Consider the following 56,134-nt stretch of genomic DNA (forward strand, 5'->3'; position numbering starts at 1 on the left):
TCCCAGGAAGTATGGCTTTGTTATTGATTCAACATTGATCTGTAGCAATAAGTTCACAGTTGTGTCGCGCACGCTACGAAAATCGCTTTCTTTTCCTTATTCCAAGTGTAATATTCGTTAATTACACGCAATGCCCTTTGGCCGCGTGTCGTTCGGAGGAAGATGGTGGTTCAAGAGCTTGCCCCTGCCGTGCAAGGCCAGGAGTCCCACGCTCCGGGGAGCGGCTTGCCTGTCGGCTTGCTCAAGCGCCCGGACGGCATCTATATCGACCTGTCGCTGTCGCCGCTGACGCTGACCGCCGCCATCAACGAAGTCTTCCATTCTCACTGCTATTTCGCCGGCCTGAATTATCCCTTGCTGGTCAAGGCGCTGTACGGCGTCGGCCCCGATGCCGGCGTGCCGGGCCCGGCGCGGCTGGCGGCCGAGTTGCGCGTGATGGAGCCGGAGCGCATCGCGCTGTACAAGAATCCGAAGATGGGGCGCGGCTACGCCGAATACTATTTCGAGACGTTGTACCTGGATGCGATGACGCTGCCCGACGGCACCGAGATCCCTGAACGGCCGACGCGGCTGGACGTCGACGAGTTCGTGACCGAGATGTGGAACAAGGGCATCCTGTTCGGCATCGAGGTGGCGGCCGTGGCGGCGGCCATCGCGTCCACCAAGGCCGACCGCATCACCGTGGCCACCGAGCTCGAGCCCGAGCCGGGCCAGGACGCGACGGTGGTCGAAGTGTCGTCCGACCTGCACCGCAGCGACGCGCCCAAGACCAAGGCCGACGGCCGCATCGACCTGGGCAGCTTCCAGAACCGCTTCCCGCAGATCAAGGCCAATGTGCGGCTGCTGAAAAAGCTGCCCGCCGTGCCGGGGCAGCCGGGCTTCGACCTGGCCGGCCGCATGACGCCGGCCGAGACGCCCAAAGACCTGACGCTGCGCTTCTTCGCCGGCGACGGCACCGATGTCGTGGTGGTGGACAACGACGAGTACCTGGTGTCGACCCGCGAAGGCTTCCTGAATGTCGATTCCAAGTCCAACCGCATTTCCATCACCGATAAAATCGTCAGCAAGGACGGCGTCAGCGGCCGCACCACCGGCAACCTGGAGCTGGCCGGCGCCTACGAGGAATTCGGCGACGTGCAGGAGCAGCGCGACGTCACCGGCGGCGACATCACGGTGCACGGCAACGTCTACGGCAATATCCATTCGCGCGGCGGCACCGTGGTGCTGGACCAGAACCTGGTCAGCGGCAGCGTCGCCAACGTGGCCGGCAACATCACTATCACCGGGGTCGCTTCCGGCTCGGTGATCTCCACCCGCAGCGGCGCGATCCACATCGGCCGGGCCGAGAACTGCGTCATCTCTGGCACCATCGTGACCTTGGGCGAGGCCTCCAACTGCGAGATCATCGCCGAGGAAATCCGCATCGAAGTGGCCGAGGGCTGCGCGGTGGCCGGCCGCAACGTCGAAATCGAAAACGCCGGACCGCGCCGCCGCACCGAGATGGTCATCTATGTGCTGGTGAAGGATGTCAGCCAGTTCGACCAGGAGATCGCCGACCTGGAGCTGCGGGTGGCGGGCTTCGAGGCGGCCAACCTGGCGGCGCGCGAAGAGGCCGAGCGCATCGCCGCGGTGCCGGACGTGCGGCGCTACCTGGCGCTGGCCGAAAAACTGCGGGTGCAGGAACTGCAACTGACCGCCGACCAGGGCCAGCTCCTGCGCAAGATCGCCGGCGCGGTGGCGACCGAGTTGCAGGCCATCGCCAAGCTGCGCACCGATCTGCAGGCAGGCCAGACGCAGCAAAAGCTGTTGCAGGATAAGCTGGTCCGCGTGTTGGAACAAAAGGCGGAAGCGGCGGGCATCGCGCGCTGCGGCCTGCACCTGGTCAGCGGCGACACGATGGTGCGCACCATGCCGTTCCAGGCCGATGTCGCGGCGCTGATCCAGCTGCCCGCCAAGGATATCAAGCAGCGCCTGCGCGGCACGCCGAGCGGCGGCGAGGTGCTGTTCAGCGACAGCGCCGGTTCGCTGGACTGGCACCTCAACGCCCGGCAGCGGCCTGTGGCTGGGTAGCCCAGGTGCGCGCACAATGCCTGCGGTTCATGCTAATCTAGATTCAACATTACAAAGTGAAGAAGCGCTGCCTGGCCGGGCGGCGTTTCGACGTACATTTTCCTGGGGATTACTGTGTCAGATGACGCGACGGCGCTGGATTTAAACGCGGAGAGCGAGCTGCCCGCAGCGATCGTCAAGCGCGCGGACGGCGTCTTTTTCGCCGCCGACGCCTCGGCCGTTTCCTGCCTGGCCGCGGTCAGCCAGGTGTTCCTTGGTAGCGCCTATTTCGCCAAGCTCGATTACGCGGTCTTCATCAAGCTGCTGTACAACTGCGGCCCGGACCTGCCGGCCAATGTGACCAGCAAGCCGCCGATACGCTTTGCCGACTCCATCGAGCCGTTCCACCCGCCGCGCCGGGCCTTGTACAAGTCCGTCAAGATCATCAACGGCGAGGCCGAATACTATTTCGAGCCGGTGTTCTTCGAGGTGCCGGACATGCCGCCGCAACCGGCGCGCCTGAATTTCGACGAATTCGTTTCCGACATGTGGGTCAAGGGCATACGCTTCGGCATCGACGCGCCGGCCGTGCGCGACGTGATCTCCAGCGGGCGGCTGGCGCGCATCATCGTCGCCCGCCGGCTCAACGCCACGGCGGGACGCGACGCCAGCATCGTGGAGGTGTCGCAGGAAATCCATCGCAGCAACGCGCCGCGCGAAAGGTCGGACGGCAAGCTCGATTTGCAGGCCTTCCAGAACCGCTTCCCGCAGGTCAAGCCCAACGTCAAACTGCTGCGCAAGGTGCCGCGCACGGCGGGCGTACGGGGCTATGAACTGTCGGGCATCGTGCTGGAGCCGCCGGTCCCGCGCGACATCGAATTGAGCAGCGTGGCCGGCGAGGGCACGGTCATCGAGAACCTGCGCGACGGCGAGTTCCTGGTGTCGGCGGTGGAGGGTTTCCTCAGCGTGGACCCGGCCAGCAAGCGCCTGTCGATCGGCCCCAAGATCATCAGCCGCGAAGGCGTCAGCGCGCGCACCACCGGCAATTTACAGCTGACCGGCGAGTACGAGGAATTCGGCGACGTGCAGGAACAGCGTTCGGTCGAAGGCGGCAACATCACCATCCACGGCGACGTGTTCGGCATCATCACCTCGCGCGGCGGCGATATTGTCCTGAGCCGCAACCTGATGGGCGGCACCATCACCAACGCCGACGGCGGCATACGGGTGCAGGGCGTGGCCTCCGGCTCGGTGCTGCAGACCAAGCGCGGCGAGGTGACGCTGGCGCGCGCGGAGAGCTGCATCATCTCCGGCACGCGGGTGGTGATCGGCGAGGCGAGCAACTGCGAAATCATGGCCGAGGAAGTGGTGATCAAGGTGGCCGAGGGCTGCGCCATCGCCGCGCGCAAGATCGAGATCGCCAACGCCGGGCCGCGCAAGCAGAACGAGATGCTGCTCTACACGCTGGTGCCGGACACCTCCAAGTTCGACAAGAAGATCGCCGAGTTGCAGCCCCGGGTGCAGCACGCCGCGCACGAGGCCAATATGCGCAAGGTGGAGATCGACACCATCACCGGCCAGACCGAGGTGCGCAACTACCTGACGCTGGCCACCCGCGTGCGCAAGCGCGAGGTGATGCTGACGCCGGAGCAGGAACCGCTGTTCCACCGGATGGCGGCGGCGGTGGGGCCGTCGTTGAAGGCGGTGGCGAAGATTTCGCTGGCGATGAAGGCGGCGCAGGTGCAGCAGGAGCAGGCGCAGGAAGAGGTCAACCAGGTGCAGCGGCAGAAGAGCGCCGTGATGCGCGGCTCGCGCTGCATGGTCGAGACCTTGACCGGCGACGTGCTGCTGCGGACCATGACCTTCGTGCCGGACGGGCCGCCGGCGCATGACCGGCCGGCCAAGGAGGTCAAGGCCAAGGTGCGCACCACGGCGGCCGGCATGACCACCATCTACTCCGGCAGCGCCGGGCCGATCGCCTGGGCGCCGGAAACGGATTAAATCACAAGCTGATTTTGCCGCGCAGTTGCTTGCGTTCGCCGTCCTTGGTCTTGCCGTCCAGGCGCTTGCGCTGCGAGCTGCGGGTGGGCCTGGTCGGACGGCGCACGGTGGGCAGCACGGCCACGCTGTCGACCAGTTCCTGCAGGCGGCGCAAGGCTTCCTCCTTGTTGGCCTCCTGGCTGCGCGACTGCTGCGCCTTCAACACCACCACGCCATCCTTGGTGATGCGCTGGTCGCGCATGGACAGCAGGCGTTCCTTGATATGCTCCGGCAGCGACGAGCCGACGATGTCGAAGCGCAGGTGCACCGCGCTGGATACCTTGTTGACGTTCTGGCCGCCCGGGCCCTGGGCGCGGATGGCGTTGAACTCCACTTCGTTCACATCGATCACGGCGCAAACCTCACCGGCTGCGCCACCGACCACGACTCGCCTTCGGTGTCGTGCGGGCGGCGGCTGACGATGTCGCGGAACAGCGGATGCCGCAGCGCTTCCTCGGTGCGCAGCACCGGCGAGACGCAGCAGTCGGCGGCGGCGAAGGCTTCGGTCCACTGCGCCAGCGTGCGGGTGGCGAACAGCGCGTCCAGTTCGGCCTTGAGCGCCATCGCATCCTCGCCGCCGACCTGCTGGCCGAGCTGCCAGTGGCGCGGCTTCAGGTCCGGCCGTTGCAGCACATCGCAGCAGCCCTGCCAGAACTTGAGCTCCAGTGCGCCGACCGCCATGTAGCGGCCGTCCGCCGTGCGGTAGACGTTGTAGCAGGGGACGCCGCCGGTCAGCAGGTCGCGGCCCGGCGCGGCGGGGGCGCCGTTGTTAACCGCCACCAGCGGCATGATGTTATGCGCCATCACGGCGGCCGTCATCGAGACGTCGACGAAACGGCCGGTGCCGCCCATCTTGACCGCCACCAGCGCCGCCAGGATGCCTTGCAGCGCCGATTGCGCGCCGCCCAGCAGGTCGCCCACCTGCAGGTTGGGCAGCGCGGGCACGCCGTCGGCGCCGGCGTTCTGGTCCAGCATGCCGGCGTAGCCGATGTAGTTGATGTCGTGCCCGGCCAGCTGCGCAAAGGGGCCGTGCTGGCCGTAGCCGGAGATCGCGCACATCACCAGCTTGGGGTTGCGCTGGCGGAGTGTCTGCCAGCCCAGGTCCAGCTTGTCCATCACGCCGGGGCGGAAGCTTTCGACCAGCACGTCGGCCGTCTCCACCATCGCCAGCAGCTGCTCGCGGTGCGCGGCGTCCTTCAGGTTCAGCCGCATCATCCGTTTGCCGCGGTTGACGGCGACGAAGAACTGCGACACTTCGTTGCGCACCGGTCCCATGACGCGCGCGTAGTCGCCGGGACCGGGGTCTTCGATCTTGATCACTTCCGCGCCCATGTCCGCCAGATGCATGGTGGCGACGGGGCCGGGCAGCAATCGCGTCAGGTCCAGCACGCGGATGCCGCTGAGGGGGAGCTGTGTATTCATGAAGGCATTGTAGCAAACCAGCCACTGCGAGCCCGGCGAATGTTGACGCCGCTCAACGACCACCGGGAAGGGCAAAGGTAGGATGGCACATGCCTGTTACCGCACGTTCCGGACGAAAGGATCATCATGCCTTCATTGACAACGCAAACCACCAGCGCAGACACCACCGCCGCGCCGGGCCAATATCTGGTGTTCCGGCTGGGTGGCCTGGACTACGCGCTGGACTTCAGCAAGGTGCAGGAGCTGCGGCCCTTGAAGGCGCTGGAGCGGTTTTCATCGGAGGGCGAGATCGTGGCCGGGGTGGCGGTGTCGCGCGGCGTGATCATGCCGATCGTCGACATGCGCATCGCCTTCGGCCCACGGCCGCCGGAGCACGATCCGTTGACGGACGTGATCATCCTCAAGCTGTCGAGCTGCGTGATGGGGATGGTGGTGGATGGGGTGACGGATATCGTCCAGCTGACGCTGGGGCAGATCCAGCCGATTCCCGGCGCCAGCGCGGTGGAGTACCTGGTCGGTATCGGCGAAGCGGACGGCCGCCGGCTGATCGTGGTCGACATCGATAAGCTGATGTCGATCCAAAAAATACAGGTCGGCGCCCGCCAGGCAGCTTAGGCTTAGGCCAGCGCTTCCAGCTGTTCCTGCAGTTCCAGCCACTCAGCTTCGAGCTGGCCGAGGTCCTTGGTGAAGAAGGTCTGATCGGCCAGCAGCTGTTTCAGCTTGGCCTTGTTGGCGGCGTCGTAGATCGACGATTCGCCCAGGGCTGCATCCACATCGGCTTTCTGTGCGCTGCGCTTGGAGATCTGGTCGTCCAGGCGCTTGATCTTCTGCTCCAGCGGCTTGCGCAGCGCGGCCAGGCGCTGGCGGTCTTCGGCCTGCTGGCGCTTCTGGTCCTTGCTGACTGCAGCCGGCGCGGCGGCGGTCGGCGGCGCGACCGGCGAGGTCACAGGGAAGTCGGTCTTGTTGGCCTTGCCCGCAGCCGGCAGCACGTCGGTGCCCTTACCCAGCTTGGTCTTGAACAGCCAATCCTTGTAGTCGTCCAGGTCGCCGTCGAACGGCTGCAGCTTGCCGTCGGCGACGATGATGAATTCGTCGGTGGTGGCGCGCAGCAGGTGGCGATCGTGGGAGACCACCACCAGCGTGCCTTCGAACTGCGCCAGCGCTTCGGTCAGCGCCTCGCGGGTTTCCAGGTCCAGGTGATTGGTCGGTTCATCGAGCAGCAGCAGGTTGGGGCGTTGCCAGACGATCAGGGCCAGCGCCAGGCGGGCTTTTTCGCCGCCGGAGAACGGCGCGATCGAGCTGGTGACCATGGTGCCCGGGAAGTTGAAGCCGCCCAGGAAGTTGCGCAGCTCCTGTTCGCGCACGGTCGGCGCGATCTTGGCCAGGTGCCACAGCGGCGATTCGTCGTGGCGCAGCATCTCCACCTGGTGCTGGGCGAAGTAGCCGATGTTGAGGCCCTTGCCCATGGTGGCGTCGCCGGTCAGCGGCGACAGTTCGCCGGCGATGGTCTTGATCAGCGTCGATTTACCGGCGCCGTTCACGCCCAGCAGGCCGATACGCTGACCGATCTGCAGCGAGAACTTGATCTTGTTGACGATGGTCTTGTGGGTGATCTCGCCGGTTTCTTCGTTCTCGATCTTGTAGCCGGCGTCGACGTCTTCCATCACCAGCAGCGGATTCGGAGCGCTGAGCGGCTCGCGGAATTCGAACGAGAATTCGGCGGCGGCGCGCAGCGGCGCCAGTTCTTCCATCTTGGCCAGCGCCTTCATGCGGCTCTGCGCCTGGCGGGCCTTGGAGGCCTGCGCCTTGAAGCGGTTGACGAACGATTCCAGGTGGGCGCGCTTGCGCTGCTGCTTTTCCAGCGCGCCGGCGGCCAGGATCATCTGCGCCGCGCGCTGACGTTCGAAGGACGAGTAGTTGCCCGAGTAGCGTTTCAGCTTGCGCTCGTCGATGTGCACCACCACGTTGACCACTTCGTCGAGGAAGTCGCGATCGTGGGAGATGATCAGCAGGGTGCCGGCGTAGCGTTTGAGCCAGTCTTCCAGCCAGATGATCGCGTCCAGATCCAAGTGGTTGGTCGGTTCATCGAGCAGCAGCAGGTCGGAAGGGCACATCAGCGCCTGCGCCAGGTTCAGGCGCATGCGCCAGCCGCCGGAGAAGCTGGCCACCGGCTGCTGCATCTGGTCGATCGAGAAGCCAAGGCCCAGCAGCAGCTGTTCGCCGCGCGACTGCACGGTGTAGGCGTCGGCGTCGGCCAGCGCGCTGTAGATCTCGCCGATGGCGATGCCGTTCTCGGATGTTTCAGGCTCCGATTCCAGCCGCGCCAGTTCCGCTTCCAGCTTGCGCAGGGTGACGTCGCCGTCGATGGCGTAGTCGAGCGCCGCGCGGTCCAGCGGCGGGGTTTCCTGCGCCACGTAAGCGACGCGCCATTTGGCCGGGAAGTCGATCTCGCCCTGGTCCGGGTGCAGCTCGCCGCGCATCATCGCGAACAGGCTGGATTTGCCGGCGCCGTTGGCGCCGATCAGGCCAATCTTGTCGCCGGGGTTGAGGGTGACATCGACCTGTTCCAGCAGCGGCTTAATACCGCGCATCAGGCTTACTTGAATAAAGCGAATCATCTTGGTCTTTGATAGTTAGCCGGTCATTCCCGCGCAGGCGGGAATCCATACTCAGCATGGGTCCCCGCTTGCGCGAGGACGACGCGCGGCGGTTGTTACAGCTTCAGCTGGTCTGCGGTCAGCAGGAATACCATGTCGTCGCCGTTGCTGGTGGTGAGCCAGGTCAGGCCCAGTTCACCGAAGGCCGCTTCGGCGAATTCGCGCTCGTTGCCGATTTCGACGATCAGGATGCCGTCGTCGGTCAGGCGCTCGGCGGCGCCGGCGACGATCTTGCGCACCAGGTCCATGCCGTCCTTGCCGCCGTCCAGCGCCAGTTCAGGCTCGGCGCGGTATTCCATCGGCAGCTTGCTCATCGACGACGAGTTCACGTACGGCGGGTTGGTGATGATCAGGTCATACTTCTTGTCCGGCACATTGGCGTACAGGTCGGACTGGATCAGCGTCAAGCGGTCTTCCAGCTTGTAGGTGGCGACGTTTTTCTTCGCCACTTCCAGCGCGTCGGCCGAGATGTCGACCGCGTCCACGTGCGCATCCGGGAAGGCGTCTGCCAGCATGATCGCCAGGCAGCCGGAGCCCGTGCACAGTTCCAGCACGTTGCTGACATTTTCAGGTTCGTTGACCCACGGCGCGAAGTACTGCGGGATCAATTCCGCGATGAAGGAGCGCGGCACGATGGTGCGCTCGTCCACGTAGAAGCTGTAAGTACCCAGCCACGCCTCGTTGGTGATGTAGGCGGCCGGCACGCGTTCGTTGGTGCGGCGGTCGATGACGGCCATGACGGACGCGATTTCCTCCGGCAGCAGCTTGGCGTCCAGGAACGGGTCCAGGTGGTCCAGCGGCAGCTTGAGCGTGTGCAGGATCAGGTAGGCCGCTTCATCGAAGGCTTCGACACTGCCGTGGCCGAAGAACAGCTTGGCGGTGTTGAAGCGGGTGACGGCGTAGCGCAACAGGTCGCGCGGCGTGGTGAAAGGAGTCGTGTTCATGGCTATCTCGGTAAAACGGTAATCGGTTTGCGCACGCCGCGCCGCCTGTCTGCCGGCTATCAGGCCAGCAGGTTTTCCAGTGTACGGCGATAGATATTCTTCAGCGGATCGACAAAACGCAGCTCGATATGCTCGTCGATCTTGTGGATACTTGCGTTGGGAGGCCCGAATTCTATCACCTGAGGGCAGATCTGAGCGATAAAGCGTCCATCCGAGGTGCCGCCGGTGGTCGACAATTCGGTGGTGACGCCGGTTTCCGACTTGATCGCGGCCGACAGCGCATCGCTCAAGGTGCCGCGCGGCGTCAGGAACGGCAGGCCGCTGAGCGCCCATTTCAGGTCGTAGTGCAGGTTATGCTTGTCCAGGATGGCGTGCACGCGGCGCTTGAGCTCCTCGTGGGTGCTGGCGGTCGAGAAGCGGAAGTTGAAGTCGATGACCATCTCGCCGGGGATGACGTTGTTGGCGCCCGTGCCGCCGTTAATGTTGGACATCTGCCAGGAGGTCGGCAGGTAGTACTCGTTGCCTTCGTCCCAACGTTCCGCCACCAGCTCGGCCAGTGCGGGCGCGGCCAGGTGGATCGGGTTCTTGGCCAGCTGCGGGTAGGCGATGTGACCCTGCACGCCCTTGATCGTCAGCTTGCCGGACAGCGAGCCGCGGCGGCCGTTCTTGATCATGTCGCCCAGGGTTTCGTCGGAAGTCGGCTCGCCGACGATGCAGTAGTCCAGCGTTTCGCCGCGTTCCTTCAGCATATTGCAGACGATGACGGTGCCGTCGATGGCCGGACCTTCCTCGTCGCTGGTGATCAGGAAGGCGATCGAGCCCTTATGGTCGGCGTGGGCGGCGACGAACTCCTCGCAGGCCACCACGAAGGCGGCGATCGAGGTTTTCATGTCGGCCGCGCCGCGGCCATACAGCTTGCCGTCGCGGTGGGTCGGGTTGAAGGGCTCCGAGCGCCATTGCTCGACCGGGCCGGTCGGCACCACGTCGGTATGGCCGGCGAACACCAGCAGCGGCGCGGTGGTGCCGCGGCGCGCCCACAGATTGGTCACGCCGTTCGATTCGATCACTTCGCAGGCGAAGCCCAGCGGCGACAGCAAATCGATCAGGTGCTGCTGGCAGCCTTTATCGTCCGGGGTAACAGAGGAGAGGGCGATCAGTTTTTCGGTCAGCGCCAGGGTCTTGGATGGGGTCATTTTTATTTGTCGAAGATTTGTTTGTACTGGGCGTCGGAGAAGGAAACGGCGAAGGTGCCGTCCTTGTCCAGCACCGGGCGCTTGATCACGGACGGATTTTCCAGCATCAGGGCGATGGCGCTTTCGTCGTCGACGATGGCGGCCTTGCGCTCGTCGGGCAGCGCGCGCCAGGTCGTGCCTTTTTTATTGACCAGCACATCCCGGGACAGGTGTTTGAGCCAGCCGGCGACGATTTCGCGGCTCAGGCCCTGCTTTTTAAAGTCGTGGAAGACAAAATCCTGCTGCTGGTCGGCCAGCCAGACGCGGGCTTTTTTGACGGTATCGCAGTTCGGGATGCCGTAGAGGGTCGTTTTCATGTGCTTGGACGCGGAGACTAGTGTTTTGAACGGAGGGCGACAGAATACCATGGCTGGCCCGCAGGGTGGCAACGCCGCCACGACGCCCCAGCTTTCGCCCCACATCCTCCTGCTTTGCGCTTACAATTCCAATGAAGATCATTCTTTGTGGAAATACCAATATTGGGGCCCTGCGGCGCCGCCGCGCCCCTTGCCGCCTACGCTGCCGACTGCACCCATGACCGAGTCTGAAGCCTCTTTAGCCCCTCCCGCCGATTCGCTGGTACGGCGCCTGACCCGCATGAATTTGCAGCTGCTCAGCGTGACCATGCTGCTGACCTTCGCCCTGCTGGCGACGGCCACCTGGTACGTCGCGCGCGGCCGCCAGGTGCACGCGGCGCAGCTGAGCGCACGGCTGCTGGCCAATAGCGTCTCGCCGATGATGGTGTTTGACGACCGTCCCGCCGCGCAGGTCGAACTCGAAGCGTTTTCCCGCCGCAGCGATCTGCTGTTGGTACAGGTGCAAACGCCGGCCGGCGCGGTGTTCGCGCAGTGGCAGGCCGGCGCCGGCGCGCCGACGCCCCGCATTGTGCCGCCGCTCGCCATGGAGCAGCTGGCCGACGCGGCGTCGGTAACGATGCAGGAACTGGAAGTATGGGCGCCGATCCGCCTGAAGGATGAGGTGGTCGGCGTGCTGGTGCTGCGCGAAAGCCTAGCCGGCCTGCGGATAGCGGTGCTGACGCTCAGCGCGGCGTCGGCGGCGTTGATCGCGGTGGCGATCCTGATTGCCTGGCGCGGGTTGTTGCTGGTGCAGCGCCGCGCATTGGCGCCGCTGGTGGAGTTATCCCGCCTGGCCGAGCACATCGCCCGCGAACGCGACTACGGCAAGCGCGCGACGGTCTACCGGCGCGACGAAGTGGGTCGGCTGACCGAGCATTTCAACGACATGCTGAAGCGGATCGAGGTATGGCAGGCCGACCTGCACCTTCAACTGGAGCAGGAACAGGAGGCCGGGCAGCAGTTCCAGCAGCTGGCCCACAAGGACAGCCTGACCGGCCTGCCCAACCGCCTGTTCTTCCAGGGCGAGTTGCAGCGCTACCTGGCGCTGAGCGAGGAGCGGGGCGAGCTGATGGCGCTGATGTTCATCGACCTGGATAACTTCAAGACCGTCAACGACAAGCATGGCCACGACGCCGGCGATGAGGTGCTGTGCGAAGTGTCGCGCCGCATGGCCAGCGTGGTGCGCTCGCGCGATGTGCTGTGCCGCCTGGGCGGCGACGAATTCGCGCTGATCCTGCCGGCGCTGCCGGACCAGGCGGCGGCCGAGCAGCTGGCGCAGCGCCTGATCGACGCGGTGCGCGTGACGATGACGATACGTGGCCAGGTCATGCCGGTCGGCGCCACCGTGGGCCTGGCGTTCGCGCCGCTGGACGCCAGCGACGCCACCGCCTTGCTCAACGCCTCGGATGAAGCCATGTATGAAGCCAAGCGGGCCGGTAAGAACACCTTCAGGAGAGTGCGGCATGCGGGTGCGTAAGATCGGCATGCTGCTGGCTGCCGCTTGCTGGGCGCCGGCGACGCTGGCGCAGCAGCAGGCGCCAGCCAGCCTGGAAGAGCTGCTGCGGCAAACCCCGACCGACGTCACGCGCGACGTCGAGGAATCCACCTCGTCGCGATTTGCGCAGAGCGCTTCGCAGGCGCCGTCGGTCACCTACGTGGTCACGGACGCCGACATCGCCCGCCATGGCATGCGCAATATGACGGACATCCTGCGCAGCATGCCCGGCCTGTATGTAACCGGGGACGGCAACTTCAGCTACGTCGGCGCGCGCGGCCTGGGGCGGCCGGGCGACTTTAATGCGCGCCTGCTGTTCCTGATCGACGGCATGCGCATCAACGAGAACATCTACGACGCCGGCCTGCTGGGCTCCGAGTTCTTCGTCGACGTCGACCTGATCGACCGGGTCGAATACGCGCCGGGGCCGGGCTCCGCGCTGTACGGTAACAACGCCTTATTCGGCGTGGTCAACATCATCACCAAGGGCGCCGATAAGCTGAACGGTCTGCAGGTGCGGGCCAATGTGGATTCCGACCGCAAGCGCGAGGTGCGCGCCAGCGTCGGTCACCGTTCGGAGCAGGGCTGGGAAACGTGGCTGGCGCTGAGCGCCTTCAGGCAGGACGACATCGCCGCACCGTTCTCCGTGCTGCCGGAATACGAGGCGCCGTTCAAGGATTACAACTGGGACCGCGGCCAACGCTTGCTGGCCATGGCCCGCTACGGCGGCTGGACGCTGCGAACAGGCCTGAGCCATCGCGAGCAGGGCTCGCCGCGCATCTTGCCGCCGGAGGCGCCGGTGCCCATGGTCCAGAACCGTAACGTCTACAACAATAACTTCCTGTCGGCCGAATATCGGCGGGACCTGGGGAATGACTGGAGCCTGTATGGCGCCGTGTCTTCCAAACGCAGCGATTATCTGAGCATTTACCCCTTTGTGCGCTTGGACGCGACGACGTTCGAATTCGACAATCTCTCGCTGGGACGCTGGTACAACCTGGACCTGCGCATCAGCACCCAGCGCTGGCGCGATCATGAATTGATGGCGGGCTTCGAATACCAGTACGACCGCACGCAGTCTATCGTCGCAGGCCCGGTGGGGCAGGAGCCGGACGCCGCTTTCTACGGCGATAACCGGCGGCGCGGCCTGTTCGTGCAGGACTCGTGGCGCCTGAACGATACGCACCGCGTGACGCTCGGCCTGCGCCGCGACAGCACCATGGTGGGCGGCACCAACACCAATCCGCGCTTCGCCTGGATCTGGAGCGGTGTGCCCGATGCGTCGCTCAAGCTGATGTACGGCAGCGCCTACCGCGAGGCCAACCTGTTCGAGTTTCAGGTCAACGCGCCGTGGGGCGTGCCGCTGCCGTCGCCGGAGCGGATACGCACGCTGGAACTGGCGTGGGAGCAAGCGCTAAACCACAATTTCCAGTACCGGGCCTCGGTGTACGCGTCGCGCCTGCGCGACCTGATCAGCATCAACCATGAAACCGAGGTATTCGAAAACAGCGGCAGCATCCGCAACGTCGGCGCGGAGCTGGGACTGGAGCGGCGCTGGAGCGGCGGCCAGCAATTACAGGCGGCGCTCTCCCTGCAGCGGACCACCGATGCGGCGGGACGGCGCCTGGATAATTCTCCGCGCGCGCTGGCCAAGCTGCTGTACAGCCAACCGTTGCAAGGTGACAGGCTGCGGCTTTCGTGGCAGGTGCTGGGCCAAAGCCGCCGCGCTATCGGACCCATGGCCTTGCCGGGTTATGCACTGTTCAACACCACCTTGTTGTGGCGTCCCAGCGTGGGTACCGACATCGCAGTCTCGTTGTATAACATCGGCAATGTACGCTATGACGATGCGCCGTCCGGCGTTGGTGAGCCGTTCAGGCAGGAGGGGCGTGTGCTGCGCTTCTCGTTGACCAGGCAGTTCGGCCTATGAAACCGCTGCGCCAGGCCTGGCTGCTGCTGCCGATGCTGGCCGCGCTGGTGGCTCCCGCGCGCGCGGGACAGGATCAACTTCAGTTGAAGGCGGCGTTCATCTACCGCTTCGCCCAGCTGACCCAGTGGCCACCGCCGCCGCAGCGCGAGTTCACCTACTGCGTGGCGGGTGACGCGCCCTTGCAGGATGCGCTGCGTACATTGATGCTGGCTACGCCGAGTGGCGTGATCGTGCATACCTTGCAGCTGAACGAGCCGCAGCGCGCGCCGCAATGCCAGCTGCTGGTGCTGGGCGCGGGCGTGCGCGGCGATCTGCGGCGCTGGCAGGAGGTGCTGGCGGATGATCCGATACTGGTGGTGGGCGACAGCGCGGAATCGTTTCGTAACGGCGCCATCATCGGGCTGGTGATCGAACCGAACGGCCTGGCCTTCCGCATCAATCAAACGGAGGCCAGGCGGCGCGGCCTCGCGCTCAGCTACCAGCTGCTGAAGCTGGCGCGCGAGGTGAAGTAGGGCGCTTCAGGTGTTGAGCGTGAACTCGGTGAACGACGCCTCGTCCGGCGAAGACTTGGCTTCCGGCTCGGCCTGGGCGTTCTTGCTGTCCGGGCCATTGTTCAATAGCCACAGCAGGTTGGTGGCGGAATCGGCGTTGGCCAAGGCTTCGTCCTGGCTGATCAAGCCATCCTGCACCAGCTTGAGCAAGGCCAGTTCGAACGACTGCGAACCGGGCGACATGCTCTTTTCCATCGCTTCCTTGATCTGGCCGATTTCGCCTTTTTCGATCAGGTCCGAGATGTAGCGAGTGTTGACCATCACTTCCACCGCCGCCGTGCGCGTGCCGCCGTTGATCGAGCGGACCAGCCGCTGCGAGACGATGGCTTTGACCGTCGACGACAGATCCTGCAGCAGCGCGGCGCGGTTTTCGATCGGGTAGAAACTGATAATACGGTTTAGCGCGTTGTAGCTGTTGTTGGCGTGCAGGGTCGCCAGCACCAGGTGGCCCGACTGCGCGTAGGCCAGCGCGGCGGCCATGGTTTCCTTGTCGCGGATCTCGCCGATCAGGATGCAGTCCGGCGCCTGGCGCATGGAGTTGCGCAGCGCGGTGTAGAAGTCCTTGGCGTCGCTGCCGATCTCGCGCTGGTTGACGATGGATTTTTTATTCTTGAACAGGTACTCGATCGGGTCTTCCAGCGTCAGGATATGGCCGGAGCGCAGTTCGTTGCGGTGGTCCAGCATCGAGGCGATGGTGGTGGACTTGCCGGAGCCGGTCGAGCCGACCAGCAGCAGCAGGCCGCGCTTTTCCATGATCAGGTCCGCCAGCACCGGCGGCAGCTGAAGGTCGGCCAGCAGCGGGATGGTGGCCGGCACGAAGCGGAATACGGCGGAGATGGTGCCGCGCTGCTTGAACGCGGAGAGGCGGAAGCGGCCCATGTTCGGCACCGATACGCCCATGTTCAGTTCATTGGTCGCGGCCAGTTCTTCCATTTGCGCGGGCGTGGCGATTTCCGCCAGCAGCGAATGGATGTTGTCCGGCTCGAGCTTTTGCTGATTGATGGGGATCAGGTTGCCGTTGATCTTGATGTGCACCGGCGAATTCACCGCAAAGAACATGTCCGACGCGTTCTTTTCCTTCATCAGCTGGAACAGGCGTTCCATGGCCATGGCACTCTCCTCAGTTTTACCCCAGAACCTTGATGCCAGGGGCGGACCCCTAATGGGGTCCGACCCTGTTTGGCCGTGCGGGTTTAAATACCGCGCAGCAGTTCGTTGATGCCGGTCTTGGCGCGGGTTTTTGCATCCACGCGCTTGACGATGACCGCGCAGTACAGCGAGTACTTGCCGTCTTCCGAAGGCAGGTTGCCCGAGACGACCACCGAACCCGCAGGCACGCGGCCGTAGGTCACTTCGCCGGTGGCGCGGTCGTAGATCTTGGTCGACTGGCCGATGTACACACCCATCGAGATCACCGAGTTCTCTTCGACGATCACGCCTTCGACGATTTCCGAACGGGCGCCGATGAAGCAGTTGTCTTCGATGATGGTCGGATTGGCTTGCATCGGTTCCAGCACGCCGCCGATGCCGACGCCGCCGGACAGGTGGACGTTCTTGCCGATCTGTGCGCACGAACCGACGGTGGCCCAGGTGTCGACCATCGCGCCTTCATCGACGTAGGCGCCGATGTTGACGTAGGAAGGCATCAGCACCACGTTCTTGGCGATGAAGGAACCGCGGCGCGCCACGGCTGGCGGCACCACGCGGAAGCCGCCCTTGATGAAGTCTTCGGCGGTGTAGTTGGCGAACTTGGTCGGAACCTTGTCGTAGAACTGCATGGTGCCGTCGGACGGCATTTGCACGTTGTTCTCCAGGCGGAAGGACAACAGCACGGCTTTCTTGACCCACTGGTTCACAACCCAGTCGCCGGTGGTTTTTTCGGCCACGCGGATGGTGCCGGCGTCCAGGCCTGCGATCACGTGCGAAACCGCGTCGCGCAGTTCGGCGGTGCCGTTACCCGGGTTGATGTTGGCGCGGTCTTCCCATGCCTGGTCGATGATGTTCTGGAGTTGTTGGCTCATGTTGGACTCAATTATTTGTTAAGGGTTTTGCAGAATTGGACGATGCGCTGCGCAGCTTCCAGGCCTTCTTCCGTCTCGGCGACCAGCGCCATGCGGATGCGGCTGCGGCCCGGATTGGCGCCGTGGGCGTCGCGCGCCAGGTAGCTGCCCGGCAGTACCGTGACATTATATTCGGCATACAGGCGCTGGGCGAATTCGGTGTCCGACAAGCCGGTCTGGCTGACGTCGGCCCACAGGTAGAAGCCGGCGTCCGGCAATTCCACTTGCAGCACTTCCTGCAGCAGCGGGGTGATGGCGGCGAATTTGGCGCGGTATTTTTCGCGGTTCTGTTCGACGTGGGTTTCGTCGTTCCAGGCCGCGATCGAAGCAGCTTGCACGGAAGGGCTCATGGCTCCGCCGTGATAGGTGCGGTACAACAGGAATTTTTTCAGGACGTCGGCGTCGCCGGCCACGAAGCCCGAGCGCATGCCCGGCACGTTGGAGCGCTTCGACAGGCTGCTGAACACCACCAGGCGCGCGTAGGGCTTGTCGATCGTGGACAGGCCCAGCGTGTGGGCCGCTTCCAGCGCGCCCAGTGGCGCCTTGTCGCCGTGGTAGATCTCGGAGTAGCACTCGTCGGCGGCGATGACGAAGTTGTAGCGCTCCGACAGGGCGAACAGGTTCTCCCAATCGGTCAGCGTCAGCACGGCGCCGGTCGGATTGCCGGGGGAGCACAGGAACAGGAGCGACACGCGCTCCCATACCGAGGATGGAATGCTGTCGTAGTCGCAGCCGAAGTTGCGGGCCGGGTCGGAGTTGACGAAGTACGGCTCGGCGCCGGCCAGGTAGGCCGCGCCTTCGTAGATCTGGTAAAACGGGTTCGGGCTGACCACCAGCGACTTGGCGGCAGGGTCGATCACGGTCTGCGCCAGCGCGAACAGCGCCTCGCGCGAGCCGTTCACCGGCAGCACCTGGGTGGCTGGATTGAGCTTGGGGATGCCGTAGCGGCGTTCCAGCCAGCCGGCGATGGCGCCGCGCAGCGCGTCCGAGCCGATGGTGGTGGGGTAGCTGGCCAGGCCATCCACGTTGTCGATCAGCGCCTGCTGGATGAACTGCGGCGTAGGATGTTTGGGCTCGCCCATGCCCAGGCTGATGGCCTTGTGCTGTGGGCTGGCGGTCACCTGCGCGAACAGCTGGCGCAGTTTTTCGAACGGATAGGGTTGCAGCTTGTCGAGATGTGGATTCACTTGGCGGACCGGGTGCGGAACGTTGAAAAAAGAGCAGCGTAGACAACCATTATAGCGCCTCCGCGCAGGCCTCGTCATACGACGGTGAGTAGGCCGGTTATCAATGCCAAATAATAAACATGTGAGATACTTCGGCCCACGGTTCACAAAGAGGTAAGGCATGGAACAGGATGAAACGACGATGGAAGTGGACGTCAGCCGGCAGGTGATGGCGCTGCGGCTGGCGACCGGGCTGGCGCAGGGCGCGCTGCTGTATTGGCTGTACCAGGCCGACCGGGGCGGCTGGTGGCCGGCCGGGACGCCATATGTGATGACGCCACTGCTGATGGCCTGCGCGCTGCTGCCGGCGATGCTGATATCGGCCATGGGCCACATGGCGCCGAAAAAGGTGGCGCAATGGATGGCCGCCGCCGCCGGCGTGGTGCTGATCATGGCGTTGCATGCCGTCAGCCGCGAGGCTAGCGTGGTGCGGGGCGCCGGCGAGCTTGGGAAGGGCGCGTTCACGTCGATGTCGGGGCCCGTGATGGTTTTCGGCGCGGTCTTCATGTACATCGCGCATTCGCTGGTGATGGCGGGGGCTGCGGACCAGCGCCGCATCGCCAGCTACGACACCTATTTTGAGCTGGCCTGGAAGCTGGCGGTGCAGCTGATGTTCTCGGCCTTCTTCGTCGGCGCGCTGTGGCTGGTGCTGCTGATGGGCAGCGGCCTGTTCTCGATGGTGAAGCTGGACTTCCTCAAGCATATGATGGAGGAGTCGTGGTTTGTGGTGCCGGTGATCTGCTTCGCCTGGTCGTGCGCGATGCACATCACGGACGTGCGGCCGGCCATCGTGCGCGGCATCCGCAGCCTGCTGCTGGTGCTGTTGTCGTGGATACTGCCGGTGGCGGCGCTGATCATCAGCGGCTTCCTGTGCGCGTTGCCGTTCACCGGGCTGGATGTGCTGTGGGCGACGCGGCATGCGACGTCGCTGCTGCTGGCGGCGGACGCGGTGCTGATCATGCTGATCAACGCCGCCTTCCAGAACGGCCACGCCAAGGCGGCGCTGGCGGTGCGGGTGAGCGCGCGCGTGGCTTCGCTGTTGATACTGCCGCTGACCGCCATCGCGATTTATGCCTTGGGCTTGCGGGTGTACGACTACGGCTGGACCTCGGACCGCGTGATCGCCGCCGCCTGCCTGGTGGTCGCCAGTTGCTACGCGCTGGGTTATGCGTGGGCGGCGCATCGTTACGAGACCTGGCTGTGCCCCATCGCCAACGTCAACGTGGCGGCGGCCTTCGTGGTGCTGATCGTGCTGCTTGCCTTGTTCACGCCGATCGCCGATCCGGCGCGCCTGTCGGTGAACAACCAGATGGCGCGGCTGGAGAAGGGCCGTACCAAGGCGGCGCAATTCGATTTCCATTATCTGCGATTCGAGGGGCAGCGCTACGGGCAGGAGGCTTTGACGCGCCTGTCGCAGCAAACCACCGGCCCTGACGCGGCATTGATACGCGACCTGGCAGCCAAGGCGTTGAAGGAGACGAACCGCTGGCAACCGGGATCGCAGTTGGCGGCGGTATCGATCACCGACAACGTCAAGGTGTGGCCGTCGTCCACCAAGCTGCCGGCCAGCTTCGCGGCCCAGAAGTGGAGCCCGATCGAAGACGCGACTGTCCTGCCATGCCTGTTAAGCCGTGGCAGTAGCTGCGACGCGCTGGTGCTCGATGTCGATGGTGACGGCAAGCCGGAAGTCCTGCTGTTCAACGCCGGCCGCTACTCGGCGGCGCCGCTCTACACCGAACGCGCCGACGGCAAATGGGTGATGGCCGGCCATCTCGATGCGAGCGGCAGCGATTGCGCTCCGCTGATCGAGAAGCTGAAAGCGGGCCAGTACACGCTGGTCGCACCGCGCATGAAGGCGCTGGAAGTGGCCGGGCAGTTATTGCAGTTCCAATCCGAGTTCGGCGCTGACGACTGTAAACTTATCAAGGCGGCAAAATAGGTCGCCTCAGGTCATGGCGATTGTGGCCGTTTTGGTTCTAATCTCCCGGTATCTTATGGTCATTGAGGCACTATTCCGCTTCGCGGCGAGATGCTGCTGACATGCCGGGAGCCCCGCGTGCTATTGTAGAAACAGGTTACAGGTTTTATCTCCACACTTCGCGAAGTCCCATCATCCAGCCCACGCACCTTCGTGGGTTGCCTCGACCTCCCACCGCCTAGCTGTCGCTCATAACGCGCTGCATCCCGTGACATCCGCCGCGCATCGCGACGGGTGGCGGACGTACGTGCCAATTCAATGTGACATCCGGGAGAATATTTTGATCATAGACCGCTCGCTGTACGATGGGCAACTGCTATTGAAGGCGGGCGCACTGCAAGACGCCATTTTCAACAGCGCCAATTTTTCCAGTATCGCCACCGATGCCCAAGGCGTGATCCAGATTTTCAATGTCGGCGCCGAGCGCATGCTGGGTTATAAGGCAGTCGACGTGATGGACAAGATCACGCCGGCCGATATTTCCGATCCGCGCGAACTGATTGCCCGCGCCAACACGCTCAGCCTGGAATTGGGCACCTCGATCACGCCGGGCTTCGAGGCGCTGGTGTTCAAGGCATCGCGCGGCATCGAAGACATCTATGAGCTGACCTATATCCGCCAGGACGGCAGCCGTTTCCCGGCGATGGTATCGGTCACTGCGCTGCGCGACGACAAGGACGCCATTATCGGCTATCTGCTGATCGGCACCGACAACACCGCGCGCAAGCGCGCCGAGGAGGCGCTGCAGAAAGCCGGTGCGCTGCAAAACGCCATCTTCAACAGCGCCAACTTCTCCAGCATTGCCACGGACGCGCACGGCGTGATCCAGATTTTCAATGTCGGCGCCGAGCGCATGCTGGGCTATAAGGCGGCCGACGTGATGGACAAGATCACGCCGGCCGATATTTCCGATCCGCGCGAACTGATCGTGCGCGCCAACGCCCTCAGCCTGGAATTGGGCACGTCGATCACGCCGGGCTTCGAGGCGCTGGTGTTCAAGGCGTCGCGCGGCATCGAGGACATCTATGAGCTGACCTATATCCGCCAGGACGGCAGCCGTTTCCCGGCGATGGTATCGGTCACCGCTCTGCGCGACGATCAGGAAACCATCATCGGCTATCTGCTGATCGGCACTGACAATACCGCGCGCAAGCGCGCCGAGGAGGCATTGCAGAAAGCCGGCGCGCTGCAGAACGCCATCTTCAACAGCGCCAACTTCTCCAGCATCGCCACGGACGCCCATGGCGTGATCCAGATTTTCAATGTCGGCGCCGAGCGCATGCTGGGCTACAAGGCCTCGGACGTATTGAACAAGATCACGCCGGCCGATATTTCCGATCCGCTGGAGGTGATCGCACGCGCCCATACGCTGAGCATCGAACTGGGCACGTCGATCACGCCGGGCTTCGAGGCGCTGGTGTTCAAGGCTTCGCGCGGCATCGAGGACATCTATGAGCTGACCTATATCCGCCAGGACGGCAGCCGCTTCCCGGCGATGGTGTCGGTGACGGCGCTGCGCGACGACCTGGAGCAGATCATCGGCTACCTGCTGATCGGCACCGACAACACCGTGCGCAAACAGGTCGAGGCCGAACAGGCGGTGCTCGATCAGCGCTTGCGCGATCAGCAGTTCTACACCCGCTCGCTGATTGAGTCGAATATCGACGCGCTGATGGCGACCGACCCGCGCGGCATCATCACCGACGTCAACCAGCAGATGGAATCGCTGACCGCTTGCACCCGTGATGAACTGATCGGTGCGCCGTTCAAGAACTATTTCACCGACCCGGACAGGGCTCAAGCCGGCATCTCGCGCGTACTGCGCGAAGGCAAGCTCACCAACTATGAACTGACCGCGCTGTCGCGCGAAGGCTCCGAGACCGTGGTGTCGTTCAACGCCTCAACCTTTCACGACCGCGACCGCAAGCTGCAGGGTGTGTTCGCGGCGGCGCGCGACGTCACCGACCGCAAGCAGTTCGAGCATATGCTGCAGGAAAACAATGTCGAACTGGAAAGTGCCAAGGCGGCGGCGGAAATCGCCAACCTGGCCAAGTCTGAATTCCTGTCGAGCATGAGCCATGAGTTGCGCACACCACTCAACGCGGTAATCGGCTTCGCGCAACTGATGGCGTCGGATATACCGCCACCGTCCACCGCGCAAAAAACCTCAATCGATCAGATCCTGCAGGCGGGCTGGTATCTGCTACGCCTGATTAACGAAATACTCGATTTGGCGATGATCGAATCGGGCAAGGTCAGCCTGTCCAAGGAGACGATGTCCTTAACCGAGGTGTTGCTTGATTGCAATTCCATGATGGCGCCTCAGGCTGAGCAACGTGGCATCGCCATGAATTTCCCGAGCTTGGAACAGCCGTTCTACGTGCACGCGGACCGGACCCGGGTCAAGCAGGTCATCGTGAACCTGATGTCGAACGCCATCAAATACAATCGCCCCGGCGGCGCCGTGACCGTGAACTGCGAGCATGAACCCGACGGCCGCGTGCGCGTCAGCGTGATAGACACCGGGGAGGGCCTGCAGCCTGACAAACTGGCGCATCTGTTCCAACCGTTTAACCGGCTGGGGCAGGAAGCCAGCGCCGAGGAAGGCACCGGGATCGGATTGGTGGTGACCAAGAAATTGATCGAACTGATGGGCGGAACCATCGGTGTAGACAGCACCGTCGGCGTCGGCAGTAAATTCTGGTTCGACCTGCTGGCGTCGGATGCGCCAGGACTGGAAACTGAAATGCCGGGCCTGTCGCCGGCCCGGGGGGACGACCAGATCGCCCAGACGGGGGTGGACCAGCGCCGTACGCTGCTGTACGTCGAGGATAATCCGGCCAATCTGGCGCTGGTTGGGCAGTTGATCGCGCGCCGGGACGATCTGCAGTTGATGACCGCGGTGACGGGGCATCTCGGCGTTCTTCTGGCCAAGCAGCATCAACCCGATTTGATACTGATGGATATCAACCTGCCGGGCATGAGCGGCTACGGCGCGCTGAAAATCTTGCGCGATGATCCCGCTACCGCGCGTATTCCGGTGATCGCCTTGTCGGCCAATGCCATGCCGCGCGACATAGAAAAAGGCATTGATGCCGGATTCTTCAACTATCTGACCAAGCCTATCATGGTGCGCGAGTTCATGGATGCGCTGGATGTGGCGCTCCGGCATTTCGCTGAGGTCAACGGGGCTGTAGACGTCAAAACTGTTACTCAGGAGTAGTCTGCAGAGGCCAGGCTTGCATGTTCTCGTTCAGCCTGCAGCGCCTGCTGCTCCGCAATCGTTCGTGCCTTGCGGATAATTCTGTTTGCGCGGGCACCCTTGGCAGGCCAAATTCCACGCGGGGTTGACTGGGAACTCCCCCGGTTGAGTAAGGTGCGAGCTTCCGAGTGGACACTTGCTGACACTCGCCCAAGCAGAGGCCCACCTTCCTGCCTGGGCATGTTTCTCACCACCGATGCTGATTAATTTTCGATCTAGCGCGTCAAGCATGCGTGAGAGCGCGTATTGTTTCGGATGGTAAGCATTTCTGCGGATATTCATTTCTTTTCCTTGGGGGGCGGCGCGCATCAAGTTATGAACCAAGATGTGGCTGAATTAGCACTGTTTCTCAGCAGATAAGTCGATTGCTAACGAGCGCATTCTGGTCGTAACGGGGGTCTCAGATAAAATGCGCACTAATGCGCTTATGGCATCTCTGCATTCTATTTCGCCAGCGTATCCGGAGCTGCTGGTCGCAATCACCTCGCCCGACTTCCTGCGCAAGCGCCATCGCCAGGGGTGTGGCGCGAATTGGCAGGAATCCTGAAAGAGTTCAAACCACATGCTAGCCTCCAACGGCGGGGTAAAAATGATGAGAATATAACGATAATCATTTCAGATGCGCCGCTAAGGATTGATGAATATCAAGTTGTGAAAGGTTGTCTTGGGATAGGTTGGCACGTTCCCTTGATGGGTGCAGGACGTACTGTGGTTGGAAGATTGCGAGATGCAAGTTTGAATTGTTGTCCAGTACAGACGGTTTGCATGAGCTATGGAAACCTTTCATTGGGGGCAGGGGGAGCTCAGACCGCGGACGACGCCAAGCGTAGCCGAAAAGCTCTAGGAATCTGAGTTGGCCTGCAACGGGCAAGCCTGCATGTCCTCACCGAGTCTACGCGCCAGTTCGCCGCGCAGGGCGTGCAGGCCTTCGATGCGCCGGTCGATATCTTCCAGCTTGCGTTCCAGCGCCGCGCGCAGCTGGGGCGCGGACGATTCCGGCTCGGCCAGCAGCGGCAGGTCGGCTTCGATTTCGGCCAGCGTGAAGCCCAAGGTCTGCGCCAGACGGATGTAGCGCAGCCAGTCCATCGCTTCCGGCGGATAGTCGCGGTATCCGTTGGCGCTGCGGCGCGCGCGCAGCAGGCCGCGCTTCTCGTAAAAGCGCAAGGTGTCGCGGCTTAGCCCCGTGGCGCTGGCGATTTCTCCGATTTGCATACACAGGCTCCAAATATCGTTTGACCTTGGAGTGTACTCCAGGCTTTAGCATGGCTCCACCTTATTCCAGGAGACGTCATGCTCGCACCATCCACCTTCCGCAAAATTGTCCTCGGCAGCGCCATCTACGATCTGATCGTGACGGCGCCTTTCGCCACGCCGTGGAGCTTCGCCTTCGCCCGCGCGCAGCTGGACGGCATCAACCAGGGACTGGGCGGGGCCGCGTTGCCCGCGTTCGAGCCGTTCCACGTGCTGTTCGCCTGCCTGCTCGGCAGCGTGGTGCTGGTTTGGTCGCTGCTGCGCATCAGCGATCCGCAGCAGCGTTTCGGCCGTTTCGACGGCATGGCGCGGCTGCTGTTTTCGACCTGGATGATCTGGACGCTGGCCGCCACCGGCGCACCGCTGCTTTGGCTGTTTATCGTGCCGGAGATGGCTTTTTGCGTGGCGCAGTGGCTGCCGGTACGCTCTCCGCCAGAAAGTCGATGAAGGCGCGCACGCGGGCCGGCTGTTGCTGCCTGCTCGGATAGTAGACGTACAGGTCGGCCGAGGGCAGTGTGTAATCGGCCAGCACCACTTGCAGGCGGCCGCTGTCGAGATACTTGGCGGCGTCCCACTCGGAGCGCAGCAGGATGCCGTGGCCGTCCAGCGCCCAGCCCAGCACCACGTCGCCGTCGTTGCTGGACAGGCTGCCGTGCACCTTCACCGTCTCGGACTTGCGGCCTTTCCCCAGTTTCCAGGTGCTGTGCGTGTCGTTGTTCTGGCGGTGCAGGATGCAGCGGTGCTGCGCCAGATCCTGCGGCAGGCGCGGCGCGCCATGGCGTTTCAGGTAGGCCGGCGAGGCGCACAGGAAGCGCTGGTTGGACAGGATCTTGCGCGCGCCCAGCCGCGTATCGGGCAGCTCGCCGAAGCGGATGCCCAGGTCGTAGGCGTCCTCCACCAGATTGATGGCGCGGTCGGTCAGTTGCAGCTGCACTTCCACATCGGGGTAACGGCGCGAGAAGGCGGAGACCAGCGGCGCGATGGTGGTGCGGCCGAAGCCCAGCGTGGCGTTCACGCGCAGCAGGCCTTTGGGCGCTGCGCGGCTGCTCGACACGGATTCCTCCATGTCGCGGATATCGCCAAGGATGCGCACCGCCTGCGACAGATAGGTTTCGCCCTCGCTGGTCAGGCTGGCGCGGCGCGTGGTGCGGTTCAGCAGGCGCACGCCGAGGCGCTGCTCCATCAGCATCAGGCGCTTGGTGACGGCGGGCGGTGTGATGCCCAACTCGCGCGCGGTGGCGGACAGGCTGCCCAGCTTTGCCAGCAGCACGAAGAAGGACAGTTCGGAGACGATGTCATTATTCACTTGAAGTGTATAAAGGAGTAAATGTCGGTGAATTATACGACTGGTTTTCAAGAGTAAGCTTGCTTCCATTCTTAGCCCACTGGAGACAGCACCGTGAAAATCGTCGAAATCCGCGAAAAGACCGTCCCGATCAGCTCCCCGATCCGCAACGCCTACATCGATTTCAGCAAGATGACTTTGAGCCTGGTGGCGGTGGTCACCGACGTGATCCGCGACGGCAAGCCGGTGGTGGGCTATGGCTTCAACTCCAACGGCCGCTATGGCCAGGGCATGCTGATGCGCGAGCGCTTCATTCCGCGCATCCTGGAGGCCGATCCGATCTCACTGATGAACGACGCCGGCACCAACCTCGATCCGCACAAGGTATGGGACTGCATGTACACCAACGAGAAGCCGGGTGGCCACGGCGAGCGCTCGGTGGCCATCGGCACCATCGACATGGCGATCTGGGATGCGGTGGCCAAGATCGAAGGCAAGCCGCTGTTCCAGCTGCTGGCGGACCGCTACGGCAACGGCACGCCGGACAAGAAGATCTTCGTCTACGCGGCGGGCGGCTACTACTATCCGGGCCAGAGCCACGATGCGCTGAAGGACGAGATGCGCAGCTATATCGACCGCGGCTACACGGTGGTGAAGAAGAAGATCGGCGGCGCCTCGCTGGACGAGGACCTGCGCCGCATCGATTCCATCCTCAGCGTGCTGGGCGATGGCCAGAAGCTGGCGGTGGACGCCAACGGCCGCTTCGACCTCGATACCGCCATCGCCTACGCCAAGGCCTTGTCGCAGTACGATCTGTTCTGGTACGAGGAGGCGGGCGATCCGCTGGACTTCGAACTGCAAGCCACGCTGCGCAACTACTACGACAAGCCGATGGCCACCGGCGAGAACCTGTTCTCGATGCAGGATGCGCGCAACCTGATACGCTACGGCGGCATGCGCGCGGACCGCGACTGGCTGCAGTTCGACTGCGCGCTGAGCTACGGCCTGGTGGAGTACCTGCGCACGCTGGACATGCTGCACGAGCATGGCTGGTCGCGCAAGCGCTGCATCCCGCACGGCGGCCACCAGATGTCGCTGAACATCGCGGCGGGGCTGGGCCTGGGCGGCAACGAGTCCTATCCGGACCTGTTCCAACCCTTCGGCGGCTTCCCGGATGGTGTTCGCGTCGACAACGGCTACATCACGATGCCGGACCTGAACGGCATCGGCTTCGAGGGCAAGGCCAACCTGTATGCGGAGATGAAGGCGCTCAGCGCTTGAGAAGCATCGTTTCCAGTTCATCGGTGCCGCGCACGTGGCCGATGAAGGGGAAGATGTTCTGCATCGCGAACTGGTGCATCTCCGCCTTCAGGCTGGACATCGCGTCATGCGCGAACACCAGTGCGTAGCCCCGGTCAAAGGCTGCGCGGGCGGTGGATTCGACGCCGAAGTTGGTGGCGATGCCGCCCATGATGAGCGTGCGGATGCCGCGCCGGCGCAGTTGCTGGTCCAGCTCCGTGCCATGGAAGGCGCCCCACTGGCGTTTTGCAATCACGATGTCGCCCGCCTGGCAGCCTGCCTGCTCGACCAGTTCAGACGCTTGCGGCGGTGGTGGCGGGGCGGCCGGATCGCGCGCCAGCGACACATCTGCCGGCAGGCGCAATAGCTCGTTGACCAGCACGCGGACATAGATCACCGTTCCTCCGCTGCGGCGCATGGCGTCGGCAAGGCGGGCCCCATTGGCCACTACCTGCTGCGCCGTATGCGGCGCCAGCTCCCGTGCGACGTTGCTGTGCTGTAGATCGATCAATACCAAGGCCGTGCTGGAAGGTTCGAGATTCATTGTTGGCTCCGTTAATGTGAGGGTATCCTCAGATAATTATATGCCCAATTCGTTTATAATGTGAGGATGCCCTCAGATATCGAAAAAACCACCAGGCGCAAGCCGCGGCAACTGCGCGGCGAACAGCGCATGGCTGCCATGCTCGATGCCGCCGCCGCCGTCTTCGCGCAAGCCGGCTACGACGCCGCCACCATGACCGCCATCGCCGAGCGATCCGGTTCGTCCATTGGCGCCCTGTACCAGTATTTCCCCAACAAGCTGGCCTTGGCGAAGGCATTGCGCGAGCATTACGGCGAGGAGATGGCGCGTCGCTGGACGACGCTGATTGCCGATGCCTCGTCCCTGAGCATCGCCGCGCTGGTGGACCGGATCTTCGATCTGATGATCGGCTTTTTCGACGAACACCCGGCCTATTTCGCGCTGCTCAATGCGACGCTTGGGTATCAGCGGGATGCGGGCGCGCGCCAGCGGCTGCGCTCCAGAATAGGCGCCGCGCTGAGGGGGAAACAGCCGGAATTGGAAGAGGGCGAGGCGCTGCGGCTGGCCACTGTGTCGCTGCAAATCGTAAAGGGACTCAATCCCCTGTATGCCGAGGCGGCGGCCGCCGAGCGGAAGGAACTGGTGGCGGAATTCAAGCTGGTGCTGGTCAGCTACCTGAAAGCGCGCCTGCGCAAATAATCAGGCGGCTTTCAACAAGGCCAGCGGCTTGCTCCAGACCTGCTGCGCCACGCGCATCATGTTGCGGCCCATGACAAGCTCGGTCTCGCTGTCGGTCATGCCGACATTGCGCAACGCGGCGGCCAATTGGCGCCAGACTTCCGGCGGCGTGAAGGTCGGCGGACGGCTGGCGCTGTAGCCGGCGGAGGCGGGCCACCAGTAGCCTGGGTCGAAATCGCCGGGCGGCGTGTCGTCCAGGCCGGGCTGCTGGAAGCAGATATCGAGGCCGATGCCGACGTGCGATACGCCCACCAGGTCCGCGACATAGGCCGCGTGGCGCGCGACGTCGTCGGCGCCAGGATGCTCCTTCCCCAAAAACCACGACAGGCCTGACACGCACACCACGCCGCCGGTGACGGCGCAGGCGCGGATCTGTTCATCGGTGACGTTGCGGCCGTGCTGCACCAGCGCGTACGGATTGGCGTGGCTGAAGATCACCGGCTGCGACGACGCGGCCATGATATCGAGGCTGCACAGACGGCCCGTATGCGAGCAGTCCATCAGGATGCCGGCGTCGTTCACGGCGCCCACCATGCTGTAGCCGAGCGGCGTCAGGCCGCGTGGCAGGTCGTGGCAGCCGTCGGCGACGTTGTTGTTGCGGTTGTAGGCGAAGTGGATCTGGCGCACGCCCAGCTGGGCATACAGGGCGATCATCTCAGGCTGGTCGAGCAACGGCATCGCCCCTTCCAGGTCGAAGCTGATGGCGATGCGGCCGTCGGCGGCGGCCTGGATCACGTCGTCCACGCTGGAAACGAGGACGTAGCGGTCCGGGTCGGAGGCGATGGTGGCGCGGTAGCCGGCGATCACGGACATCACTTGCGAGATCGGGTTCATGTCGCCCCCGACGTTGAGCGAGACGTAGTTCACCCCGGCGGCGTGCAGCTTTTGGACGGGCGTGAAGTCGGCCTGCGGATGCTGCGGCAGGCAAGCGTGGGCGTCCCAGTTGATCATGGTTGTAGGCTTTGTCAAAAATGCTATGTTCCCACGAATGCGTGTCCAGGGCAAATCGGCGCGGCCGGGGTGTGGCGCGCATGCTTTATACTGGCGGCACTGACTCAATTCACACTATTAAGGCCAACATGTCTTTTTCTTCGCTGGGCCTTGCTCCCTCACTGATTAACGCCGTGACCGAAATCGGTTACCAGGAGCCGACCGCCATCCAGAGCGCCGCCATTCCCGCCATTCTGCGCGGGGAGGATGTGCTGGGCGCGGCGCAGACCGGGTCCGGCAAGACCGCCGCTTTCGCGCTGCCGCTGCTGCAATCGCTGCTGGACAATCGCAACGGCCCGCGCCAGCTGCATGGCCTGATCCTGGTGCCGACGCGCGAACTGGCGGCGCAGGTGGGCGAGTCGATCCGCAAGCTGGTGGCGCATTTGCCGATGCAGGTCAAGGTGTCGATCGTGTTCGGCGGCGTATCGATCAATCCGCAGATGATGGCGCTGCGCGGCGGCGCCGATATCGTCATCGCCACGCCGGGCCGGTTGCTGGACCTGATCGACCACAATGCGCTGAAGATCTCGCGCACGGCGATGCTGGTGCTGGACGAGGCGGACCGCCTGCTGGACCTGGGCTTCAGCGAAGAACTGAACCGTATCCTGGAGCTGCTGCCGAAGCAGCGCCAGAACCTGTTCTTCTCGGCGACCTTCCCGCCGGCGGTGCAGGCGCTGGCCGACGGCATGCTGCATCAGCCGACGCGCATCGAGGTGTTGTCCGAACCGCTGAGCAAACCCGATATCGAGCAGCGTGCGATCATGGTCGATGTGCCGCGCCGGACCATGCTGCTCAAGCATCTGATCCAGGAGCACAAGTGGAGCAGGGTGCTGGTGTTCGTCGCGACCAAGTACGCGGCCGAGCATGTGGCCGATAAGCTGAACCGCAACGGCATCCGCGCCGGCGCCTTCCATGGCGAGTTTAGCCAGGGCGCGCGCACCGAAGTGCTGGGCGACTTCAAGGCCAGCCGCTTGCAGGTGCTGGTGGCGACCGACGTGGCGGCGCGCGGTATCGACATCGCCCGTTTGCCGGCGGTGGTCAATTACGACTTGCCACGTTCGGCGGTGGATTACACGCACCGCATCGGCCGCACCGGCCGCGCGGGCGAGAGTGGCGTGGCGATCAGCTTCGTCAGCGCGGAGACGGAGCAGCATTTCCGCCTGATCGAAAAGCGTCAGGAGATTCTGCTGCCGCGCGAGCAGATCGCCGGCTTCGAGCCGGAGGAGACTTTGCCGCCAGTCGCCGCCAATTCGGTGACGGACACCGTCAACGGCGGCATCAAGGGCAAACGCAAGAGCAAGAAGGACAAGCTGCGCGAAGCCGCCGCAGCGGCCGGGGAGTAAGCTCCCGCGCCGTCAATCCAATACGGTGGAGCGGTACAACTTGCGATACTCTGACGGCGAGGTCCGCAACGCCGCCCGGAAATGCTGGCGCAGTGACAGCGCGGAACCGAATCCCGCCTGCTGTGCCACCATCTCGATCGATACTTCGCTGCTCTCCAGCAGATGCTGGGCGTGGGCCAGGCGCTGGTTGAGCAGCCATTGCTTGACCGAGGTGCCGGTGGCTTGGCGGAAGTGGCGGGTGAAATTCCGGCGGCTCATCAAGGCGCGTTCGGCCAGCGCGTCGATGCTGTGGTTCTGCGTCAAATCCTCGCCAACCCATGCCAGCACCTGAGCGAAACGGTCGTCGCTGCCGCTGACGGGCAGCGGACGCTCGATGAACTGCGCCTGTCCTCCTTGCCGGTGCGGCGCGACCACCATTTGGCGCGCCACGCGATTGGCGATCTCCGCGCCGCACAGCTGCCGCAGCAAATGCAGGCAGCAATCAAGGCCCGCCGCCACGCCGGCCGACGTGACCACTTTCCCTTCATCGACATACAGGACCTCGCGGTCGACCCGGACCTTGGGGTAGCGCTCGGCCATGATGTCGGCGTTGGCCCAGTGTGTGGTAGCCGTGTGGCCGTCCAGCAGGCCCGCTTCCGCCAGCGGAAACGCACCTATGCAGAGGCCCACTACCTGCGCGCCGCGCTGGTGGGCTTTGCGCAGGGCTTGCAGCAGGCTGGCGGGCGCCGGGCGACAGTCGGAATGCCACGACGGCAGGATGACGATATCCGCGCGGGTCAGGGCGGCAAGGCTGTGGGGCGCGACGATTTGGAAGCCGGCGGTGGTGGTCAGCGGCGCTCCCGCATCTTCCGCGCATACCTTGACGTCGAAGGTCGCGCTCTCGCAGTCGGCGCGCTGGGCGCCGAATACCTGGCACGGCACCGACAGGTGAAAAGGATTGATGCCGTCGAAGGCGATGACGGCGATGCGGAATTTCTGGATGGGCGAGGTGCGTGCGGACATGGCCTGATTATATCGCATGGTGGCCTTCGGGCCACTTTTGAATAACAGCACGGCGACGGACAATGTCACTCACCGGGCGCTTCCGCCTTATCCTACAGGAGAAAATCATGACCGCAACCCCACGCCGTGCCTTGATCGTCATCGACGTACAAAACGAATACTTCACCGGCCAGATGAAGATTGAATATCCGCCGGTTGAGACCTCGCTGCCGAATATCGGCCGCGCCATGGACGCCGCGCGCGAGGCGGGCATCCCCGTGGTGGTGGTGCAGCACGATGCGCCGGAAGCTTCGCCGATCTTCGGTCTTGGCTCGGACGGCTGGAAGCTGCATCCCGCGGTGGCACAGCGTGCGCACGATCATTTCATCAACAAGAAGATGGCGAGCGTGTTCGCCGGTACGGACCTGGCCGAATGGCTGAAGGAGCGCGCCATCGACACGCTGACCATCGTCGGCTACATGACGCACAACTGCAATGCGTCCACCATCTACGAGGCGAAGCATCGCGGCTTGCAAGTGGAGGTTCTGGAAGATGCCACCGGTGCGCTACCGTACGAGAACGCGGCCGGCAAGGTTAGCGCGGAAGAGATTCACCGCGTGTTCAACACGGTGTTTCATTCCAACTTCGGCGCGGTGGTGAGCACTGAAACGTGGCAAGCCTCCGTGCGTGACGGCAGCAAGCTGGAGGGCGACAATATCTATCTGTCGAACCAGCGCACCCGCCAGTGAACTAGCCGCCGGTGCGCTTGGCTTGGTGGCCCTGTTTTTTCAGGGCTTCCATCACCAGGTCGCAGTGGTCGCCCTGGATTTCGATGACGCCGTCCTTGACGGTGCCGCCGGAACCGCAGGCGCTGCGCAGCTGCTTGCCCAGCAGGGCGAGGGCGATGGCGTCCAGCGCCAGGCCTTTCACCAAGGTGACGGTCTTGCCGCCGCGGCCCTTCGATTCGCGCGATACGCGCACGACGCCGTCGCCGGCGGGTTTGGATTTGGCTGCGGCTTTGCAGCGGCAATCGGCGACCGGCTGCCCGCAATCGGGGCACATGCGGCCGGTTTCAGTGGAGTAGACGAGTCGGGTGTTCATAGTGCCGAGATTCTAGCAGAAGCCGGCCTACAGAAAACGCGCATTCCTCAGCGATGCGGGCACTATGAGCTTATGCATCGGCGTAACGAACAGCATGTAGACGCGGCCCAGCAGGTTGTGGATGTGGACTACGGTACTGACGGCAATCTTGTCCTGCAGTTTGCATACGGAGACTTCGACGTGCAGGTGCTTGTCGGTATCGCCGAGGATGACTTCCTGCTCGCTGATGTAGCGGATCGAGAAGATGCCGACACGGTCGCCGACGCGATAATCGCTGGCCGGCTTGGTGGGGTTGAAGTCGCCAATGCCCCCCAGATTCTTCAGACCGACTAGGCTCACCACGCGATTACGCAGCGCCATCAAGGCGTTGATCCATCCCGGCGTGCCGGCCATCACCTGCAAATACAACGCCAGCGCGGATTGCGCGGTGGGTTTGATCGCCGTTTCGTAGCAGTCGTAGTAGTAGGCGTCGTCCAGGTGGCGGGATATTTCACTTTGCGGCGGGATGTCGATGGCGGAAATCATAGAGCTCTGGAGGCGCGAAAGAATATGTCAAAACATTATCACATACTGCTTGAGCGCGCTGACCGCCGTACAAAAGCAGATATGGCCTTTGCCGAGTCTTCTGCTGCAGCCTGAAGGAGGCAGTGTGGTCCGTCGAGTTTTATCAGCTGCGTCGCAGGATAAAGTTCGGTGATATGGTCTCCCGCGCTAGACGGCACGACGCGGTCTTGTGACGCTTGCAGGTAGAGCAGCGGCAGCTCCACTGTCCTCAGTTTGGCCGAAACATCGACCGTCAATACAGCGCGCAAACGAGCTTGCAGCACGCGGCCCGCGATGGTGGCGATGGATGTGGTTAGTGCGGAGCGCAGGATCGCGGTGGCGTGGCGACCTAGGAGAACATGGCTCATCAGCGCCGCAGGCACCAACTTAATCGGCAGAGCGGAGGCCAACGTTCCGATAGCTCTGAGCGCTGGCACCGGGCTGCGTGCAAAGGTGCAGCAAAGGATGATGCCGACTAGTCCGGGCGGCGGGGAAGCGGCGATCGAAATGGCTATCGGTCCCGAAAAGGACTCGCCAAGCAAGATGAATTCGCCAGCGACCGGCAATGCATCACGCGCGATTGCTTCCAGTTCGAGATAGTTCAGTGGCTCTTGTGTCGGATAGCGAACGGTGAAAATTGCGAACTCGCCGCCCAGTGCCTCGATGATCGGGGCGAACAAGTCCCCCGTGCCGTCCATACCGGGCAATAGCACGATGGTCAGCATCGTCTATGGCTTTTCGCTGACCAGATCGATGCGGCGCTGGAGGCGTTGGACTTCGGCGGTGTCGCCCGCCTGCGTGGCGCGCATGGCCTGGACGCCCAGCCATGCCAGCAGCGGACGTCGCCAGCCTTGGGCGGAGGCGGTGTCCACGGCGCCGCTCAGGACCTGCGGCGTGGCTTTGCCGGCGCGCAGCAGCACGCCGCTGGCCACCAGCTTGGAGAGCGGATCGGTGATGGCTTGCGTGGCGCTGGCGGCGGCTGCGTCGCCTGATGCGGAGGCGACCGTTTGGTGCTGCGCCGGCAGCAGCGCGGCGTCGGCTGCGGTGGCGCGGCCGGAAAGGTAGGCGGCGTAGGCGCGGTCGGCCGGGCTGGCGTCCTGCGACAGTTTGTCATAGCCGGCGCAATCCTCGAACACCAGCGAGGCGACGTGGGCGGCGCAGCGTATCAATTCGGCGCGTATCATCAGGTCGATCTTGCCGGTGCTGGCCAGCGCTTCGCGGGCGCGCTTGTACTCGGCCGCTTCCACGCGCGCATTACCAGACATGTAGGCGGCGGTTGAACGTTCGATGGAGCTCTGCGCGTTCATCTGCCAGTCCGGCACCGGCGGGTTGTTGCCGCAGGCGGCCAGCAGCGAAGCGGCAAGCAGCGTGGTGAGCAGTGTCGCGATCAGTGGGGCGTTGGTCTTCATGGGAGTTTGATTTCCGTATCGCGTTTGAACGGCCATTTGCGGTTGATCTCATTGACCAGCTGTTCGACCCGGCGCAAGCTGCTTTCCACTTCGCCCCGCAGCGTGCCCAGATCGGCCGTGGCTTCCTTGGCATTGGCGCCGACGGCCTGCGCTTCGATCAGCACCGCGTCCATTTTCTTCAGGCTGTTGCGGGCGTCCGCCAGCAGGCCATTGAGCTGCACGATGGTCGCTTGCGCGTCCGTTATCACGCCTTGCTTGCCGAAGACTTGCGTGTCGGCGTGGCCGATCAGGCTATCGGCCTTGGTGGCCAGCGCGTTCACGGTGATCAGCAGCTTGTTGGCGCGCTCCGCCAGTTGTTGTGCGTTCTTGTCGTCGCCGGCGATCAGGCCCATGGCGCCGTTGGGGCCATTCAGTTTTCCAGTAACGCCCTGGACGTTGGCCAGGGTCGAGGCCAGTGCGGAGTTTTCCGCCGTCAAAGCGCTGAGGTGTTCCAGCAGGTCCTTGGCGGCGGCCAGCAGCCGTGGAATCTCTGCGCCGGCGTCGCCGACCAGCAGCGCGCGGGCGGCGCCGTCTTCCAGCGGCGGATCGGTCGGAATGCCGCTGAACGCGCGCAGCTTGGCGCCGCCCACCAAGCCGCGTTCCAGCGTGAAGATGCTGGAGCTGCGCAGCCAGTGCGCATCGTCGCGCGGCACGTCGACGATGATGCGCGCCTTGCCGTCCTTGCCCAGCTCTATGCGGCGCACGCGGCCGATCGGAAAGCCGGCAAAGGTGACGTCCATGCCGACGGTGACGCCTTCCGAGTCGTCCGCCTGCAGCACCAGCGTCTGCGTCGATTCGAAGGCGCCGCGCGCGTACATCAGGTACAGCGCCGAACCGGCCACCAGCACCACCATCAGCACCAGCAGCAGGGCCGCCTTGAATTCCGCGTTGCGCACCGGCGCCGCTTCGTTTGTTTGTTCGGTCATTGTTCCATTCCGCTCAGTAGTAGTTGCCCATCAGCGAGGCGATTTCGATCAACAGCATCACGGCGAACAGCCGCACCATGTCGTACAGGCCGTGCGTTACCTTGGCGCGGTAGCTGGCGCCGAAGTAGAAGGAGGAGGCCATCGGTATCAAGCCAACCGCAAAGCTGAAGAAGACGATCTTCAGCACCAGGATCAGCGCCACCGCCGGATTGAAGACCTGGCCGACCACGCGTGTGTAGCCGGGCAGCGCCCAGGGCGTGAAGCCGTACAGCGTCAGGTAGGCGAGGACCAGCGTCATCACGCAGCTGACGGCGGCCAGCATCCAGACGGCGAACACGCCCGCCGCCACGCGCGGGAAGAATTCCTGATGCAGCTCGGCCTCGCTGGTGTTGGCGGCGTTGCTGCGGCTTTGCGAGAATTCCAGCGCGGCGGGCAGGGTGGTGCGCAGCGCGACGAAGGCGGCGGCGGTCAAAGGGATCAGCTCCAGCACCAGCACGCGCACCACCATCTCCAGCGCGAAGCGCGACAGGCCGTAGCTCTGCGAGGTGACCACCACGATGCGGATCAGCACCAGGCTGACCAGCGCCGACAGCACGCCATACCAGGCCAGGTTGGCTGCGGTGTCGCGCACGATGTGGCGCGCCAGCAGGTTGCGGTTGGCGCCGCCGTAGCTGGCGGGGCTGAACGCCAGCGACAGCATCAGCACCGCGAATTGCAGCAGCCGCCACCAGCTGTTCAGCCAGGCGGCGGTTGCATGGATCAGGCGCTTCAGCGCCGACGGGATAGCTGCTTCTATGCTCATGTTGGCATCTTAGCACCGTGGCCGCGTCGCCGGGTGTCCGCCACGGGCGCCTACTCTTCGGCGAAGGTGGCGATGATGGCGTCGGCGGCGGCGCGCACGCGGGCGCTGCGACTCAGGTCGCTGTGCATCACCAGCCAGACATCGTAGTGGTCGACGCGATCGGGCCAGACGCGGGTGAGCTGGGGATCGCCGTCGGCCATGTGGCAGGGCAGTTCGGCCACGCCCATGCCGCGCCGCGCGGCGTCCAGCATCACCATGCCGCTGTTGACTTCAATCGCCACGCGCGCGTTGGCGATCGGTTCCATGCACAGCTTTTCCATGTGGCGCGGCGCCACCGCTCCCTGGTAGATGATGATGTCGTGGCCTTGCATGCCGTTGCCCTGGACCGGCACGCCGCGTTCGGCCAGGTAGGCGGGCGTGGCGTACAGGCCCATGCTGCGCCGGGTCAGGTGGCGCGAGATCAGGTCGGGACTGGTGGGCTTGAGCGTGCGCACCGCCAGGTCGGCCTCGCGTCGGGTCAGGTTGCTGATCTCGGTGCTGGTGCTGAGGATGACGCGTATTTCCGGATGCAGGATGTGCAGCCGCTGCATGGCGCCCAGTACCGAGTGGCTGGCGATGGTGTCCGAGGTGGCGACGCGCACGATGCCGGACAGGCGGTTGTCGATGCCCTGCATCTCGCGCTGGAACTGCAGGGCCGCGCGCTCCATCAATTCGGCGGCGGTGACGGCCAGTTCGCCGGCGGGCGTGGCCAGGTAGCCTGACGGCGTGCGCAGGAACAGGCGCGCGCCCAGCGACTTTTCCAGCGCGTTGAGGCGCCGGCCGACGGTGGCCTGGTCGATATCGAGGGCGGCGGCGGCCGAGCGCAGCGTGCCTTTGCGGTAGATGGCGAGGAAAATCCTGGCGTTGTCCCAATCCATGTGGCTATCCGGTGGTGATGCATTTTTGCATCGTAGTGCCGATGTTATGCGTATTTACTGCATCATGCAAGGAGGCTAACATCTCGGCATACTCACTGAAGGATGCATCATGACTAGCCCCAGTACCGTGGCGCCGGCGATCCAGCCGCGCCAGATTCCCGCCTTGCTGGTGTTGATGACACTGGCCATAGGCTTCGTGATGGCGATGATCGACGTCACCGCCGTCAATACCGCCTTGTCCGATATTTCTGTCAACCTGGGCGTGCCGCTTACCGGCCTGGTTTGGGTGGTGGATGGCTACACGCTGACTTTCGCGGCGCTGCTGATGGCGGGCGGCGCGCTGGCCGACCGTTATGGCCCCAAGAACGTCTACCAGGGCGGCTTGAGCGTGTTCATTCTGGGTTCGGTGCTGTGCGCCGTGGCCCCCAGCGGCAACGCGCTGATCGCCGCGCGGCTGCTGCAAGGCGCGGGTGCCGCATTGTTCATGCCCAGTTCACTCAGTCTGCTGACGCACGCGTACGACGACCAGGCCACCCGCGCGCGCATGCTGGGCACCTGGTCGGCGATCGTCGGCTGCGCTTCGGCGGCTGGTCCGCTGGTGGGCGGGGTGTTGGTGCACGAATTCGGCTGGCGCAGCGTGTTCTGGGTGAACGTGCCTATCGGCCTGCTCGGCATCGTGCTGACGCAGGTGGTGGCGCCGGCCACGCCGCGCCTTGAACGTGCGCTGTCGATGCTGAGCCATCTGCTGGGCGTAGCCGCGCTGGCGGGACTGAGCTTTGTGCTGATCGAAGGTCCGGCATTGGGCTGGGGCTCGGCGCCGGTGTTGGGCGCTTTCGTGGCGACGGTGTCCGCTGCGTTCCTGCTGGTTCGGCGCGAGCGCACCGGCGCGCATCCCTTGCTGCCACGGGCGCTGTTCGATACGCCGACCTTTGCGGCGGCCAACGGTGTCGGCTTCCTGATTAATTTCGCGGTGTTCGGCCAGTTGTTCCTGCTTAGCCTTTACATTCAGCAGTCCGGCGCGGATGCGCTGCACACCGGCTTGAAACTGATACCGATGATGGCCGCGTTCGCGGCCGGCAACCTGACTTCGGGACGCATCACCGCGCGGGTCGGCACGCGGCCGCCGATGATGTACGGCCTGATGGTGGGCTTGGGCATGGCGTTCCTGATGCTGGTCGGCCTGACGCCGCAAACGCCTTACTGGTTGCTGGTGCTGGCCGCCGTGGCGATGAACTTCGCCATCGGCATCGCGATACCTGGCATGACGGCGACGGTGATGCTGGTGGCCGGCAAGGCGCACGCCAACAGCGCCGCCGCCGCGCTGAACGCCAATCGTCAGATCGGCGCCCTGGTCGGCGTGGCGATGATGGGCACCGTGATGCACATGGTGCCCGAGTGGGCGTGGCGTCTGCCGCTGGCCTTCGGCCTGATCACGGCGGCCTACACCGGCGCGCTAGTGCTGGTGTACCGCTACGTCAAGCTGGGCAAGCCGGTTTGATGCAACCCCGTGTGCCTTCAGCGATACGCTCGCGGCACCACTTAGGGGTCTGACCCCGGCCGGGGTCAGACCCCGCCTGGCAGTGCGGGTTAAAGACCGTGTTTGGTGCGCCATTCGATCATCTCGGCGATGGTCAGGATGGGCATGCCGTGCAGTTCGGCGAATTGCTCGATGTCGGCGCCGCGCATCATGGTGCCGTCCGGGTTCATCAACTCGCACAGCACGGCGGCCGGATTGAGGCCCGCCATGGTCGCCAGGTCCACCGAGCCTTCGGTGTGGCCTTTGCGGGCCAGCACCCCGCCCGGCGTGGCGCGCAGCGGGAACACGTGGCCGGGATGGACCAGGTCACGCGGTTGCGCGTCCGCCGCGATGGCGGTGCGGATGGTGGTGACGCGGTCCGCCGCCGAGACGCCGGTGGTCACGCCTTCGCGCGCTTCGATCGATACCGTGAACGGCGTGCCGTAACGGCTGCCGTTATCGGCGGCCATCATCGGCAGTTCCAGCTCGCGCACCTTGTCGGCGCTCAGGCAGAGGCAGACGATGCCGCTGCATTCGCGGATCATCATGGCCATCGACTGCACGGTGATTTTTTCGGCGGCGACGATCAGGTCCGCTTCGTTCTCGCGATCGAAATCGTCGAGCAGGATCACTGGCACGCCGGCGCGCATGGCTTCCAGCGCCGCTGTTATGCGGCCTTCCAGATCGTCCGACACCAGGGAATAGGGGGATACAGCAGATTGTTGGTCCAACATGTGAAACGCTCCTCGCAAATAGGCGAAAAACGCGACAGGGCAAGCGAATACGCGCGGCCCGCCGCACCGATCGCTCGGGCAGGAGGCCGCGTCACCGCACATCTTCTTTCATCCGGACTATACCGTCGGCTTTGGAATCACACCAAATCTGCTGACCCTTCGTGAGAAGGCGCTCGCGGGCTTGGCCATTGCTGGCTTTACCGCCGGTGGGGAATCGCACCCCGCCCCGAAGACGTCGTTAAATCCTGCCGGCTGGCAGGCGAGCAAGGATTCTAGCCCAAATTAAGAATTTCAGTGTAAGGTAGCTTTTTCCTTCCTATTAATGCAACAGGTATGAAGCTGATGACTATGCGTAGCGCCTCCGCCGCCGTTCTGCTGGCGTGTTCCTTCATGGCGCAAGCCGCCGATCAGCCGCCGTTGAATTTGAACGATCCGATACCGGTCGGCCCGCAGGTCAAGGTGGGCCGGCTGGCCAACGGCCTCACTTACTACGTGCAGAAGAACACCCGTCCCGAAAAGAAGCTGGAGCTGCGGCTGGTGGTGAAGGCCGGCTCGATACTGGAGGACGACGATCAGCAAGGCCTGGCGCACTTCACCGAGCATATGGCCTTCAACGGCTCGACGCATTTCAAGCGCAACGAGCTGGTGTCCTATCTGCAGTCGATAGGCGTGAAGTTCGGCGCCGACCTGAATGCCTACACCACCTTCAACGAAACCGTCTACATCCTGCCGATGCCGACCGACAAGCCGGAAGTGGTGAAGCAGGGCTTCCAGGTGCTGGAGGACTGGGCGCATGGCCTGTCGTTCAACGACGCCGACATCGACAGCGAACGCGGTATCGTGCTGGAGGAGCTGCGGCTCGGCAAAGGCGTGGACGACCGCATGAACAAGGTGCTGCTGCCGAAAATACTGAACGGTTCGCGCTACGCGCAGCGCATGCCGATCGGTAAAGAGGACATCCTCAAGAGCTTCAAGTACGACGCCGTCAAGCGCTTTTACCGCGACTGGTATCGCCCGGACTTGATGGCGGTGGTGGTGGTCGGTGATATCGAAGCGGCCGATGCGGAAAAGCTGATAACCCAGCATTTCGGCGGTTTGAAAAATCCACAGAACGAGCGTGCGCGCGAATACGCCAAGATCCCTGAGCGTGCGGAGTCCGAGGGCGTGGTGTTCACGGACAAGGAGATCGGCGCGAACTCGGTCTACATCCGCTACCCGATCCAGGAGTGGCCGGCCGGTACCACCATCGCCGACTATCGCCAGAAGCTGATCGAGAACATGTACAGCTTTATCCTCAGCCAGCGCATGCACGAGCTGACGCAGCAAGCCAATCCGCCGTTCCTGCAAGGCGGCAGCGGCATGAGCTCCGTGATGCGCGGTTACCGTTCTTTCGGCGCCGGCGCTGTGCTGGGCAAGGGCGGCGCCACGCCGGCCATCAATGCGCTGGTGCAGGAGGACCAGCGCGCGCGCCAGTACGGCTTTACCGCGTCCGAAGTGGAGCGCGCCAAGAAGGGCATACTGCGCAACTATGAGCGCATGTACAACGAGCGAGATAAATCCGATTCTGCCGGTTACGCCGCGGAGTACATCCGCAATTTCCTCGACAAGGAGTCCATCCCCGGCATCGCGATGGAGTACCGCTACGCGAACGAGCTGATACCGGGCATCGCGCTGTCCGAGGTGAACGCCGCCGTGCGGGGGGCTATCCCGGATAGCCAGAACAAGCTGGTGATCTACACGGGTTCCGAGGCGGCGGGGGTGCCGGCGCCCAAGGCCGACGAGCTGCTGGCCACCGCCAGCGCGGCCGAGAAGATCAGCGTCAAGGCGCAGGAAGAGAAGGTCTATTCCAGCCAGCTGATGGCCGCGCCGCTCAAGGCCGGCAGCATCGTCAGCGAAAACGTCAACGCCAGGCTGGGATTGACGGAGCTCACGCTGAGCAACGGCGTCAAGGTGGTGCTGAAGCCTACCGACTTCAATAACGACCAGGTGATACTGGCCGGCCTGCGTTACGGCGGCTGGTCGCTGTTCGGCGATCAGGATCTGTTCAACGCGCGCTATGCCAGCAACATCGTGCACCAGATGGGCGTGCGCGACTACACGCCGAGCGATCTGGTGAAGGTGTTGGCCGGGAAGACGGCGGGCGCCAACGCCAGCGTCAGTTCGATCAACGAGACGGTCAGCGGCGGCTCCGGCAGCGGCGACGTCGAGACCATGCTGCAGCTGGTGTACCTGAACATGACCCAGCCGCGCAAGGATGCGGCGATCTACAGCGCCTACGTGGACCGCCAGCGCGAACTGGCGAAGAATAATATGGCGCGGCCGGAGTCGATCTTCAGCGACACCATCACGGCGACGCTGTACAACAACAACCCGCGCGTGCAGCGGGCGCCGAAGCCGGCCGACTTCGACCAGCTGGGCATGGACCGCGTGGTCGATATCTACAGCAGCCGCCTGGCCAGCGCCAAGGACTTTACCTTCTTCATGGCGGGCAGCTTCGATGTGGAGAAGATCAAGCCGCTGCTCGCCACCTATCTGGCCAGCCTGCCGGTGGGTGAGATTCCGGTGGCCTTCAAGGATGAAGGTGTGCGTCCGGTGCGTGGAGTGATCAAGAAGGAGGTGCATGCGGGTTCCGAGCCGAAGAGCACGATCTCGCTGTCCTTCACCGGCGAGGCTTCGTTCTCGGCGCGGGAGCGCATGCGCTTGCAGGCGCTGATCGAGGTGCTGAACATCAAATTGATTGAAGTGCTGCGCGAGAAGATGGGCGCGATGTACAGCGGCGGCGTGCGCGGCAACATGGAGCGCATCCCGTACCAGAACTATTCGATTACGGCCAACCTGCCGTGCGCGCCGGAGAACGTCGACAAGGTGCTGGCGGCGACCTTCGCGGAGATCGACAAGATCAAGGAGAACGGCGCGGAAGATGCGGACCTGGCCAAGGTAAAGGCTTCGTGGGTCGAGAACTACCGCAAGGGCCTGCGTGAGAACGGCTACTGGATGGCGGTGTTGATGAACGCCTTCTTCAACAAGACCGATCCGGCCGATGTGCTGACCTACGAATCGCGCGTGGGCGCGTTGACGGCGGCCGAACTGAAAGACGCCGCCAGGCGCTACTTCGACACCAACAACTATGTGCAGGTGGTGCTGTATCCGGCGAAGTAATCGGGCCGCCTGTTACACTGGCGGCTTGTATCCATCACGATGTAGAGAACTATCATGGCAAAGAAAAAAGAAGAGCTGGACCCGGAAACCCTGGAATTGATCCACTGGTGTATCGAGGTGGAGGGCTTCCTGGTGAAGGGCGGCGCCACCCAGGAGCAGGCGCAGGAACATATTGAAGAGCAGGTTGAGTGGTTCACGGACCTGTTCTACGACGGCTTGACGCCGGAGCAGGCGGCAAAGGAAGCGCTGGCCTGATGTTAAAACCCTCAGGACAATCACGATGAAAATGCACGCTCTTGTTTTGCTGTTCGCGGTCACGCTGTACCCCAACGTCAACGCAGAGGATTGTCCGAGCGGGAAGTCTTACGAAGCGGCGAGGGCGGTCGTGAGCGACCTCCAGCGCATCGTCACGCCTGCCGGCATCGAGGAGTCCTACACGACAGCAATCGGCGGCATCAAGCAATGGATCAACGTGCGCGGGCATGACAAGGCTAACCCCGTCATCCTGTTTCTGCACGGCGGTCCCGCCGCGCCTCTGACGCCGAGCATCTGGGAGTTCCAGCGGCCGATCGAGGAGTACTTCACCGTCGTCAATTGGGATCAGCGTGGCGCCGGCAAGACTTTCCTGGAAACCAATCCGGAAGAGATCAGCGACAGTATCCACATCGACCGCTACGTCAAGGATGCCATCGAGGTTGCCGAGTACATTCGTCGGCGCTACGGCAAGGACAAGCTGATCCTGATGGGGCACAGCTGGGGAACGGTCGTCGGCATGAAGGCCGCGCTGGTACGTCCCGATCTGTTTTACGCCTATGTCGGCATCGGCCAGGTGATCAATACGCGCGACAACGAGCGGCTCAGTTTCCAGTACGGCCTGGATCAGGCCAAGGCGCATCACAACGCGGAAGCCATCGCAGAGTTAAATTCCATCGCGCCGTATCCGGGCGATACGCCGATCACTCGCGAGCGCATCATCATTGCGAGGAAATGGGCGCAATTCTACGGCGGGCTAAGTGCGTATCGCGATGGCGGCGCAAAGTACTACTTTGACGCGCCGTTGCTGTCGCCGGCGTACGACTGCAAAGCCGCCCGCGCGGTCGACCAGGGCAATATGTTCACCCTCGGCCGGATTTTGCCTGAATTCCTGCAGGTCGATTACAAGCAGGTGCACAAGTTTCCGATTCCGGTGGTGATGTTCATGGGGCGCTACGACTACACAACACCGTCAGCCCCCACCGCTGCGTGGCTTGAGCAAGTGGACGCGCCCTATAAGAAGGGAATCTGGTTCGAAAACTCTGCGCATATGATGCCGTGGGAGGAACCGGGTAAAACGCTGACTAGCTTGTTGGAATATGTGCGGCCCCTGGCAATTCGTGCTGGGCGTTAGCGGCCGTCCACCCCGATCCCCTGGGCGGCTGCCGCTCACCTCACGTCAGGCATCATGAACTTTCGAATGCTTCGCATAGCCGCCGTTTTTGGAACTGTCTTGTTTTTCGCAAGCCTGTGCTTCCCCGTGTTCGACTGCAGGGGATTTTCAAGTTACATGGGCTATGAGGTCGGTGAGGTTGGGTGGTTGGCCATCTTGACGCTGGACCCGAGATGGTTTGCGAATCCGCTCGCCTTGCTCATCGTAGTCTCGGTGGTTCGCGGCAGGCCGCTACGACGTGCGTCGATCTACGCAGTCATGATTCTGCTGGCAGCGTTGTCGTGCCTTATTGTCCCGGCAATGGCTTGTGGCTCTGGAGCAGGTGGGCCGGAGCCTTCTACCGGAATAAGACTGGGTGCTTATCTATGGATCGCCGCAATGACTGTCCTGGCGTTCGTTGGCTTCGCGTCGCAAGGCGCCGGCCAAGAGAATGGCGCCTAAGAGGACGCAGAGGGCGGGGTCAGTTCCGGCAACGCGCCAAATGGCACTTTGCCGGAACTGACCCCGAAGCGCTTCGAGCGCTCGGGAACTGACCCCGAAGCGCGAAGCGCTTTTAACTCCTTACCACATGATCACGCGCTGCTCGGGCGGCAGGTACATCGGATCGCCCGGCTTGATGTCGAAGGCCTGGTAGAAGCCAGGCTGGTTCATCACCGTGCCTTTGGCGCGGAATTCGCCCGGCGAATGCGGATCGCTCTTGATTTGGGCGATCGCCGCTTCAGGGCGCAGCTTGGCGCGCCATTTCATCGCAAAGCCGATATACAGGCGCTGCTCGCCGGTCAGGCCGTCCAGCACCGGCGATGGCTTGCCTTGCAGCGAACGCTGATACGCCTGGTAGGTGATCGACAGGCCCGAATTGTCGCCGATGTTTTCACCCAGGGTCAGCTCACCGTTGATGAAGTAGCCCGGCACCGGGCTGTAGGCGCCGTACTGCTTGACCAACCCCGCCGCACGCGCCTTGAAGGCGGTACGGTCTTCCGCGGTCCACCAGTTGCGCAGGCGGCCCTTGGCGTCGTACTGGCTGCCGGAATCGTCGAAGGCGTGGCTGATCTCATGGCCGAAGGTGATGCCGAGCAGGCCGTAGTTGACCGCATCTTCGGCTTTCACGTTGAAGAACGGCGGCTGCAGGATCGCGGCCGGGATCGTGATCGCGTTCAGCGATGGGCTGTAGCTGGCGTTGACGGTTTGCGGCGTCATCGACCATTCATCACGGTCGACGGTTTTGCCCAGCTTCTCGAGGTTGCGCTGGCGGCTCCAGGCGCGCGACGCGCGCACGTTGGCGATCAGGTCGTTCTTCTGGGTTTTCATGGCGCTGTAGTCGCGCCATTTATCCGGGTAGGCGATGTTCGGCTTCAAGGCCGCCAGCTTGAGCTGGGCCTCCTTCTTGGTCTCCGGTCCCATCCAGTCGAGCTTCTCGATGCCGTCCTTGAACGAGGCCACGAAGTTGTTAAACATGGCCATCACGCGCGGTTTGGTTTCGGCCGGCAGATACTTCTCCACATACAGCTTGCCGACCGCGTCGCCCAGGGCGCCGTCGGTAAAGCGCAAGGCCAGTTGCCACTGCGGCTCGCTTTGCGGTACGCCGCGCAGCACCGTGCCCTCGAAGGCGAAGCGCTCCTTGACGGCGGCGTCATTCAGATAGGTCGCATAGCTTTCGATGATGCGCCAGTTGAAATAGCTCTTCCACGCATCCAGCGGCACATTGGCCACGGTCTCGGAGAAGCCGCCGAAGAAGCTCGGTTGACGCACCACGGCCGACGATTCTTTCGGCGCCAGGCCGGCGGCGGTGAAGTAGGCCTTCCAGTCAAAGGCCGGCGCCAGCGTGGCGAATTTGTCGAACTCGACGCGGTTGTAGGACTTGACCGGATCGCGCATCTGCACGCGGGTCCATTGCGCGGAGGCCAGGCGGGTCTCGATGTCGAGGATCTGGACGGCGTGGGCGGCGGCTTCCTTGTCGCCGCTCATGGTCAGCATGGTCTCGATATGCTGCTGGTATTTGGCGCGCACGGCCTTGAGCTTGGCGTCGTCGTCCTTGAGGTAGTAGTCGCGGTCAGGCAGGCCCAGGCCGGACTGGCTGATGTTGATGGTGTAGTGCTCGGGATCCTGCGCGTCGGCCGCGATGTAGGCCGAGAACGGCGTCTGGATGCCATTGCCTTGCAGGTAGGCGAACAGCGCCGGCAAGTCCTTCTTGTCCTTGATGGCCGCCACGTGGGCCAGGTCGGCCTTCAGGGGCTTGAAGCCGGCGGCATTGCGCGCCTTGTCGTTCATGTAGCTGGTGTACAGGTCGGCGATCTTGTGGGCGTCGCTGCCTGGCTTGCCGGGATTCTTGAGCGTGGCGTCGATCACGGCGCGCAGCTGGCCTTGCGCGGTTTCGCGCAGTTCGATGTAGGTGCCCCAGGTCGATTTGTCGGCCGGGATCTCGGTGTTGCGGGTCCAGACGCCGTTGACGTAACCGTAGAAGTCATCCTGCGGACGTACCGCCGGGTCCAGGGTTTTCAGGTCGATGCCGGATACCGGCGCGGCAGCCTGGGCGTACAGCGATGGGGTGGAGCAGACGAGCAAGGCGCAGCAGGCAGCGCTGATCAGAGAACGATACACGAAGAGTCCTTTAATTTTGATTGGTGCATGCCGGAGTTGCGGTTGTGACCCAGCATGCGAAGCAAGATTATACCCGTCGAAAAGTTGTCGCAATGCAGCAAAATTCCTACTCGGCGTCGTGGCAAACCACACAGAGTTTGTTCCCCTCCGGGTCGCGGAAGTAGGCGCCGTAGTAGTTGGCGTGGTAGTGGGGCCGCAACGCCGGCGCGCCCTCGCACACGCCGCCATGGGCCAGCGCGGAGGCGTGGGCGCGGTCGACCGCGGCGCGCGTCGGCGCCATCAAGGCCACCATCTGGCCGTTGCCGCAGGCTGCCGGCTGGCCGTCGTACGGTTTGCCGATGATGAACAAGGGCCGCGCGCCTTCGGCCGGCTGCCATGCGGCCCACGGCTTGGCGGCGTCGCTGAAGCGCAGGCGCGTGCCCAGCTCCGTCATCACCGCGCTGTAAAAGGCGAACGCTGGTTCGAACTGGTTAATTCCCACATAGATATGCGATAGCATCGGTTTCCTCGATTGAGTGAGTATATCGTCAACATTTCGGGGTATAGTGTACGCGGAGACTTAATCAAATGGGGAGCACCATGGAACTGACGTCCGTCGCGCCGCCGCAGCTGCGCAGCCTTGCCGATTTGCCTGGACCGAAAGGGCGGCCGTTGTTGGGGAATGTCCGCGATATCAATCGCCGCCCCCTGCACCAGGCGTTGGAGGACTGGAGCCGCGAGTTCGGCACCCTGTACAAGTTCCGCATCATGCGCAAGGAGATCATCGCCACGTCTGACCGCGACCTGATCGCCAGCCTGCTGCGCGACCGGCCCGACGCGATGCGCCGCTCCGGCCGCACCGCCGAAATGTTGAACGAGGTCGGCACGCGCGGCCTGTTCACGGCGGAGGGCGACGATTGGCGGCGCCAGCGCAAGCTGGTGATGCGGGCGCTGACGCCGGAAGTGATCCATAACTTCTTCCCCACGCTGACGGCGCTGACCGAACGCCTGCGCCTGCGCTGGGACGCGGCCACCGCCGCCGGCAAACCGGTTGACGTGCTGCGCGACCTGAAGGCCTATACGCTGGACGTGACCATCGGCCTGGCGATGGGCCAGGACATCAATACGCTGGAGCTGGAGGAGCACCCGCTGCAGCGCGATATCGAATTCCTGTTCAAGCTGGTGGCCAAGCGTCTGACGTCGCCGTTTGCCTACTGGCGCATCGCCATGCTCAAGCGCGCCGACGACCACGAGGCCATCGCCGCCGCCGCGCGCATCCAGCGCGCCATCTTCGGCTTCATCGCCGAGGCCCGCAAGCGCATCGAGGCCAATCCGGCATTGCGGCAGAAGCCATCGAATATGCTGGAAGCGCTGATCGTCGCCCGCGACGAGCCGGACTCCGGCCTGACCGACGAGGCGGTCGTCGGCAACGCGATCACCATGGTGTTCGCCGGCGAGGACACGACGTCGAACACGACGGCCTGGCTGATCGATTTTCTATCGACCCATCCGCAGGCCGCGCGCAGCATGGCGGCGGAGACGGAACAGGTGCTTGGCGCCAAGGCGGTGCTGGACGACTATCATCTGCTGGACCGCCTGAAATACATCGACGCCGCCACCCGCGAGGCGATGCGCCTGAAGCCGGTGGCGCCCATCATGGCGGCGCAGCCGAACGACGACGCGGTGGTGGGCGATCTGCTGGTGCCGGCCGGTACGGTGATCTTCCTGCTGCTGCGGCAGGCGTCCGAGCGTGATTGCGACCTGGCGCAGCCGGAAAGCTTCCAGCCGGAGCGCTGGATGGAAGGCGCCCACGGCAGCGGCGACGATCCCGCGCGCAAGCTGTTCCCCTTTGGCGGCGGGCCGCGTTTCTGCCCCGGCCGTTATTTGGCGATGGCGGAGATCAAGATGGCGATGTCCATGCTGGTCAAGAATTTTGCGATCGAGCGCGTGCCGGGTGCGGCGCCGGTCGAGGAGCGCTTCACCTTCACGATGACGCCGAGCGCATTGCCGGTGCGACTGATCAAAAAAACATGATAGGCTAGACGCGCGTCTTAAAAAAAGGGAGAAATCATGCTGAAGAAGATCGCCATCGGTGTCGTCGTTCTGGTTTTGATTGTGCTGGGCCTGGCCGCGATGCAGCCGGACAGTTTCCGCGTGCAGCGCACCATCGCCATCAAGGCGCCGCCGGAGAAGATCCTGCCGCTGATCAGCGATTTCCACAACTGGACCTCATGGTCTCCCTGGGAGAAGCTGGATCCCGCAATGAAACGCACCTTCAGCGGCGCGCCCAAGGACCAGGGCGCCATCTATGCATGGGAAGGCGATGACAAGGTCGGCTCCGGACGCATGGAGATCACCGGCCAGGCGCCCGCCAAGGTGGATATCAAGCTCGATTTCCTGAAGCCGTTCGAATCGCACTGCCAAACCGAGTTCACGCTGGAACCCAAGGGCGAGCTGACCACTGTGAGCTGGACCATGTCCGGCCCGAGCAATTTCATGACCAAGCTGATGGGCCTTGCGGTGAGCATGGACAGCATGATCGGCAAGGACTTCGAAGCCGGCCTGGCGAACATGAAGGCGGTGGCTGAAAAATAGCGTGAGCGGAGGTGGGCCATGAACATGCGTCTGAGGCGGGCGGTGGCGATGCTGGCGATTCCGACTGTGCTGATGGCGCCGGCCGTCGCCGAGCCGGCGCTGCGTCAGAGCCATCCCGTGATCGGCACCTGGCGGATCACCATGCCGGACGGCTCGTGCAGCGAAACCTATCGCATCCGCGCCGACGGCACCACGCTGGTGTTCAGCAACGAGGAGGTGGCCGAGTCCACCTTCGCCATCAGCGACCAGCCGGACAAGCAGGGCTTCTACAAGGAAGTCGACACCATCGTCAAGGATAACGGCAAGCGCGATTGCCTCGGCGATGTGACCGAGGTTGGGCGCGCCGTCACCAGCTATCTGCTGTTCCACCCCAGCGGCGACATGTTCCTGATGTGCGTGGAGCGGCGCACCGACAAGTGCATCGGCCCGTTCGTGCGGGTCAAGGGCAACGCGATCTAAGATCGATATGCGCCGGGATTGACGCCCGCCCATTCCTTGAAGGCGTGGTTGAAGGCGCTCTGCTCCTGGTAGCCCAGCAGGAAGGCGATATCCACCAGGCTCAGTTCCGGCTGGCGCAGATAGTCCTTGGCCAGCGCGAAGCGGGCCTGGTCCAGTATCTGCTGGAAGGTCGCGCCGGCCTCGCTCAACTTGCGTTGCAGCGTGCGCGGCGACAGTTTCAATTCTTCGGCGATGGACGCCAGCCGCACCTGGCCGTGCGCGAGGTTGCGGACGATGGCCGCGTGCACCTGCTGGGCGATCGAGTTGTCGGGCTGCGCGCGCTGGCGCAGCAGCTGCTCGGCGTGCTGTTGCAGCACCGGGTAGAGGCTGACGTCGGCGTTCGGGACCGGAAAGGCCAGCAGGGCGGCGTCGAAGCTGGCGACGTTGGCCGGCGCGCCGAAGCTGGGCATGGCGCCCAGCACGCGCACATATTCGTCGCGGGCGTTGGCGGCGCCGCCGTCGTGCATCAGCGCCAGCTGCGCGGCCGGCAGCGTGATCCCGGCCAGCCAGTTGCCGAACACGCGGATGCCGGCGAACACGCTGTCGGCCAGGTGGCGCTGGGCCGGGCCGTAGTTGCTGTGCCAGGTGTAGTGGGCCACGCCGTCCGCCACCGTCAGCGTGGAGCGGCCCAGATCGTGCGCCAGCTGTTCGTAGCGCATGGTCTGCTCGAAGGCCTGGCCGAAATCGCGGCAGCTGAGCAGGATCAGGCCATACACGCTGTAGGTGCCCAGCTTGACCCGTTCGCCCACATGCAGGCCGAAATGCGGATCGGCCGCCAGTTCGGCGCCGATGTCGAGCAGGCGCACGTAATCGTCGGCGGGCAGCGAGTCGGGCAGCGGTTGCAGGGCGCCTGCCGCCATGCCGGCCGCGCGCTCCAGCGCCGCGGCCGTGACGCCGCGCGCGGCCGCCGCTTCGAGCAGGGGCTGCAGGTAGGAGCCGGCCACGCGGCGCGACAGGTCAGCGGGCGTGCTTGGCATGATCGAACAAGGCGTGTGTCATAAAAGCGCAATACCAGGTTGGTTCGTTATCTTATTCTGTTGTCATTCAAACTCGGTGCGCGCCAGTATAGCAAGCGCTCCGCTACGCAGACAGGAAAACAATGAGACGCTGGAACGGTTGGGGTGACGATACGATAGAGTTTGCGCTGAACGAGGATGCGCTGGGCTTTCTGGCGCAGCGCGTCGGCGCCGGCAGGCCGGTGGCGGATGCGGCGTTCGAGCAGGCCTGCGCGCGGATCGCGCCATCGCGGCTGCCGCCGCATGCGCTGATCGATGGGCTGATCGATACATCGGCCGAGGTCCGCTTGCGCAATGCGCTGGGCCAGAGCCTGCCGGACTGGCTGCGCCTGCGCTATGGCGTGATCGAGACGGCGCCGGACGGCGTGGCCTATCCGGAGAGCGCGGAGCAGGTGCGGGCGTTGATCGATTATGGGCAGCAGTTCGGCGTGGCGCTGATACCGCAGGGCGGCGGCACCAGTGTGGCCGGGCACCTGACGGCGCCGGCCGGCGCGCAGCCGGTGCTGGCGGTGAACCTGACGCGCTTGCGGCAGATGTATTTCCTGGATACGGAATCGCAGCTGGCGACCTTCGGCGCCGGCGTGTTCGGGCCGGACCTGGAGGCGCAATTGCGCGCGCGCGGCTATACGCTGGGCCACTTCCCGCAGTCGTTCGAATATTCGACGCTGGGCGGCTGGGTGGTGACGCGGTCGTCCGGCCAGCAATCGCTGCGCTACGGCCGTATCGAGCAGATGTTCAAGGGCGGCAAGGTGGAGACGCCGGCCGGCACGCTGGATATCCCGACCTTCCCGGCATCGGCGGCGGGTACGGATCTGCGCGAGATGGTGCTGGGCTCCGAGGGCCGGCTGGGCATCCTGACCGAGGCCACGGTGCGCGTGACGCCATTGCCGGAGTACGAGGCCTTCCATGCGGTGTTCTTCCCGAGCTGGGAGGCGGCGGAGACGGCGGTGCGGCAGGTGGTGCAGGCGGGGTTGTCGCTGTCGATGCTGCGCTTGTCGAATCCCTTGGAGACGACCACCATGCTGGCGCTGGCCGGCCACAAGAAGCTGATCTCCGCGCTGGAACGTTATCTGTCGTGGCGCGGCTGCAAGGATGGCAAGTGCATGCTGATGATAGGCGTGAGCGGCCGCAAGGCTGCGGCCAAGGCGGCATTGAGCGATGCGCTGGCGCTGGCGGCGCCGCACGGCGGCGTGCACATCGGCCGCAAGATGGGCGACAAGTGGAAACAGAACCGCTTCCGCAATGTCTACCTGCGTAACGCGGCCTGGCAGCATGGCTATGCGATCGATACGGTGGAAACGGCGGTCGACTGGCCGCGCGTCGGCACGATGATGCGGGCGCTGGAAGCTGCCGCCACCGAGGCGCTGGGGCAGCATGGCGAAAAGGTGCACGCTTACACCCACTTGTCGCACTTGTATGCGCAGGGGGCGAGCGTCTATTCGACCTTTGTGTACCGGCTGGCCGGCGACTATGAACAGGACCTGGCGCGTTGGCGCACGCTCAAGCATGCGGTCAGCATGGCGATCGTGGAAAACGGCGGCACCATTAGCCATCAGCATGGCGTGGGCAGCGATCATGCGCCGTACCTGGTGGCGGAGAAGGGCGAGTTGGGCCTGTCGGCGATGCAGGCCTTGTTTGCGCATTTCGATCCGCAGCAGATCATGAATCCCGGGAAGCTGCTGCCATGACGGCGCTGTGGCGCAGTGGCGGGCGTTCCGGCTTGACGGAGGTGCTGGGGCGCGAGTGGGATTTGATCGTGATCGGCGGCGGCATTACTGGCGCGGGGATTTTGCTGGAGGCGTCGCGGCGCGGCTTGAAGGCGCTGCTGGTGGAACAGCGGGATTTTGCCTGGGGCACGTCGAGCCGTTCGTCCAAGCTGGTGCACGGCGGCTTGCGGTATCTGAAGGAGGGCCAGTTTGCGCTGACCCGCGAGTCGGTGCATGAGCGGGAGCATTTGCTGCAGCAGGCGGCGGGGCTGGTGGAACCGCAGAGTTTTGCGTTCGGCGAGTTTGAGGGCCGCAAGCCGGGCAAGCGCATGTTCCTGCTTGGGCTGGCGATCTATGACCGCATGGCGGGGCAGAAGGCGCGCCATTATTTCGGCCGGGACGAGTTCGAGGCGCTGGCGCCGAACGTATCCACCAAGGGGCTGAAGGGGGGCATGGTCTATACCGACGCCAAGACGGACGATGCGCGGCTGGTGATGCGCGTGTTGCAGGAGGCGCAGCAGCATGGCGGCGTCGCCGTCAATTACATGGCGGTGGAATCGCTGCTGCGGGCGGATGGCGGCGTGCGCGGCGTGTGTGGAACCCGGCTGCGCGACGGATTGAGCGGCGCGCAGCATGAGGTGCGCGCGCGGCTGGTCATCAGTGCCACCGGCGCGTGGGCGGATGGCTTGCGCCTGCACGGCGATGCGGCGGCACGCGGCGCCAAGCCGCGCCTGCGGCCTTTGCGTGGCAGCCATCTGGTGCTGCCGGCCTGGCGTTTGCCGCTGGCGCAGGCGATCAGTTTGATGCATCCGCAGGACGGCCGGCCGGTGTTCGCTTTTCCGTGGGAAGGCGTGACGCTGGTAGGCACGACGGATGTCGACCACAAGGGCGACCTGTCGCGCGAGGCAGCGATCACGCGCGCCGAAGTCGATTACCTGATGGCGGCCTTGCATGACCAATTCCCGCATTTGGGCTTGCGCGAGAGCGACGTGATTGCCAGCTACGCGGGCGTGCGTCCCGTGATCGATAGCGGCAAGGCCGATCCGTCGAAGGAAGGGCGCGATCATGCGTTGTGGCTGGAGGATGGATTGTTGACGGTCACCGGCGGCAAGCTGACCACGTTCCGCGTGATCGCGCTGGATGCGCTCAAGCTGGCGGCCACCTTGCTGCCGGACTGGCGCGACAAGCTGGAGCCGCAACCGGTCTTTGGCAACGCGCCGGGCAGCCGCTTGCGTTACCAGCGCCATCTGCCGGCGGGCCAGGCGCTGCGCCTGCAAGGGCGTTACGGCGCCTGGGCGCAGCATTTGATCGAGGCTGCACAACCGGGCGAACTGGCGCTGATCGCGGGCACGGAGACCATCTGGGCGCAGCTGCGCTGGGCGGCCCGGTGCGAGTCGGTGCAGAAGCTGGAGGACTTGCTGCTGCGCCGCAGCCGCATCGGCATCCAGCTGCGCGGCGGCGGCGTCGATATCCTCGGCCGCATCCGCGCCATCTGCCAGCCGGAATTGGGCTGGAGCGACGAGCGCTGGGACGTCGAGCAGGCTGCCTATCTGGCATTATGGAATACCCACTACAGTTTGCCCGCATAAGTACGGGCACACACTACGAGACTAGAGCGACATGGCCGATCAATACCTTCTTTCCATCGACAACGGCACGCAGAGTGTGCGCGCGCTGCTGTTCGATTTGAACGGCAACCTGGCCGCCAAGGCGCAGGTGCATTTGCAGGCTTACTTCTCCGATTATCCCGGCTGGGCGGAGCATGACGCCGACGGCTACTGGAGGGCGGTCGGCCAGGCGTGCCAGCAGCTGTGGGCTTCGACCGATATCCCGCGTTCGGCCGTCAAGGGCGTGGCGGTGACGACGCAGCGCGGCACGGTGGTCAACCTGGACCGCGACGGCAAGGTACTGCGGCCGGCGATCACGTGGCTGGACCAGCGCCGCGTGGGCAAGCAGAAGCCGCTGAGTTTTTTGTGGCGCACCGCGTTCAAGCTGGCGCGCGTGTCCGGCACCATCGAGTACTTCCGCCGCGAGGCTGAAATCAACTGGATCGCCGAGCACCAGCCGGAGATATGGGCCAAGACCGACAAGTATCTGCTGCTGTCGGGATTCCTCAATTTTCGTCTGTGTGGGCGGCATGTCGATTCCGTCGGCTCGCAGGTGGCCTACCTGCCGTTCGACTACAAGAGGCACAAGTGGGCCGGCGCGCGCGACTGGAAATGGGAGGCGCTGGCCGTGAAGCCGGAGATGCTGCCGGAGCTGGTGGCGCCGGGCACGGTGATCGGCGCGATCACCGCCGCCGCCGCCGAGGCGACCGGCATCCCGGAAGGCACGCCGCTGGTGGCCGCCGCTGCCGACAAGGCCTGCGAGGTGATCGGCGCCGGCGCGCTGGAGCCGCACATCGCCTGCCTGAGCTACGGCACCACGGCCACCATCAACACCACGACAAAAAAATACGTCGAGGTCACGCCGTTGATACCGCCTTATCCGGCGGCCGTTCCCGGCGCCTACAGCACGGAGGTTCAGATCTTCCGCGGCTACTGGATGGTGAACTGGTTCAAGGAGCAGTTCGGACACTTCGAACAGATGGCCGGCCTGGAGCAGGGCAGGTCGCCGGAGGCGATGTTCGATCTGCTGGTGAACGAGGTGCCGCCCGGCTCGATGGGGCTGATGCTGCAGCCGTACTGGAGCCCCGGCATCAAGACGCCGGGCCCGGAGGCCAAGGGGGCGATGATCGGCTTCGGCGACGTCCACACGCGCGCCCATATGTACCGGGCGATCCTCGAAGGCCTGGCCTACGCGCTGCGCGAAGGAAGGGAACGGATCGAGAAGCGCAGCGGCGTGCCGGTGACGGAGTTGCGCGTGGCCGGCGGCGGCTCGCAGAGCGATGCGGCGATGCAGCTGACGGCCGATATCTTCGGCCTGCCGGCGGCGCGCGCGCATGTGTACGAGACGTCGGGACTGGGCGCGGCCATCGCGGTGGCGGCGGGACTGGGTCTGCACAAGGACTTCGACAGCGCCACGCGCGCGATGACGCGACCGGGCCGCGTGTTCCATCCGATCGAGGCCAACCGGCAGATCTACGACAAGCTGTATCGGCGCGTGTACCTGAACATGTACAAGCAATTGCAGCCGATGTATCAGGACATCGCCGACATCACGGGTTATCCGGAACAGCTTTGAAATCTGGTTGTGGCATAATGTATTTTCGATAATATTATGTTTGCCATATGATGCGGATGCCCGTCTTACTTGTCGCGACGCTGTTCTCCGTCGGCACGGCCGTCAATGCTATCGGTCTTGATGAAACGCTGTTGGGTTGTTGGCGCAGCCAGCAGGTGCAGGTGACGCTTGCCGACCAGTCGCGCAATGACCAGAATGGTGATTGCGTGTCTGAATACGATGCGGAATATGTGCGCTCGCGCTGCTACGGCGCGTCCGGCCAGACCGAGACTTTGTCGGCCTACCAGCGCATTGGCCAGGACACGCTGCGCGTGACGCTGCTCGATCCATCGACGCGGGTGGCCAAAGGCGCGCCGGCGGAGATTCGCTATCGCA

The 56,134-nt window shown here is 64.0% G+C and carries 50 protein-coding genes and 1 riboswitch (1 of these 51 only partly in view); of the genes, 24 read left to right on the forward strand and 26 right to left on the reverse strand.

Features of this window, described 5'->3' with window-relative positions; genetic code table 11:
• The first annotated feature begins 225 nt into the window (after window positions 1-225).
• Entirely contained in the window at window positions 226-2,070 is a 1,845-nt protein-coding gene (locus RUGAMON1_RS01275) for a flagellar assembly protein A (protein WP_445228795.1), read from the forward strand.
• 114 nt (window positions 2,071-2,184) lie between these two features.
• On the forward strand, window positions 2,185-4,050 hold the full coding sequence (locus RUGAMON1_RS01280) for a flagellar assembly protein A (RefSeq protein WP_445228796.1): 1,866 nt from the start codon (window positions 2,185-2,187) through the stop codon (window positions 4,048-4,050).
• Between the two features lies 1 nt (window position 4,051).
• Here RUGAMON1_RS01280 and arfB read toward each other — a convergent pair whose 3' ends face one another.
• Window positions 4,052-4,441 (reverse strand): alternative ribosome rescue aminoacyl-tRNA hydrolase ArfB, encoded by a 390-nt coding sequence (gene arfB, locus RUGAMON1_RS01285; protein WP_445228797.1) that lies wholly within the window; start codon window positions 4,439-4,441, stop codon window positions 4,052-4,054.
• A complete protein-coding gene (locus RUGAMON1_RS01290) occupies window positions 4,438-5,511 on the reverse strand; it encodes a CaiB/BaiF CoA transferase family protein (protein ID WP_445228798.1) in 1,074 nt (357 codons plus the stop codon). The genes arfB and RUGAMON1_RS01290 overlap by 4 nt, the downstream gene beginning before the upstream one ends.
• 126 nt (window positions 5,512-5,637) lie before the next feature.
• On the opposite strand from RUGAMON1_RS01290, the gene RUGAMON1_RS01295 reads away from it, so the two are divergent.
• Window positions 5,638-6,126, forward strand: coding sequence for a chemotaxis protein CheW (locus tag RUGAMON1_RS01295; RefSeq protein ID WP_445228799.1), 489 nt, complete (start codon window positions 5,638-5,640; stop codon window positions 6,124-6,126).
• 2 nt (window positions 6,127-6,128) lie between these two features.
• Here RUGAMON1_RS01295 and RUGAMON1_RS01300 read toward each other — a convergent pair whose 3' ends face one another.
• The 4 genes from RUGAMON1_RS01300 to RUGAMON1_RS01315 form a co-directional block, all read right to left on the reverse strand.
• Window positions 6,129-8,102 (reverse strand): ATP-binding cassette domain-containing protein, encoded by a 1,974-nt coding sequence (locus RUGAMON1_RS01300; RefSeq protein ID WP_445228800.1) that lies wholly within the window; start codon window positions 8,100-8,102, stop codon window positions 6,129-6,131.
• Between the two features lie 122 nt (window positions 8,103-8,224).
• Window positions 8,225-9,112: a 50S ribosomal protein L3 N(5)-glutamine methyltransferase gene (gene prmB, locus RUGAMON1_RS01305; protein WP_445228801.1), complete on the reverse strand. Its 888-nt coding sequence runs from the start codon at window positions 9,110-9,112 to the stop codon at window positions 8,225-8,227.
• Between the two features lie 59 nt (window positions 9,113-9,171).
• On the reverse strand, window positions 9,172-10,305 hold the full coding sequence (gene dapE, locus RUGAMON1_RS01310; RefSeq protein WP_445228802.1) for a succinyl-diaminopimelate desuccinylase: 1,134 nt from the start codon (window positions 10,303-10,305) through the stop codon (window positions 9,172-9,174).
• A 2-nt stretch (window positions 10,306-10,307) separates the two neighbouring features.
• Window positions 10,308-10,661, reverse strand: a complete 354-nt coding sequence (locus tag RUGAMON1_RS01315) for an ArsC family reductase (RefSeq protein ID WP_445228803.1) — start codon at window positions 10,659-10,661, stop codon at window positions 10,308-10,310.
• Window positions 10,662-10,878: 217 nt separating this feature from the next.
• Between RUGAMON1_RS01315 and RUGAMON1_RS01320 the strand changes: the two genes are divergently transcribed.
• The 3 genes from RUGAMON1_RS01320 to RUGAMON1_RS01330 are packed head-to-tail and all read left to right on the forward strand — an operon-like array spanning window position 10,879 to window position 14,637.
• Window positions 10,879-12,177, forward strand: coding sequence for a diguanylate cyclase domain-containing protein (locus tag RUGAMON1_RS01320; protein WP_445228804.1), 1,299 nt, complete (start codon window positions 10,879-10,881; stop codon window positions 12,175-12,177).
• Entirely contained in the window at window positions 12,164-14,125 is a 1,962-nt protein-coding gene (locus RUGAMON1_RS01325) for a TonB-dependent receptor plug domain-containing protein (protein WP_445228805.1), read from the forward strand. The genes RUGAMON1_RS01320 and RUGAMON1_RS01325 overlap by 14 nt, the downstream gene beginning before the upstream one ends.
• Window positions 14,122-14,637 carry a YfiR family protein gene (locus RUGAMON1_RS01330; RefSeq protein ID WP_445228806.1) on the forward strand — a complete coding sequence of 172 codons (516 nt, stop codon included), beginning with the start codon at window positions 14,122-14,124 and terminating at the stop codon, window positions 14,635-14,637. Before RUGAMON1_RS01325 ends, RUGAMON1_RS01330 begins: the two co-directional genes overlap by 4 nt.
• Window positions 14,638-14,643: 6 nt before the next feature.
• Here the strand turns inward: RUGAMON1_RS01330 and RUGAMON1_RS01335 are convergent, their stop codons facing one another.
• The 3 genes from RUGAMON1_RS01335 to dapC form a co-directional block, all read right to left on the reverse strand.
• Window positions 14,644-15,786 (reverse strand): PilT/PilU family type 4a pilus ATPase, encoded by a 1,143-nt coding sequence (locus RUGAMON1_RS01335; RefSeq protein ID WP_116988109.1) that lies wholly within the window; start codon window positions 15,784-15,786, stop codon window positions 14,644-14,646.
• Window positions 15,787-15,869: 83 nt separating this feature from the next.
• Entirely contained in the window at window positions 15,870-16,697 is an 828-nt protein-coding gene (gene dapD, locus RUGAMON1_RS01340) for a 2,3,4,5-tetrahydropyridine-2,6-dicarboxylate N-succinyltransferase (RefSeq protein ID WP_116988110.1), read from the reverse strand.
• Window positions 16,698-16,708: 11 nt separating this feature from the next.
• Entirely contained in the window at window positions 16,709-17,923 is a 1,215-nt protein-coding gene (gene dapC / locus RUGAMON1_RS01345; protein WP_445228807.1) for a succinyldiaminopimelate transaminase, read from the reverse strand.
• A 160-nt stretch (window positions 17,924-18,083) separates the two neighbouring features.
• Between dapC and RUGAMON1_RS01350 the strand changes: the two genes are divergently transcribed.
• Window positions 18,084-19,901, forward strand: coding sequence for a DUF4153 domain-containing protein (locus tag RUGAMON1_RS01350; protein ID WP_445228808.1), 1,818 nt, complete (start codon window positions 18,084-18,086; stop codon window positions 19,899-19,901).
• 319 nt (window positions 19,902-20,220) lie between these two features.
• The gene (locus RUGAMON1_RS01355) at window positions 20,221-23,163 is read left to right on the forward strand and encodes a hybrid sensor histidine kinase/response regulator (RefSeq protein ID WP_445228809.1); all 2,943 of its coding nucleotides are present in this window, start codon (window positions 20,221-20,223) and stop codon (window positions 23,161-23,163) included.
• Window positions 23,164-23,538: 375 nt separating this feature from the next.
• Here RUGAMON1_RS01355 and RUGAMON1_RS01360 read toward each other — a convergent pair whose 3' ends face one another.
• Window positions 23,539-23,766 carry a YegP family protein gene (locus tag RUGAMON1_RS01360; RefSeq protein ID WP_445228810.1) on the reverse strand — a complete coding sequence of 76 codons (228 nt, stop codon included), beginning with the start codon at window positions 23,764-23,766 and terminating at the stop codon, window positions 23,539-23,541.
• A 276-nt stretch (window positions 23,767-24,042) separates the two neighbouring features.
• Window positions 24,043-24,414 carry a MerR family transcriptional regulator gene (locus RUGAMON1_RS01365; protein WP_445228811.1) on the reverse strand — a complete coding sequence of 124 codons (372 nt, stop codon included), beginning with the start codon at window positions 24,412-24,414 and terminating at the stop codon, window positions 24,043-24,045.
• A 78-nt stretch (window positions 24,415-24,492) separates the two neighbouring features.
• Here RUGAMON1_RS01365 and RUGAMON1_RS01370 point away from each other — a divergent pair, with 78 nt between their 5' ends.
• A complete protein-coding gene (locus tag RUGAMON1_RS01370; RefSeq protein ID WP_445228812.1) occupies window positions 24,493-24,900 on the forward strand; it encodes a hypothetical protein in 408 nt (135 codons plus the stop codon).
• Here the strand turns inward: RUGAMON1_RS01370 and RUGAMON1_RS01375 are convergent.
• Window positions 24,830-25,759: a LysR family transcriptional regulator gene (locus RUGAMON1_RS01375; RefSeq protein ID WP_445228813.1), complete on the reverse strand. Its 930-nt coding sequence runs from the start codon at window positions 25,757-25,759 to the stop codon at window positions 24,830-24,832. The two genes, RUGAMON1_RS01370 and RUGAMON1_RS01375, sit on opposite strands and share 71 nt — an antisense overlap.
• Window positions 25,760-25,852: 93 nt before the next feature.
• Here RUGAMON1_RS01375 and RUGAMON1_RS01380 point away from each other — a divergent pair, with 93 nt between their 5' ends.
• Window positions 25,853-27,019, forward strand: a complete 1,167-nt coding sequence (locus RUGAMON1_RS01380) for a mandelate racemase/muconate lactonizing enzyme family protein (RefSeq protein WP_445228814.1) — start codon at window positions 25,853-25,855, stop codon at window positions 27,017-27,019.
• Here the strand turns inward: RUGAMON1_RS01380 and RUGAMON1_RS01385 are convergent.
• Window positions 27,009-27,581 carry an isochorismatase family protein gene (locus RUGAMON1_RS01385; protein WP_445228815.1) on the reverse strand — a complete coding sequence of 191 codons (573 nt, stop codon included), beginning with the start codon at window positions 27,579-27,581 and terminating at the stop codon, window positions 27,009-27,011. The two genes, RUGAMON1_RS01380 and RUGAMON1_RS01385, sit on opposite strands and share 11 nt — an antisense overlap.
• Before the next feature lie 129 nt (window positions 27,582-27,710).
• Here RUGAMON1_RS01385 and RUGAMON1_RS01390 point away from each other — a divergent pair, with 129 nt between their 5' ends.
• Complete coding sequence (locus RUGAMON1_RS01390; protein ID WP_445228816.1) at window positions 27,711-28,259, forward strand: TetR/AcrR family transcriptional regulator; 549 nt, start codon at window positions 27,711-27,713, stop codon at window positions 28,257-28,259.
• Here the strand turns inward: RUGAMON1_RS01390 and RUGAMON1_RS01395 are convergent, their stop codons facing one another.
• Entirely contained in the window at window positions 28,260-29,267 is a 1,008-nt protein-coding gene (locus RUGAMON1_RS01395) for a dipeptidase (protein WP_445228817.1), read from the reverse strand. It abuts the gene before it with no gap.
• Window positions 29,268-29,377: 110 nt separating this feature from the next.
• On the opposite strand from RUGAMON1_RS01395, the gene RUGAMON1_RS01400 reads away from it, so the two are divergent.
• The gene (locus RUGAMON1_RS01400; RefSeq protein WP_445228818.1) at window positions 29,378-30,631 is read left to right on the forward strand and encodes a DEAD/DEAH box helicase; all 1,254 of its coding nucleotides are present in this window, start codon (window positions 29,378-29,380) and stop codon (window positions 30,629-30,631) included.
• 12 nt (window positions 30,632-30,643) lie between these two features.
• Here RUGAMON1_RS01400 and RUGAMON1_RS01405 read toward each other — a convergent pair whose 3' ends face one another.
• The gene (locus RUGAMON1_RS01405) at window positions 30,644-31,633 is read right to left on the reverse strand and encodes a GlxA family transcriptional regulator (RefSeq protein ID WP_445229243.1); all 990 of its coding nucleotides are present in this window, start codon (window positions 31,631-31,633) and stop codon (window positions 30,644-30,646) included.
• A gap of 107 nt (window positions 31,634-31,740) precedes the next feature.
• Here RUGAMON1_RS01405 and RUGAMON1_RS01410 point away from each other — a divergent pair, with 107 nt between their 5' ends.
• On the forward strand, window positions 31,741-32,361 hold the full coding sequence (locus RUGAMON1_RS01410; RefSeq protein ID WP_445228819.1) for a cysteine hydrolase family protein: 621 nt from the start codon (window positions 31,741-31,743) through the stop codon (window positions 32,359-32,361).
• Between the two features lies 1 nt (window position 32,362).
• Here RUGAMON1_RS01410 and RUGAMON1_RS01415 read toward each other — a convergent pair whose 3' ends face one another.
• The 7 genes from RUGAMON1_RS01415 to RUGAMON1_RS01445 are packed head-to-tail and all read right to left on the reverse strand — an operon-like array spanning window position 32,363 to window position 37,349.
• The gene (locus tag RUGAMON1_RS01415; protein ID WP_332854885.1) at window positions 32,363-32,713 is read right to left on the reverse strand and encodes a translation initiation factor Sui1; all 351 of its coding nucleotides are present in this window, start codon (window positions 32,711-32,713) and stop codon (window positions 32,363-32,365) included.
• A 27-nt stretch (window positions 32,714-32,740) separates the two neighbouring features.
• The gene (locus RUGAMON1_RS01420; RefSeq protein ID WP_445228820.1) at window positions 32,741-33,238 is read right to left on the reverse strand and encodes a DUF2867 domain-containing protein; all 498 of its coding nucleotides are present in this window, start codon (window positions 33,236-33,238) and stop codon (window positions 32,741-32,743) included.
• 38 nt (window positions 33,239-33,276) lie between these two features.
• Complete coding sequence (locus RUGAMON1_RS01425) at window positions 33,277-33,981, reverse strand: alpha/beta fold hydrolase (RefSeq protein WP_445228821.1); 705 nt, start codon at window positions 33,979-33,981, stop codon at window positions 33,277-33,279.
• Between the two features lie 3 nt (window positions 33,982-33,984).
• Window positions 33,985-34,665 (reverse strand): hypothetical protein, encoded by a 681-nt coding sequence (locus RUGAMON1_RS01430; protein WP_445228822.1) that lies wholly within the window; start codon window positions 34,663-34,665, stop codon window positions 33,985-33,987.
• Window positions 34,662-35,630, reverse strand: a complete 969-nt coding sequence (locus RUGAMON1_RS01435) for an MlaD family protein (protein ID WP_445228823.1) — start codon at window positions 35,628-35,630, stop codon at window positions 34,662-34,664. The genes RUGAMON1_RS01430 and RUGAMON1_RS01435 overlap by 4 nt, the downstream gene beginning before the upstream one ends.
• A 13-nt stretch (window positions 35,631-35,643) precedes the next feature.
• Window positions 35,644-36,432, reverse strand: a complete 789-nt coding sequence (locus RUGAMON1_RS01440; protein ID WP_445228824.1) for an MlaE family ABC transporter permease — start codon at window positions 36,430-36,432, stop codon at window positions 35,644-35,646.
• Window positions 36,433-36,482: 50 nt separating this feature from the next.
• The gene (locus tag RUGAMON1_RS01445; RefSeq protein WP_445228825.1) at window positions 36,483-37,349 is read right to left on the reverse strand and encodes a LysR family transcriptional regulator; all 867 of its coding nucleotides are present in this window, start codon (window positions 37,347-37,349) and stop codon (window positions 36,483-36,485) included.
• A 109-nt stretch (window positions 37,350-37,458) separates the two neighbouring features.
• On the opposite strand from RUGAMON1_RS01445, the gene RUGAMON1_RS01450 reads away from it, so the two are divergent.
• Complete coding sequence (locus RUGAMON1_RS01450) at window positions 37,459-38,847, forward strand: MFS transporter (RefSeq protein ID WP_445228826.1); 1,389 nt, start codon at window positions 37,459-37,461, stop codon at window positions 38,845-38,847.
• 89 nt (window positions 38,848-38,936) lie between these two features.
• On the opposite strand, the gene ribB is transcribed toward RUGAMON1_RS01450, so the two are convergent.
• Window positions 38,937-39,599, reverse strand: a complete 663-nt coding sequence (gene ribB / locus RUGAMON1_RS01455) for a 3,4-dihydroxy-2-butanone-4-phosphate synthase (RefSeq protein WP_445228827.1) — start codon at window positions 39,597-39,599, stop codon at window positions 38,937-38,939.
• Window positions 39,600-39,695: 96 nt separating this feature from the next.
• A riboswitch (FMN riboswitch) is annotated at window positions 39,696-39,837 on the reverse strand.
• 95 nt (window positions 39,838-39,932) lie between these two features.
• Between ribB and RUGAMON1_RS01460 the strand changes: the two genes are divergently transcribed.
• From RUGAMON1_RS01460 to RUGAMON1_RS01470, 3 genes are read left to right on the forward strand one after another with little or no spacing between them, the layout of a single operon-like run.
• Window positions 39,933-42,758 carry a M16 family metallopeptidase gene (locus RUGAMON1_RS01460; RefSeq protein WP_445228828.1) on the forward strand — a complete coding sequence of 942 codons (2,826 nt, stop codon included), beginning with the start codon at window positions 39,933-39,935 and terminating at the stop codon, window positions 42,756-42,758.
• A gap of 54 nt (window positions 42,759-42,812) precedes the next feature.
• The gene (locus tag RUGAMON1_RS01465; RefSeq protein ID WP_020702248.1) at window positions 42,813-43,013 is read left to right on the forward strand and encodes a hypothetical protein; all 201 of its coding nucleotides are present in this window, start codon (window positions 42,813-42,815) and stop codon (window positions 43,011-43,013) included.
• Between the two features lie 25 nt (window positions 43,014-43,038).
• Window positions 43,039-44,145: an alpha/beta hydrolase gene (locus RUGAMON1_RS01470; RefSeq protein ID WP_445228829.1), complete on the forward strand. Its 1,107-nt coding sequence runs from the start codon at window positions 43,039-43,041 to the stop codon at window positions 44,143-44,145.
• Window positions 44,146-44,745: 600 nt separating this feature from the next.
• Here the strand turns inward: RUGAMON1_RS01470 and RUGAMON1_RS01475 are convergent.
• Entirely contained in the window at window positions 44,746-46,782 is a 2,037-nt protein-coding gene (locus tag RUGAMON1_RS01475) for a M13 family metallopeptidase (RefSeq protein ID WP_445228830.1), read from the reverse strand.
• 106 nt (window positions 46,783-46,888) lie between these two features.
• The gene (locus tag RUGAMON1_RS01480) at window positions 46,889-47,281 is read right to left on the reverse strand and encodes a VOC family protein (protein WP_445228831.1); all 393 of its coding nucleotides are present in this window, start codon (window positions 47,279-47,281) and stop codon (window positions 46,889-46,891) included.
• Window positions 47,282-47,361: 80 nt separating this feature from the next.
• Here RUGAMON1_RS01480 and RUGAMON1_RS01485 point away from each other — a divergent pair, with 80 nt between their 5' ends.
• Genes RUGAMON1_RS01485 through RUGAMON1_RS01495 form a run of 3 tightly spaced genes read left to right on the forward strand, consistent with a single transcriptional unit; the run spans window position 47,362 to window position 49,815 of the window.
• The gene (locus tag RUGAMON1_RS01485; protein WP_445228832.1) at window positions 47,362-48,795 is read left to right on the forward strand and encodes a cytochrome P450; all 1,434 of its coding nucleotides are present in this window, start codon (window positions 47,362-47,364) and stop codon (window positions 48,793-48,795) included.
• Window positions 48,796-48,831: 36 nt separating this feature from the next.
• The gene (locus RUGAMON1_RS01490) at window positions 48,832-49,356 is read left to right on the forward strand and encodes an SRPBCC family protein (protein ID WP_445228833.1); all 525 of its coding nucleotides are present in this window, start codon (window positions 48,832-48,834) and stop codon (window positions 49,354-49,356) included.
• An 18-nt stretch (window positions 49,357-49,374) separates the two neighbouring features.
• Window positions 49,375-49,815: a hypothetical protein gene (locus RUGAMON1_RS01495; RefSeq protein ID WP_445228834.1), complete on the forward strand. Its 441-nt coding sequence runs from the start codon at window positions 49,375-49,377 to the stop codon at window positions 49,813-49,815.
• Here the strand turns inward: RUGAMON1_RS01495 and RUGAMON1_RS01500 are convergent.
• Window positions 49,812-50,831: an AraC family transcriptional regulator gene (locus tag RUGAMON1_RS01500; protein ID WP_445228835.1), complete on the reverse strand. Its 1,020-nt coding sequence runs from the start codon at window positions 50,829-50,831 to the stop codon at window positions 49,812-49,814. The two genes, RUGAMON1_RS01495 and RUGAMON1_RS01500, sit on opposite strands and share 4 nt — an antisense overlap.
• Window positions 50,832-50,953: 122 nt before the next feature.
• Here RUGAMON1_RS01500 and RUGAMON1_RS01505 point away from each other — a divergent pair, with 122 nt between their 5' ends.
• The 4 genes in view from RUGAMON1_RS01505 to RUGAMON1_RS01520 are tightly spaced (at most 56 nt apart) and all read left to right on the forward strand, a layout consistent with a single transcriptional unit that may run on beyond the window.
• Window positions 50,954-52,558 carry an FAD-binding oxidoreductase gene (locus tag RUGAMON1_RS01505; protein WP_445228836.1) on the forward strand — a complete coding sequence of 535 codons (1,605 nt, stop codon included), beginning with the start codon at window positions 50,954-50,956 and terminating at the stop codon, window positions 52,556-52,558.
• Window positions 52,555-54,165: a glycerol-3-phosphate dehydrogenase/oxidase gene (locus RUGAMON1_RS01510; protein WP_445228837.1), complete on the forward strand. Its 1,611-nt coding sequence runs from the start codon at window positions 52,555-52,557 to the stop codon at window positions 54,163-54,165. Before RUGAMON1_RS01505 ends, RUGAMON1_RS01510 begins: the two co-directional genes overlap by 4 nt.
• 31 nt (window positions 54,166-54,196) lie before the next feature.
• A complete protein-coding gene (locus RUGAMON1_RS01515; RefSeq protein WP_445228838.1) occupies window positions 54,197-55,759 on the forward strand; it encodes an FGGY-family carbohydrate kinase in 1,563 nt (520 codons plus the stop codon).
• 56 nt (window positions 55,760-55,815) lie between these two features.
• On the forward strand, window positions 55,816-56,134 hold the 5' portion of the coding sequence (locus tag RUGAMON1_RS01520) for a hypothetical protein (RefSeq protein WP_445228839.1). The gene runs 635 nt beyond the window's last position; only the first 319 of its 954 coding nucleotides appear in the window; its start codon is at window positions 55,816-55,818; its stop codon lies off the right edge, out of view.

The organism is Duganella rhizosphaerae, assembly GCF_040364205.1.
Taxonomy (GTDB): Bacteria; Pseudomonadota; Gammaproteobacteria; order Burkholderiales; family Burkholderiaceae_D; genus Rugamonas; species Rugamonas rhizosphaerae.

Bases quoted from the DNA above. Each gene is read 5' to 3' on its own strand.
- ribB (WP_445228827.1), bottom strand. From the start codon at position 39,599: ATGTTGGACCAACAATCTGCTGTATCCCCCTATTCCCTGGTGTCGGAC.
- RUGAMON1_RS01370 (WP_445228812.1), top strand. From the start codon at position 24,493: ATGCTCGCACCATCCACCTTCCGCAAAATTGTCCTCGGCAGCGCCATC.
- RUGAMON1_RS01405 (WP_445229243.1), bottom strand. From the start codon at position 31,633: ATGTCCGCACGCACCTCGCCCATCCAGAAATTCCGCATCGCCGTCATC.
- RUGAMON1_RS01295 (WP_445228799.1), top strand. From the start codon at position 5,638: ATGCCTTCATTGACAACGCAAACCACCAGCGCAGACACCACCGCCGCG.
- dapD (WP_116988110.1), bottom strand. From the start codon at position 16,697: ATGAGCCAACAACTCCAGAACATCATCGACCAGGCATGGGAAGACCGC.
- RUGAMON1_RS01495 (WP_445228834.1), top strand. From the start codon at position 49,375: ATGAACATGCGTCTGAGGCGGGCGGTGGCGATGCTGGCGATTCCGACT.
- RUGAMON1_RS01510 (WP_445228837.1), top strand. From the start codon at position 52,555: ATGACGGCGCTGTGGCGCAGTGGCGGGCGTTCCGGCTTGACGGAGGTG.
- RUGAMON1_RS01470 (WP_445228829.1), top strand. From the start codon at position 43,039: ATGAAAATGCACGCTCTTGTTTTGCTGTTCGCGGTCACGCTGTACCCC.
- RUGAMON1_RS01420 (WP_445228820.1), bottom strand. From the start codon at position 33,238: ATGATTTCCGCCATCGACATCCCGCCGCAAAGTGAAATATCCCGCCAC.
- RUGAMON1_RS01450 (WP_445228826.1), top strand. From the start codon at position 37,459: ATGACTAGCCCCAGTACCGTGGCGCCGGCGATCCAGCCGCGCCAGATT.
- RUGAMON1_RS01410 (WP_445228819.1), top strand. From the start codon at position 31,741: ATGACCGCAACCCCACGCCGTGCCTTGATCGTCATCGACGTACAAAAC.
- RUGAMON1_RS01360 (WP_445228810.1), bottom strand. From the start codon at position 23,766: ATGTGGTTTGAACTCTTTCAGGATTCCTGCCAATTCGCGCCACACCCC.
- RUGAMON1_RS01400 (WP_445228818.1), top strand. From the start codon at position 29,378: ATGTCTTTTTCTTCGCTGGGCCTTGCTCCCTCACTGATTAACGCCGTG.
- RUGAMON1_RS01390 (WP_445228816.1), top strand. From the start codon at position 27,711: ATGGCTGCCATGCTCGATGCCGCCGCCGCCGTCTTCGCGCAAGCCGGC.
- RUGAMON1_RS01290 (WP_445228798.1), bottom strand. From the start codon at position 5,511: ATGAATACACAGCTCCCCCTCAGCGGCATCCGCGTGCTGGACCTGACG.
- RUGAMON1_RS01365 (WP_445228811.1), bottom strand. From the start codon at position 24,414: ATGCAAATCGGAGAAATCGCCAGCGCCACGGGGCTAAGCCGCGACACC.
- RUGAMON1_RS01440 (WP_445228824.1), bottom strand. From the start codon at position 36,432: ATGAGCATAGAAGCAGCTATCCCGTCGGCGCTGAAGCGCCTGATCCAT.
- RUGAMON1_RS01315 (WP_445228803.1), bottom strand. From the start codon at position 10,661: ATGAAAACGACCCTCTACGGCATCCCGAACTGCGATACCGTCAAAAAA.
- RUGAMON1_RS01480 (WP_445228831.1), bottom strand. From the start codon at position 47,281: ATGCTATCGCATATCTATGTGGGAATTAACCAGTTCGAACCAGCGTTC.
- RUGAMON1_RS01485 (WP_445228832.1), top strand. From the start codon at position 47,362: ATGGAACTGACGTCCGTCGCGCCGCCGCAGCTGCGCAGCCTTGCCGAT.
- dapE (WP_445228802.1), bottom strand. From the start codon at position 10,305: ATGACCCCATCCAAGACCCTGGCGCTGACCGAAAAACTGATCGCCCTC.
- RUGAMON1_RS01515 (WP_445228838.1), top strand. From the start codon at position 54,197: ATGGCCGATCAATACCTTCTTTCCATCGACAACGGCACGCAGAGTGTG.
- RUGAMON1_RS01445 (WP_445228825.1), bottom strand. From the start codon at position 37,349: ATGGATTGGGACAACGCCAGGATTTTCCTCGCCATCTACCGCAAAGGC.
- RUGAMON1_RS01385 (WP_445228815.1), bottom strand. From the start codon at position 27,581: ATGAATCTCGAACCTTCCAGCACGGCCTTGGTATTGATCGATCTACAG.
- prmB (WP_445228801.1), bottom strand. From the start codon at position 9,112: ATGAACACGACTCCTTTCACCACGCCGCGCGACCTGTTGCGCTACGCC.
- RUGAMON1_RS01415 (WP_332854885.1), bottom strand. From the start codon at position 32,713: ATGAACACCCGACTCGTCTACTCCACTGAAACCGGCCGCATGTGCCCC.
- RUGAMON1_RS01325 (WP_445228805.1), top strand. From the start codon at position 12,164: ATGCGGGTGCGTAAGATCGGCATGCTGCTGGCTGCCGCTTGCTGGGCG.
- RUGAMON1_RS01330 (WP_445228806.1), top strand. From the start codon at position 14,122: ATGAAACCGCTGCGCCAGGCCTGGCTGCTGCTGCCGATGCTGGCCGCG.
- RUGAMON1_RS01490 (WP_445228833.1), top strand. From the start codon at position 48,832: ATGCTGAAGAAGATCGCCATCGGTGTCGTCGTTCTGGTTTTGATTGTG.
- RUGAMON1_RS01320 (WP_445228804.1), top strand. From the start codon at position 10,879: ATGACCGAGTCTGAAGCCTCTTTAGCCCCTCCCGCCGATTCGCTGGTA.
- RUGAMON1_RS01300 (WP_445228800.1), bottom strand. From the start codon at position 8,102: ATGCGCGGTATTAAGCCGCTGCTGGAACAGGTCGATGTCACCCTCAAC.
- RUGAMON1_RS01460 (WP_445228828.1), top strand. From the start codon at position 39,933: ATGAAGCTGATGACTATGCGTAGCGCCTCCGCCGCCGTTCTGCTGGCG.
- RUGAMON1_RS01505 (WP_445228836.1), top strand. From the start codon at position 50,954: ATGAGACGCTGGAACGGTTGGGGTGACGATACGATAGAGTTTGCGCTG.
- RUGAMON1_RS01350 (WP_445228808.1), top strand. From the start codon at position 18,084: ATGGAACAGGATGAAACGACGATGGAAGTGGACGTCAGCCGGCAGGTG.
- RUGAMON1_RS01425 (WP_445228821.1), bottom strand. From the start codon at position 33,981: ATGCTGACCATCGTGCTATTGCCCGGTATGGACGGCACGGGGGACTTG.
- RUGAMON1_RS01465 (WP_020702248.1), top strand. From the start codon at position 42,813: ATGGCAAAGAAAAAAGAAGAGCTGGACCCGGAAACCCTGGAATTGATC.
- RUGAMON1_RS01435 (WP_445228823.1), bottom strand. From the start codon at position 35,630: ATGACCGAACAAACAAACGAAGCGGCGCCGGTGCGCAACGCGGAATTC.
- RUGAMON1_RS01500 (WP_445228835.1), bottom strand. From the start codon at position 50,831: ATGCCAAGCACGCCCGCTGACCTGTCGCGCCGCGTGGCCGGCTCCTAC.
- RUGAMON1_RS01335 (WP_116988109.1), bottom strand. From the start codon at position 15,786: ATGGCCATGGAACGCCTGTTCCAGCTGATGAAGGAAAAGAACGCGTCG.
- RUGAMON1_RS01430 (WP_445228822.1), bottom strand. From the start codon at position 34,665: ATGAAGACCAACGCCCCACTGATCGCGACACTGCTCACCACGCTGCTT.